This window comes from Lysobacter antibioticus (genome assembly GCF_001442535.1).
Taxonomy (GTDB): domain Bacteria; phylum Pseudomonadota; class Gammaproteobacteria; order Xanthomonadales; family Xanthomonadaceae; genus Lysobacter; species Lysobacter antibioticus.
The window spans coordinates 4,583,074-4,640,319 of record NZ_CP013141.1 but is presented as its reverse complement, the minus strand read 5'-3'; the positions used below and the strand labels follow the sequence as shown (position 1 = coordinate 4,640,319).

Annotated in this window: 48 protein-coding genes, 4 tRNA genes and 2 pseudogenes (1 of these 54 only partly in view); 36 read left to right on the top strand and 18 right to left on the bottom strand. The window is 66.7% G+C overall.

Going from position 1 to position 57,246, the window contains the following annotated elements; genetic code table 11:
• From GLA29479_RS18925 to GLA29479_RS18830, 20 genes are all read left to right on the top strand, one after another.
• Nucleotides 1-512: the 3' end of a TonB-dependent receptor gene (locus GLA29479_RS18925; RefSeq protein ID WP_057972502.1), read on the top strand. Its footprint begins 2,719 nt before the window's first position; 512 of the gene's 3,231 nt are visible here — the last part of the coding sequence; its start codon lies off the left edge, out of view; it ends in the stop codon at nt 510-512.
• Nucleotides 513-717: 205 nt separating this feature from the next.
• The gene (ppnN, locus tag GLA29479_RS18920) at nt 718-2,100 is read left to right on the top strand and encodes a nucleotide 5'-monophosphate nucleosidase PpnN (protein ID WP_057917362.1); all 1,383 of its coding nucleotides are present in this window, start codon (nt 718-720) and stop codon (nt 2,098-2,100) included.
• Between the two features lie 59 nt (nt 2,101-2,159).
• Nucleotides 2,160-2,236: transfer RNA gene (locus tag GLA29479_RS18915), tRNA-Asn, on the top strand.
• Between the two features lie 483 nt (nt 2,237-2,719).
• The gene (locus GLA29479_RS18910; protein ID WP_144436615.1) at nt 2,720-3,313 is read left to right on the top strand and encodes a GspH/FimT family pseudopilin; all 594 of its coding nucleotides are present in this window, start codon (nt 2,720-2,722) and stop codon (nt 3,311-3,313) included.
• A gap of 29 nt (nt 3,314-3,342) precedes the next feature.
• Nucleotides 3,343-3,789 carry a type IV pilus modification protein PilV gene (gene pilV, locus GLA29479_RS18905; RefSeq protein ID WP_057917364.1) on the top strand — a complete coding sequence of 149 codons (447 nt, stop codon included), beginning with the start codon at nt 3,343-3,345 and terminating at the stop codon, nt 3,787-3,789.
• The gene (locus GLA29479_RS18900; protein ID WP_057972501.1) at nt 3,786-5,018 is read left to right on the top strand and encodes a PilW family protein; all 1,233 of its coding nucleotides are present in this window, start codon (nt 3,786-3,788) and stop codon (nt 5,016-5,018) included. Before pilV ends, GLA29479_RS18900 begins: the two co-directional genes overlap by 4 nt.
• Before the next feature lie 8 nt (nt 5,019-5,026).
• Nucleotides 5,027-5,536: a pilus assembly PilX family protein gene (locus tag GLA29479_RS18895; protein WP_057972500.1), complete on the top strand. Its 510-nt coding sequence runs from the start codon at nt 5,027-5,029 to the stop codon at nt 5,534-5,536.
• Between the two features lie 10 nt (nt 5,537-5,546).
• On the top strand, nt 5,547-9,317 hold the full coding sequence (locus GLA29479_RS18890) for a pilus assembly protein (RefSeq protein WP_057972499.1): 3,771 nt from the start codon (nt 5,547-5,549) through the stop codon (nt 9,315-9,317).
• A gap of 12 nt (nt 9,318-9,329) precedes the next feature.
• The gene (locus GLA29479_RS18885) at nt 9,330-9,776 is read left to right on the top strand and encodes a type IV pilin protein (RefSeq protein WP_057917368.1); all 447 of its coding nucleotides are present in this window, start codon (nt 9,330-9,332) and stop codon (nt 9,774-9,776) included.
• 166 nt (nt 9,777-9,942) lie between these two features.
• Nucleotides 9,943-11,973: an excinuclease ABC subunit UvrB gene (gene uvrB, locus GLA29479_RS18880; protein WP_057917369.1), complete on the top strand. Its 2,031-nt coding sequence runs from the start codon at nt 9,943-9,945 to the stop codon at nt 11,971-11,973.
• Between the two features lie 145 nt (nt 11,974-12,118).
• Nucleotides 12,119-12,193: transfer RNA gene (locus GLA29479_RS18875), tRNA-Val, on the top strand.
• A gap of 470 nt (nt 12,194-12,663) precedes the next feature.
• Nucleotides 12,664-14,565 (top strand): threonine--tRNA ligase, encoded by a 1,902-nt coding sequence (thrS, locus tag GLA29479_RS18870; protein ID WP_057972498.1) that lies wholly within the window; start codon nt 12,664-12,666, stop codon nt 14,563-14,565.
• Between the two features lie 79 nt (nt 14,566-14,644).
• Nucleotides 14,645-15,178, top strand: a complete 534-nt coding sequence (infC, locus tag GLA29479_RS18865; protein WP_200875790.1) for a translation initiation factor IF-3 — start codon at nt 14,645-14,647, stop codon at nt 15,176-15,178.
• Nucleotides 15,179-15,626: 448 nt separating this feature from the next.
• On the top strand, nt 15,627-15,824 hold the full coding sequence (gene rpmI, locus GLA29479_RS18860) for a 50S ribosomal protein L35 (RefSeq protein ID WP_027083463.1): 198 nt from the start codon (nt 15,627-15,629) through the stop codon (nt 15,822-15,824).
• Between the two features lie 12 nt (nt 15,825-15,836).
• Nucleotides 15,837-16,196 carry a 50S ribosomal protein L20 gene (rplT, locus tag GLA29479_RS18855; protein ID WP_031370386.1) on the top strand — a complete coding sequence of 120 codons (360 nt, stop codon included), beginning with the start codon at nt 15,837-15,839 and terminating at the stop codon, nt 16,194-16,196.
• 389 nt (nt 16,197-16,585) lie between these two features.
• The gene (gene pheS / locus GLA29479_RS18850; RefSeq protein ID WP_057972497.1) at nt 16,586-17,596 is read left to right on the top strand and encodes a phenylalanine--tRNA ligase subunit alpha; all 1,011 of its coding nucleotides are present in this window, start codon (nt 16,586-16,588) and stop codon (nt 17,594-17,596) included.
• 131 nt (nt 17,597-17,727) lie between these two features.
• A complete protein-coding gene (gene pheT / locus GLA29479_RS18845) occupies nt 17,728-20,124 on the top strand; it encodes a phenylalanine--tRNA ligase subunit beta (protein WP_057972496.1) in 2,397 nt (798 codons plus the stop codon).
• A gap of 64 nt (nt 20,125-20,188) precedes the next feature.
• Nucleotides 20,189-20,491 carry an integration host factor subunit alpha gene (locus GLA29479_RS18840; RefSeq protein ID WP_031370383.1) on the top strand — a complete coding sequence of 101 codons (303 nt, stop codon included), beginning with the start codon at nt 20,189-20,191 and terminating at the stop codon, nt 20,489-20,491.
• Nucleotides 20,484-20,840, top strand: a complete 357-nt coding sequence (locus GLA29479_RS18835; RefSeq protein ID WP_031370382.1) for a MerR family transcriptional regulator — start codon at nt 20,484-20,486, stop codon at nt 20,838-20,840. Before GLA29479_RS18840 ends, GLA29479_RS18835 begins: the two co-directional genes overlap by 8 nt.
• 157 nt (nt 20,841-20,997) lie before the next feature.
• Nucleotides 20,998-21,074, top strand: a tRNA-Pro gene (locus GLA29479_RS18830).
• 182 nt (nt 21,075-21,256) lie between these two features.
• Here GLA29479_RS18830 and GLA29479_RS26165 read toward each other — a convergent pair.
• Both GLA29479_RS26165 and GLA29479_RS26160 read right to left on the bottom strand, forming a co-directional pair.
• Nucleotides 21,257-21,646: a substrate-binding domain-containing protein gene (locus GLA29479_RS26165; protein WP_425599988.1), complete on the bottom strand. Its 390-nt coding sequence runs from the start codon at nt 21,644-21,646 to the stop codon at nt 21,257-21,259.
• Nucleotides 21,550-21,834 (bottom strand): annotated as a pseudogene (locus GLA29479_RS26160) (LacI family DNA-binding transcriptional regulator); the annotation flags it as partial. The pseudogene GLA29479_RS26160 and the gene GLA29479_RS26165, both read right to left, overlap by 97 nt.
• Nucleotides 21,835-22,333: 499 nt before the next feature.
• Here GLA29479_RS26160 and GLA29479_RS18820 point away from each other — a divergent pair.
• From GLA29479_RS18820 to GLA29479_RS18795, 6 genes and pseudogenes are all read left to right on the top strand, one after another.
• Complete coding sequence (locus tag GLA29479_RS18820; RefSeq protein ID WP_057972494.1) at nt 22,334-25,078, top strand: TonB-dependent receptor; 2,745 nt, start codon at nt 22,334-22,336, stop codon at nt 25,076-25,078.
• Nucleotides 25,079-25,110: 32 nt separating this feature from the next.
• The gene (locus GLA29479_RS18815; RefSeq protein ID WP_057973269.1) at nt 25,111-27,171 is read left to right on the top strand and encodes a glycoside hydrolase family 97 protein; all 2,061 of its coding nucleotides are present in this window, start codon (nt 25,111-25,113) and stop codon (nt 27,169-27,171) included.
• Nucleotides 27,171-28,181 (top strand): glucokinase, encoded by a 1,011-nt coding sequence (glk, locus tag GLA29479_RS18810; protein WP_057972493.1) that lies wholly within the window; start codon nt 27,171-27,173, stop codon nt 28,179-28,181. Before GLA29479_RS18815 ends, glk begins: the two co-directional genes overlap by 1 nt.
• An 82-nt stretch (nt 28,182-28,263) precedes the next feature.
• Nucleotides 28,264-29,004, top strand: a pseudogene (locus GLA29479_RS18805) (YoaK family protein); the annotation flags it as partial.
• A 126-nt stretch (nt 29,005-29,130) separates the two neighbouring features.
• Complete coding sequence (locus GLA29479_RS18800) at nt 29,131-29,847, top strand: TetR/AcrR family transcriptional regulator (protein WP_082638807.1); 717 nt, start codon at nt 29,131-29,133, stop codon at nt 29,845-29,847.
• Nucleotides 29,844-32,399, top strand: coding sequence for a PEP/pyruvate-binding domain-containing protein (locus tag GLA29479_RS18795; protein WP_057972491.1), 2,556 nt, complete (start codon nt 29,844-29,846; stop codon nt 32,397-32,399). The genes GLA29479_RS18800 and GLA29479_RS18795 overlap by 4 nt, the downstream gene beginning before the upstream one ends.
• Before the next feature lie 25 nt (nt 32,400-32,424).
• Here GLA29479_RS18795 and GLA29479_RS18790 read toward each other — a convergent pair whose 3' ends face one another.
• On the bottom strand, nt 32,425-33,423 hold the full coding sequence (locus tag GLA29479_RS18790) for a TraB/GumN family protein (RefSeq protein ID WP_057972490.1): 999 nt from the start codon (nt 33,421-33,423) through the stop codon (nt 32,425-32,427).
• Nucleotides 33,424-33,749: 326 nt separating this feature from the next.
• Between GLA29479_RS18790 and GLA29479_RS18785 the strand changes: the two genes are divergently transcribed.
• The 3 genes from GLA29479_RS18785 to GLA29479_RS23890 are packed head-to-tail and all read left to right on the top strand — an operon-like array spanning nt 33,750 to nt 36,028.
• Nucleotides 33,750-34,100: a hypothetical protein gene (locus tag GLA29479_RS18785; protein WP_211265003.1), complete on the top strand. Its 351-nt coding sequence runs from the start codon at nt 33,750-33,752 to the stop codon at nt 34,098-34,100.
• A gap of 10 nt (nt 34,101-34,110) precedes the next feature.
• A complete protein-coding gene (locus GLA29479_RS18780) occupies nt 34,111-35,685 on the top strand; it encodes a PepSY-associated TM helix domain-containing protein (protein WP_057972489.1) in 1,575 nt (524 codons plus the stop codon).
• Nucleotides 35,686-35,695: 10 nt separating this feature from the next.
• Nucleotides 35,696-36,028 (top strand): DUF3325 domain-containing protein, encoded by a 333-nt coding sequence (locus GLA29479_RS23890; protein ID WP_169795696.1) that lies wholly within the window; start codon nt 35,696-35,698, stop codon nt 36,026-36,028.
• Here the strand turns inward: GLA29479_RS23890 and GLA29479_RS24795 are convergent.
• The 8 genes from GLA29479_RS24795 to GLA29479_RS18740 form a co-directional block, all read right to left on the bottom strand.
• Nucleotides 35,991-36,641, bottom strand: coding sequence for a hypothetical protein (locus GLA29479_RS24795; RefSeq protein WP_144436613.1), 651 nt, complete (start codon nt 36,639-36,641; stop codon nt 35,991-35,993). The two genes, GLA29479_RS23890 and GLA29479_RS24795, sit on opposite strands and share 38 nt — an antisense overlap.
• Entirely contained in the window at nt 36,638-38,545 is a 1,908-nt protein-coding gene (dxs, locus tag GLA29479_RS18770) for a 1-deoxy-D-xylulose-5-phosphate synthase (protein WP_057972487.1), read from the bottom strand. Before dxs ends, GLA29479_RS24795 begins: the two co-directional genes overlap by 4 nt.
• A gap of 152 nt (nt 38,546-38,697) precedes the next feature.
• Complete coding sequence (locus GLA29479_RS25445) at nt 38,698-39,918, bottom strand: hypothetical protein (protein ID WP_057972486.1); 1,221 nt, start codon at nt 39,916-39,918, stop codon at nt 38,698-38,700.
• 142 nt (nt 39,919-40,060) lie between these two features.
• On the bottom strand, nt 40,061-40,774 hold the full coding sequence (locus tag GLA29479_RS18760) for an HNH endonuclease (protein WP_081930556.1): 714 nt from the start codon (nt 40,772-40,774) through the stop codon (nt 40,061-40,063).
• Nucleotides 40,775-40,948: 174 nt separating this feature from the next.
• Nucleotides 40,949-42,739, bottom strand: coding sequence for an acyl-CoA dehydrogenase C-terminal domain-containing protein (locus tag GLA29479_RS18755; RefSeq protein ID WP_057917385.1), 1,791 nt, complete (start codon nt 42,737-42,739; stop codon nt 40,949-40,951).
• Nucleotides 42,740-42,870: 131 nt separating this feature from the next.
• Nucleotides 42,871-43,353, bottom strand: coding sequence for an LEA/WHy family protein (locus tag GLA29479_RS18750; protein WP_057972485.1), 483 nt, complete (start codon nt 43,351-43,353; stop codon nt 42,871-42,873).
• Between the two features lie 124 nt (nt 43,354-43,477).
• Entirely contained in the window at nt 43,478-43,783 is a 306-nt protein-coding gene (locus GLA29479_RS18745) for a hypothetical protein (protein WP_144436611.1), read from the bottom strand.
• Between the two features lie 546 nt (nt 43,784-44,329).
• Entirely contained in the window at nt 44,330-44,773 is a 444-nt protein-coding gene (locus tag GLA29479_RS18740) for a DUF6491 family protein (RefSeq protein ID WP_057919981.1), read from the bottom strand.
• A 170-nt stretch (nt 44,774-44,943) separates the two neighbouring features.
• Between GLA29479_RS18740 and GLA29479_RS18735 the strand changes: the two genes are divergently transcribed.
• Nucleotides 44,944-45,019 (top strand) — tRNA-Phe (locus GLA29479_RS18735).
• Nucleotides 45,020-45,407: 388 nt separating this feature from the next.
• Entirely contained in the window at nt 45,408-45,539 is a 132-nt protein-coding gene (locus GLA29479_RS26005; RefSeq protein WP_282955854.1) for a hypothetical protein, read from the top strand.
• Nucleotides 45,540-46,190: 651 nt separating this feature from the next.
• Here the strand turns inward: GLA29479_RS26005 and GLA29479_RS18730 are convergent.
• A complete protein-coding gene (locus GLA29479_RS18730) occupies nt 46,191-48,338 on the bottom strand; it encodes a prealbumin-like fold domain-containing protein (protein WP_057972483.1) in 2,148 nt (715 codons plus the stop codon).
• 779 nt (nt 48,339-49,117) lie between these two features.
• On the opposite strand from GLA29479_RS18730, the gene GLA29479_RS18720 reads away from it, so the two are divergent.
• Entirely contained in the window at nt 49,118-49,783 is a 666-nt protein-coding gene (locus GLA29479_RS18720; RefSeq protein WP_211265002.1) for a GNAT family N-acetyltransferase, read from the top strand.
• Between the two features lie 90 nt (nt 49,784-49,873).
• Here the strand turns inward: GLA29479_RS18720 and GLA29479_RS18715 are convergent, their stop codons facing one another.
• The 6 genes from GLA29479_RS18715 to ftsY all read right to left on the bottom strand — a co-directional run bounded on the left by GLA29479_RS18715 (nt 49,874) and on the right by ftsY (nt 54,778).
• Nucleotides 49,874-50,131 carry a DUF6289 family protein gene (locus tag GLA29479_RS18715; protein WP_057972481.1) on the bottom strand — a complete coding sequence of 86 codons (258 nt, stop codon included), beginning with the start codon at nt 50,129-50,131 and terminating at the stop codon, nt 49,874-49,876.
• A gap of 94 nt (nt 50,132-50,225) precedes the next feature.
• Nucleotides 50,226-50,480 carry a DUF6289 family protein gene (locus tag GLA29479_RS18710; protein WP_057917392.1) on the bottom strand — a complete coding sequence of 85 codons (255 nt, stop codon included), beginning with the start codon at nt 50,478-50,480 and terminating at the stop codon, nt 50,226-50,228.
• A 129-nt stretch (nt 50,481-50,609) separates the two neighbouring features.
• A complete protein-coding gene (locus GLA29479_RS18705; RefSeq protein ID WP_031372921.1) occupies nt 50,610-50,879 on the bottom strand; it encodes an oxidative damage protection protein in 270 nt (89 codons plus the stop codon).
• A gap of 67 nt (nt 50,880-50,946) precedes the next feature.
• Entirely contained in the window at nt 50,947-52,071 is a 1,125-nt protein-coding gene (gene mutY / locus GLA29479_RS18700; RefSeq protein ID WP_082638804.1) for an A/G-specific adenine glycosylase, read from the bottom strand.
• A gap of 38 nt (nt 52,072-52,109) precedes the next feature.
• Nucleotides 52,110-53,453, bottom strand: coding sequence for a hypothetical protein (locus GLA29479_RS18695; protein ID WP_057972480.1), 1,344 nt, complete (start codon nt 53,451-53,453; stop codon nt 52,110-52,112).
• Between the two features lie 14 nt (nt 53,454-53,467).
• Nucleotides 53,468-54,778, bottom strand: a complete 1,311-nt coding sequence (gene ftsY / locus GLA29479_RS18690) for a signal recognition particle-docking protein FtsY (RefSeq protein WP_057972479.1) — start codon at nt 54,776-54,778, stop codon at nt 53,468-53,470.
• Between the two features lie 77 nt (nt 54,779-54,855).
• On the opposite strand from ftsY, the gene rsmD reads away from it, so the two are divergent.
• From rsmD to GLA29479_RS18670, 4 genes are all read left to right on the top strand, one after another.
• Nucleotides 54,856-55,482 (top strand): 16S rRNA (guanine(966)-N(2))-methyltransferase RsmD, encoded by a 627-nt coding sequence (rsmD, locus tag GLA29479_RS18685; RefSeq protein WP_082638803.1) that lies wholly within the window; start codon nt 54,856-54,858, stop codon nt 55,480-55,482.
• Between the two features lie 88 nt (nt 55,483-55,570).
• Nucleotides 55,571-56,074, top strand: coding sequence for a pantetheine-phosphate adenylyltransferase (gene coaD / locus GLA29479_RS18680; protein ID WP_031372926.1), 504 nt, complete (start codon nt 55,571-55,573; stop codon nt 56,072-56,074).
• A gap of 29 nt (nt 56,075-56,103) precedes the next feature.
• Nucleotides 56,104-56,598 carry a hypothetical protein gene (locus GLA29479_RS18675; protein WP_057917395.1) on the top strand — a complete coding sequence of 165 codons (495 nt, stop codon included), beginning with the start codon at nt 56,104-56,106 and terminating at the stop codon, nt 56,596-56,598.
• Between the two features lie 257 nt (nt 56,599-56,855).
• On the top strand, nt 56,856-57,104 hold the full coding sequence (locus GLA29479_RS18670; RefSeq protein WP_031372928.1) for a YfhL family 4Fe-4S dicluster ferredoxin: 249 nt from the start codon (nt 56,856-56,858) through the stop codon (nt 57,102-57,104).
• Nucleotides 57,105-57,246: the final 142 nt, after the last annotated feature.

Genomic DNA, 57,246 nt, shown 5'->3' with positions numbered 1-57,246 from the left:
ACGAAGGCCGTTCGGGCCGTCCGTACAGCTATGCGTTCGACAACGACGCCAACGGCGACGGCCGCTTCAACGACCTGATGTACATCCCGAAGGGTCCGGGCGACGTGCTGTTCCGCAATGCCGCCGAAGAGGCAGCGTTCTGGCAGTTCTACAACAGCGACGAGTACCTGCGCAGCCACGGCGGCCAGGTCGCCCAGCGCAACGCAGTGCGCGGCAAGTGGGTCAACCAGTTCGACCTGCACATCGCCCAGGAATTCCCGGGCTTCTGGGAAGGCCACAAGGCCGAGCTCGCGCTCGACATCCTCAACGTCGGCAACCTGTTGAACAAGGATTGGGGACAGATCGAAGAGGTCGCGTTCCCGGGCATGCGCGGTATCGTCGATTACGGCGGTATCGACCCGGCGACCGGTAAATACATCTACCGCTTCACCAAGCCCGATCCGGAACAGATCTACGACGAGAAGGGCATCTCGCGCTGGGCGGCTCAGCTGAGCTTCCACTACCGCTTCTGATTCTTGCGGTATCTGGCGACAACGGAAACGGCCGGGGGCGACCCCGGCCGTTTCCTTTTTTATGGGGCCGCAGCATTCGCGGCCGGACAGGGTGGGGCGGCACGGCCGCGGACCGGTCCGGCGGACGGGGGCGGCCGCCGCAGCCCAACGCCAAACTGCTAGAGTCCTTTCCCACTAATCGATGAAAAAAGCAGAGAAAAACGCAATGACCGCAACCCCCATAGCGGCCGTCCTGCCGACGGTCAACGCCCGCATCTATCCCAAGGGCGGGCTGGATGTCCTGTCCCGCGACGAGGTCGCGCGCCTGCGCGACGCCTCCACCGGCATGCACGACCTGCTGCGTCGCTGCGCCCTGGCGGTGCTGACCAGCGGCAGCGCCTCCGACGACCCGCGCGCCGCGCGTGAGCTGTATCCCGATTTCGATATCGAAGTGCACCAGCAGGACCGCGGCGTGCGCATCGACCTGCGCCACGCGCCGGCGATGGCCTTCGTCGACGGCGAGATCATCCGCGGCGTCGCCGAATTGCTGTTCGCCGTGGTCCGCGACCTGGCCTATACCGCCATGGAGCTCGACAAGGGCGGCGGCCGCGACCTCGACAGCAGCGACGGCCTCACCGATTCGGTGTTCGGCCTGCTGCGCAACGCGCGCATCCTGCATCCGGCCGATCCGAACCTGGTCGTGTGCTGGGGCGGCCACTCGATCTCGCGCGACGAATACATCTACACCAAGCAGGTCGGCTACGAGCTCGGCCTGCGCGGCCTGGACATCTGCACCGGCTGCGGCCCGGGCGCGATGAAGGGGCCGATGAAGGGCGCCACCATCGCCCATGCCAAGCAGCGCAAGCGTCGCGTGCGCTACATCGGCATCACCGAGCCGGGCATCATCGCCGCCGAGTCGCCGAACCCGATCGTCAACCACCTGGTGATCATGCCGGACATCGAGAAGCGCCTGGAGGCCTTCGTCCGCATGGGTCACGGCATCATCGTGTTCCCGGGCGGCGTCGGCACGGCCGAGGAGATCCTGTACCTGCTGGGCATCCTGCTGCGCGAGGAAAACGCCGAGCTGCCGTTCCCGCTGATCCTGACCGGCCCGACCGCCTCGGCCCCGTATTTCGAGCAGATCGATCGTTTCCTGCGCCTGACCCTGGGCGAGGCGGCGACCTCGCGTTACGAGATCATCGTCGGCGACCCCGAGCACGTGGCCAAACGCATGGCCGCCGGCATCCGCCGGGTCCGCGAAAACCGCATCGAGCACAAGGATTCGTTCTTCTTCAACTGGTCGATCGACATCCCGCTGACCTTCCAGAAGCCGTTCATTCCGACCCACGAGGCGATGGCGGCGCTGGACCTGCACCACGGCCGCAAGCCGCATGAACTGGCCGCCGACCTGCGCCGGGCGTTTTCGGGCATCGTCGCCGGCAACGTCAAGGAGGACGGCATGCGCCGGATCGAGGAATTCGGCCCGTTCGAGATCCACGGCGACCACGACATGATGCAATCGCTGGACGCCTTGCTGCGGGCCTTCGTCGAGCAGCGCCGGATGAAGATCGCCGGTGAATACCGCCCCTGCTATCGCGTCGTGACCTGAGTTAATTTCGCTCGGAAGTGTTGACGAAGGGCGGGGCATTGAGCATCATATGCAGCCCCGCCCGAATAGCTCAGCCGGTTAGAGCACTTGACTGTTAATCAGGGGGTCGTTGGTTCGAGTCCAACTTCGGGCGCCAAATACCGGAAGGCCTCGCAGAAATGCGAGGCCTTTTTTATTGGTTCGCTTCCTGTGCGGTTCTCCAGGAAAGCCCGGCGTTCAGCGAGTCTGTCGACGAATGCGCAGAAGTTCGCGAGTCGTCTCGCGACGAACGCGGCTGGAATGAATCGCGGATTCGCCGCATGCCCATCGGTGCCGGATTAGGCGAGGGCTGATGGCTGCGGAATCGGTTCGCCCATCAATCGATTCGCTCAGAAATCAGCGGGGCCGCCAGAAGGAGCGCGTCGGCCGTTCCCGGTGCCGGTTGCGGAGGGTGGACGGATTCAGCGTGTTCGCCGACCGAACCGCCCACCGCCCCGGACGGCTGACCGAGCGGCCCGGCCCGACCGGATTTCGCGCATCGGCTGCCGGGAACCCGCTTGCTGCGTGACGCAAGTCGGGATATTTCCGCCCCCGAAACCATTGGCCAACCCAGCCCGACCGCTCGTCGGTAGTGTGCCATTTGGGGTCGATAGCCGCTGTTAGCATCCCTCATGTCCTCTGGGGAAGAGAACCGCACATGCGCCGTTCCGCCGGCTTCACGCTTATCGAGCTGATGGTGACGATCGGGATCGCCGCGATCCTGCTCGCCTTGGCTTTGCCGAGTTTTACCGAATCCATGCGCTCCAATCGGGTTTCGACTGCGACCAATCAGGTGCTGGCGACCTTCAATTTCGCCCGGGCCGAAGCCTTGCGAGCCAAGAGCCAAGCTTGGGTCTGCCCGAGCAACGACAGCCGGACGGATTGCGGTACGGATTGGGCCCGGGGCATGGTCGTGTGGACCGACGAGAACGGCGACGGCGATCGAACCGTCGCTACCGAAGTCAAGCGCGTGATCGAACCGCAGGACGGCGTCACCTTCACTTTTCCCGACACGAAACCGATCGGTTTCGATGATCGCGGCCGCGCCGTCGAGAAGTCGGCGTCCAGCGTTACGGTCAGGAGCTTCAATTTCTCGATGAAGGCCGCGACCTGCAAGCCCGGTACCTACAACGCGCGTTCGTTCGAGATCAATCGCATCGGGCGCGTCAGCGCGACCAGGGGGGCCTGCTCATGAGCCGTCGATTTTCGCCTCGGCCCGCTTCCATGCGAGGCCAGAGCGGTCTTAGCCTGATCGAAGTACTGATCGCCGTGCTGGTGATGGGGCTGGGTCTGCTCGGCCTGGCAATGTTGCAGGCGACCAACCTGCGCCTGTCGCAGAGCGCGAACCAGCGCACCATCGCCACCAACCTGTCCAGCGACCTGCTCGACGACATCCGCTCCAACCGGCTGCTCGCGGCCAAGTACGGCGGCACCTATAACGCTTCTTCGGCGGGCGCGAACGCGAGCTGTGCGCGGATCAACAAGCTGACCCCGGACGACCGCAAGGCGGCGTTCACCTGCCGGATGCGCGAGGCGCTGGGCGAATCGGCGGTGGCCACGGTCACGGTCAACCCGGACAAGACGGTCAGCATCGTGATCACTTGGGATGACGACAAGCGTTGGAACGCGTTGGGTACCGGCACCGAATTCAAAATGGAGAGCGCGCTGTGAGCCGACGTCTGCAACAAGGCCTGTCGCTGATCGAGCTGATGGTCGCGCTGCTGCTGAGCGGCCTGCTGCTGCTCGGTCTGGTCGAAATCTTCAGTGCCTCTCGTGCTTCCTACCAGATGGCTCAGGGTCTGGCGCGCGCCCAGGAAAGCTCGCGCTTCGCGATCGACGCGCTGCAGCGCGACGCGCGCATGAGCGGTCATTTCGGCTGCGTCTCCGACCAGGCCCATTTCTATGCCGGCAACGGCATGTTCGGCGAGCTATTCTTGGGCAGCCGGAACAACTACGCCGATATACCCGCGCCGCGCGAGGCGTTGCGCTTCGATTACTCGGTGCGCGGCTACGAGGCGCGCAATACCGGTCCGGCCGATACCCTGAGCCTGACGGCGGAGCCGGTCGAAGGCGGAGCCGGCGACTGGGTGCCGGCGATAACTTCGCAGTTTTTCAGCTCGTTGAATCCGAAGCCCGTTCGCGGCAGCGACTTGCTGGTGCTGCGCTTCCTCTCCCCGGAAAGCGCCGAGGTCACCGGCTTCACCACCGGCAACCCGGCGACGATCCGGGTCAATCCGGCCAATACCCAATGGGGTTCGCTGACCCGCGCGGTGACCAACCCCGGGCTGTTCGGGATCGCCGACTGCCGCTCCGTCGTTCTGTTCCAGGCCAGCGCGATCGCCGACGTCACCGGTGCCAAGGTGGTCACGGTGCGCACCAATGGCGTCAATCAGATCGCCTTCGACGGTTCGGACGCCTTCGCCTCGGGCCAGGCGCGTCTGTACCGCGCCGACAGCTACCTCTATTACGTCGGCCTTAAGCCCGGGAACGAGTTTGCTGGAAAGTGGATCCCGACCCTGTACCGGGCCCGGTTCGACGCAGCCCCGGGCACGGACACGGTCGTCAGCACTGCTGAAGAGATCGTCGAGGGCGTGGAGAACATGCAGTTGCTGTTCGCCCAGGACATGATCACCGACCCGGCTCAGCCGCCGACCGGCGTCATCGACGGCGTGCGCACTGCGGCCAACCTGCTGCCGACCAACGACAGCAGCGGCGGCTGGCAGCGCGTCGGCGGCTTGCAGGTCGGCCTGCTGATCCGCAGCACTGATCCGGCTTCGGCGCAGCAGCGCACGGCCGCGACGCGCTCGCTCGGCACCCAGTTGACCCTGCCGGACGACCAGCGTTACCGCACCGTGTACGAAACCAATATCGCCCTGCGCAACCGGCTGTACGGAAACTGAGGCCCGCCATGAATACGATCCGTACCCGTCGCCAGACCCCGCCCCGCGCCCAGCGCGGCGTGGTCTTGTATGTCGCCTTGATCATGTTGCTCCTGTTGGCCTTGCTCGGCATCACCGCGATGCAGGTCACCGGCTTGCAGGAGCGCATGACCTCTAACTACCGCTCGACCAATATGGCGTTCCAGAACGCCGAGGGCCGTGCGCGCGGCAAGGAAAGCGACTTGAAGCGTCAGGTGCAGAGCGCGGGTACCGAATCCATCGACCTGGACGAATCGGTTTGCACTACCGGCTTCGATCCCTCGGGTTGGGCCGAGAAGCTCAAGTACGCCAACCCGTTGCCGGCCAAGCTCAGCTATACCCGCCGCATCGACGAATGCATTTCCGGCGGCGGCATCGGCATGGGCACCGCGCCGGTCAGCGAGAACACCAATCTGATTTTCCAAGTCACGGCCTACGCCGTGGATCGCGGCGCTAATCCGGGTTCGGACGCCGTCATCGACACCATTTTCGTGCCCTGAGGGTAACGCCATGACTTCCCCGCGCGTCTATATCGCCGTCCCGCTCGTACTGGCTCTGGCCGGCACCGGCTACTGGCTCTACAACGCCAACGCCATCCAGGCCGGCGGCTCGCTGGCGCAGGTGCCGTTGAACTCCAGCGTCACCGTGCCGCCAGCATTCGTCATGGCGGTCGACAACTCCGGTTCGATGACCTTCCAGACCCTGTTTCCGGGTAAGGACGGCGCGGCGTTCTGGGAGAACGACGCAGCCTCGACCAACGGTTTCTTCATCGGTACCGGCGTCAACGCGCGTCCGCGCACCCAGAACGACAGCAAGGATCTCGAGAACTTCCATCACACGATTCCTTCGAACGGCTATCGCATCGCCGACACGCGCTATGCGATTCCGCCGATCGATAATTTCGGTTTTGCCCGTTCGCCCGATGTGAATCCGGCCTATTTCAATCCGGCCGTGACTTATGCTCCGTGGAAGCGGCCCAACGCCTCCAACGAGATCGTCGATTACCCGGCGGCAAGCATTACCGATACCCGGGTCGATCCCGATTTGGCTACGCCGACGATCAATTTGGCGAGCAATTGGCGGATGAACGGCGGGGACAATCTTTTCATGGTCCCCAATGGCGCGACTTTGCCCAAGGACACGGTGTATTACTCCGATGGCAATTGCGGCGGTCTCAGAGGCGGCAGCTGGCGCACGCTCAACAGTGCGGCCACCGTCAACGAAGACTGCGAAATCTCCATCGAGTACTACCCGGCCACGTTCTATCTGAAGTCGGCGACCGCCGGCTCGGCCTGGGGCTATACCGCCACGCCCACGCTGGCCAAGAACGCCTGCGGCAGCGGCTGCGACCTGTACAAGTACGAGATCAGGTCGGGCAATTATTCCGCCGGAAAGTACGCTTTGGCGATCCAGAACTTCGCCAACTGGTTCAGTTTCTACGGTAATCGCAATCGCGCGATGAAGGCTGCATTGACCCTGTCGCTCGAGCGCACCGAAAAGATGCGCGTCGGCATGTTCACGATCAATCCGACCAGCTATACCGACGTCGTGATGCGCGACATGTCGGTGGCCGCCGACAAGGCGGCGCTCTACAACGACAAGCTGCTGAAGCTCAACGCCAGCGGCGGTACGCCCAACCGCTTCGCGGTCGAGCATGTCGGCAAGCAGTTCTTGCGCACCGATGCCGGCGCGCCGGTGAAGTACGCCTGTCAGATCAATGCCGGCATGCTGTTCACCGACGGTTACAGCAATACCGGCGGTCCCGCCGTCGGCTCGCACGATGCCGATATGCCGGCACCGCTTGCCGATGCCCACGCCAATACGCTCGCCGACACCGCGGCGTTCTACTACAAAGCCACGCTGCGCAGCGATCTCGGCCTGGGCAAGGTGCCCGTGCCGGAGGCCTGCAAGACCACGCCGAACGATCCGAAGCTGGATTGCCGTGCCGATCCGCATATGAATTTCTACGGGGTCACGCTGGGCGCCCGGGGCGATATCTACGGCGTCACTTACAACCCCCTGACCAACACGCCCGATCCGTATACGCCGGCCGGCTATCCGGCATGGCGCTCGCGCCAGGACGATGCGCCGAGCACGGTCGACGAAATTTGGCACGCGACGATGAACGCACGCGGCAAGTACGTCAACGCGACGACGCCGGCCGACATCACCTCGGCCATGCGCGAGATCCTGGCGTCGGTCGGTGGCGGCGCGACGCCGTGGGGCACCATCGGCCTGGTCGGCGCGCGCGTCGGTTCGAACACCTTGTCGGTCGAGCCGATCTACGAATCGGCCAATAACGGTACCGACTGGTTCGGCCGACTGACCGCGTATACCGCTAGCCACGATCCGGTCGCAGGCACCATCACTTTCGCCCAGAAATGGGAGGCGGCGTCCCTATTGACGGACGCTGGGCGCTCGGTCCGGTTCGGCAAGACCACCGCCGGTAGCGTCAAGCCCACCGTAGGCGACTTCACCGCCACCGCGCTCGGCTCGACCGACACCGCGGTGCTGGGCGCGCTGTGCAGCGACGCGCTGCAGAACTGCGCCGGCAAATTCAACCGCATCGACGGCGGCGTCACCGGCGCCGAGGCGGTGGCCTACCTGCGCGGCAGCCGTGCCCACGACGGCGGCAAGCTGCGCAAGCGCACCACTTTGCTCGGCGACATCGTCAATTCGAGTCCCATCCTCTCGTCCAAGGGCGACGACTACGGTTATCGCGGCCTGCGCAGCGCCGACGGCCTGACTCCTGACGCGCTGAACTACGCCAATTACCTCGACAGCAAGCGCACCAGCCGCAAGACCTTCGTCTATGTCGGTGCCAACGACGGCATGTTCCACGCCTTCGATGGCGAAACCGGCAAGGAGCAGTTCGCCTATATTCCGGCCACCTCGGTCGGCCATATGGGCAATCTGCTGTTCCCGTATCGTGCCGGCGACCGCAACGACCAAGTGTTCCAGCACCGCTACTATGTCGACGGCCAGGTCACGGTGTCGGACGCACACAACGGTAGCGCCTGGAAGACCGTGCTCGCGGCCAGCGTCGGCGCCGGCGGGCGCGGCGTGTTCGCGCTCGACGTGACTGACCAGTCGGCATTGAACGTACTGTGGGAGGTTAACGACCTGTCCGGCGACGCCAATGGCGCCAAGGACATCGGCAGCGTGTTGGGCAAGATCGCCATCGTTCCGGTCAAGGAAGCCGGCGGCGCGATCAAGTGGAAGGCGATCTTCGGCAACGGCTACGACAGCGTGAACGGCAAGGCCGTGCTGTTCCTGGTCGACGTCGCCGACGGCAAAGTCACCCGCATCACCGCCCAGGAAACCACCGGTACCCTGCCGACCCGAACCAAGAATGGTCTCGGCAACGTGGTGGTGATCGACCGTTACCAGGGCACCAGCACCACGCAGGTCCGCGACGGCTTCGCCGACACGGTCTATGCCGGCGACCTCAACGGCGCGGTGTGGAAGTTCGACCTGCGCGACAACAGCGTGGGCTTCGGCGGCCAGCCGCTGTTCATCGCTCGCTACAACGACAATTACGCTCTGCGTCAGCCGATACTCGGCGGGCTGGAGGCGACCACGGTCGGCAACGACGTGATGGTCCTGTTCGGCACTGGCAGCTTCTCCTTCACCGACGACCCCGGCGACAAGGCGATGCAGAGCGTGTACGGCATCATCGACAAGGGCGCGGTTGTCGCCGGGCGCAACGAGCTGCAGCCCCAGTACGTCAAGGAGGAACGCGACACTACCGGAGCCGTGCTGCGCTTCGTCACCGGCGATCGCCTGAATGCGACCAAGAAGGGTTGGTATATCAATCTGGGCGTGGATGCGGGGATGAACGGCAATCCGGTCGCGACCGGCGAGCGTTTCATCGGCAAGCCGCGTCTGCAGAACGGCATCCTGTTCTTCCCGACCTACGATCCGAACAGCACCGATGGCTGCTCCACCGACGGCAACAACTGGCTGTACGGCGTGGACGCTCTGAGTGGCGGAGCCGGCTTGTCCAACGGGCGCATCGGCTCGGCCACGGGCAGCCGTTTCGGCGATGGGGTGGGCGCTGTCAAGCTCAAGCGCAAGGGCAGCGGCACCGGCACGGCGCCGGTCACTGAAGTCAGCGTGGCGGCAACCGGAGCATCCGATATCCTGCCGGTCACCGCGACCGAGGAAGAGATCGCCAAGGCGGTCGCGGCCAAGTGTTCGGTGATGGTGCAGACTTCCGGTTCGCAGCCGATCTATCTGCCCAGGCCGTGCGGACGCCAGTCCTGGCGCCAGATCCGATAACAGGGGACCGACATGACGTCTTACCGAAACCGTTCCATCGCGCGACTGAGCCGGGGCTTCACCCTGTTGGAACTCATGGTGGTGGTCGCGATCGTCGCCATTCTGGTCGGCATCGCGGTGCCGACCTATCAGGACAGCGTGCGCAAGAGCCGGCGCGGTCAGGTCAAGTCGGACCTGGCCGAGGGCGCGCAGGCGATGGAGCGTTACTACACGGCCAACAACACCTATGTCGGCGCCGACCTGACCAAGATCTACCACAATCCGCCGCAGTCGCCGAAGGAAGGCACCGCGCACTACACCCTCTCCTTCAGCGGAGCGGTGACCGCCAACAGCTTCGTCCTGCAGGCGGTGCCGAGCACCGTGACCGGGCAGAACAAGGACAAATGCGGGACGATGACCTTGTCGAACACCGGGGTGAAGGGTCCGTCTTCGCTGCCCGCGGAGTGCTGGAACAAGTAAAGGCAGGATCCGTCCGGCCAGCCGCAATCGGCCCGCTCCCATCGGAGCGGGCCGTTCCATTTTGGGGCTCGTGCGCGGCGTTCTGTCCCCGGCGGGGCTGCGGCCCAATCTCACCCGTTGAGACGCGGTTGGCTACACTGGTCGACCCCCGCGTTCGGATCGCACGATGGACGACTCCGCCCAGTCCCCCGGTTTCCAGCTGGTCGCGCCTTACTCGCCCGCGGGCGATCAACCGCAGGCCATCGAGCGCCTGATCCAGGGGTTCGACAACGGCCTGGCCCAGCAGACCCTGCTCGGCGTGACCGGTTCGGGCAAGACCTATACGGTCGCCAACGTGATCCAGGCGGTGCAGAAGCCGACCCTGGTGATGGCCCCGAACAAGACCCTCGCCGCGCAGCTGTACGGCGAGTTCAAGGCGTTCTTCCCGCATAACGCGGTCGAGTACTTCGTCAGTTATTACGATTATTACCAGCCCGAGGCCTACGTGCCCTCGAGCGACACCTTCATCGAGAAGGACAGCTCGGTCAACGAGCACATCGAGCAGATGCGCCTGTCCGCGACCAAGGCCCTGCTCGAACGCCGCGACGCGATCATCGTCTGCACCGTGTCGGCGATCTATGGCCTGGGCGACCCGAACGAATATTTCCGCATGGTCCTGCACATGGTCCGGGGCGAGCGCATCGACCAGCGCGAGCTGATTCGACGCCTGACCGAAATGCAGTACACCCGCAACGACACCGAACTGCGTCGCGCGACCTACCGCGTGCGCGGCGAGGTCATCGACGTGCATCCGGCCGAAAGCGACTCGGAGGCCCTGCGCGTCGAGCTGTTCGACGGCGAGATCGAGAACCTGACCTTGTTCGACCCGCTGACCGGCGAAACCTTGAGCAAGGTCCCGCGTTACACGATCTATCCCGGTTCGCATTACGTGACGACCCGGCGCACGGTGCTCGATGCGATCGAAACGATCAAGGACGAATTGCGCGAGCGCCTGGAGCTGCTGTACGCGCAGAACCGGCTGGTCGAAGCCCAGCGCCTGGCCCAGCGCACCCAGTTCGATCTGGAGATGCTGGCCGAGGTCGGTTATTGCAACGGCATCGAGAACTACTCGCGGCACCTTAGCGGGCACATGCCCGGCGAACCGCCGCCGTGCCTGTTCGACTATCTGCCGCCGGACGCTCTGCTGGTCATCGACGAATCTCACGTGACCATTCCGCAGATCGGCGCCATGTACAAGGGCGACCGCTCGCGCAAGGAAACCCTGGTCGAATTCGGTTTCCGCCTGCCGTCGGCGCTCGACAACCGGCCCTTGAAGTTCGAAGAGTGGGAGGGTCGTTCGCCGCGCTCGATCTTCGTCTCGGCGACGCCGGGGCCGTACGAATTGCGCAAGTCGGAAGGGCAGGTGACCGAGCTGGTGGTGCGCCCGACCGGTCTGATCGATCCCGAGGTCGAGATCCGGCCGGTCGCGACCCAGGTCGACGACGTGCTCGGCGAAATCCGCGAACGCGTCGCCATGGGCGACCGCGTGCTGATCACGACCCTGACCAAGCGCATGTCGGAAAACCTCACCGAGTATCTCGCCGAGCACGGGGTCAAGGTGCGCTACCTGCACTCGGACATCGATACCGTCGAGCGCGTCGAGATCATCCGCGACCTGCGCCTGGGCAAGTTCGACGTGTTGGTCGGCATCAATCTGCTGCGCGAGGGCCTGGACATGCCCGAGGTGTCGCTGGTGGCGATCCTCGACGCCGACAAGGAGGGCTTCCTGCGTTCGGCCGGTTCGCTGATCCAGACCATCGGGCGCGCCGCGCGCAACCTGCGCGGCAAGGCGATCCTGTACGCCGACCGCGTGACCAACTCCATGCAGAAGGCGATCGAGGAGACCGACCGCCGCCGTCACAAGCAGGTCGAATACAACACCGAACACGGCATCACCCCCAAGTCGGTCAGCAAGACCATCGTCGACGTCATGGAAGGCGCGCGCGTCGATCCGGACGGCCTCAAGGCCCGCGGCAAGGGGCGCAAGGTCGCCGACGAGGCCGCCGACTATGCCGCGCTCAGCCCGTCCCAGTTCGCCGCCCGGATCAAGGCCCTGGAGCAGCAGATGTACCAGCACGCCCGCGACCTGGAGTTCGAGGAGGCCGCGGCGGTGCGCGACCAGTTGCGCCGGCTCAAGGACGCGGGGTTCGCGGCCTGACACGGCGAGTTTCCGGGCTCGCCGAGGCGGTCGCCGATGCCGGTGTCGCCTGGATGTAAAAAACGGTTGTCGGTCGTCTCGCGCTGGGCTACACTGCGCGCCCCTCGCCGGGGAGTTTGCAGCAGGTTTCAGGCAAGACGGCGACGGGCGGTTAGCTCAGCGGTAGAGCACTACCTTGACATGGTAGGGGTCACAGGTTCGAACCCTGTACCGCCCACCAATTCGGTGACGAAAGGCCCGGCGCAAGCCGGGCCTTTCTGTTTTCGGATGGCTGGGTGTTGGGTCGGCGCGGACGCTGAGCGCATTGACTTGTCCTCACTCGTCCCCAACTATTACGGTCATCACGCGGCATCCGATCGCGTCCCGAATCCAGGTGGCCCGCGCGAACCGCCGGCCTAGCGTGCGACATGGACACTACCCGCGCCCATCGCTGAATCGCCCGAGGCCCCGCAGATGCAGGCGCCTTCGCGGCGCTTTTTTCTTGCCGCCAGCTTGTCGGCGTTTCCACTGGCGCCACCCGATCCTGGCTCGCCCGCCGGGCGGTTCGACGGGTTTCGCCGCTTCCCGCTGTTTGTTTCGCACCGACTCCCGATTCCGGGTCGCTGCCGCCGCCGCAGATCCGCCCTCGCCAGGGGCGCTGCCGGCCGGGGCGGTCACTCACCCAACGCTCAAGCCTACGAAGACCCCGCCATGATCGCCATTACGCTCCCCGACGGCAGCCGCCGCGAATTCGAACATCCCGTGTCCGTCATGGACGTCGCCGCCTCGATCGGCGCCGGCCTGGCCAAGGCGACCGTCGCCGGCGAGGTCGACGGCAAGCTGGTCGACGCCAGCGACCGCATCGACCACGACGCCAAGCTGCGCATCATCACCCCCAAGGACCCGGAAGGCGTCGAGATCATCCGCCACTCCTGCGCCCATCTGGTCGGGCACGCGGTCAAGCAGCTGTACCCGACCGCCAAGATGGTGATCGGCCCGGTCATCGACGAAGGCTTCTACTACGACATCTGGTACGAGCGCCCGTTCACGCCCGAGGACCTGGCCGCGATCGAGCAGCGCATGGTCCAGCTGATCGACAAGGACTACGACGTGATCAAGAAAGTCACGCCGCGCGAGGAGGTCATTTCGGTGTTCCAGTCGCGCGGCGAGGACTACAAGCTGCGCCTGGTCGAGGACATGCCCGACGAGCAGGCGATGGGCCTGTACTACCACGAGGAATATGTCGACATGTGCCGCGGCCCGCACGTGCCGAACACGCGTTTCCTCAAGGCCTTCAAGCTCACCCGCATCTCCGGCGCGTACTGGCGCGGCGATTCCAAGAACGAGCAACTGCAGCGCGTCTACGGCACCGCCTGGGCCGACAAGAAGCAGCTGGCGGCGTACATCCAGCGCATCGAGGAAGCCGAGAAGCGCGACCACCGCCGCATCGGCAAGCAGCAGGATCTGTTCCACCTGCAGGAAGAGGCGCCGGGCCTGGTGTTCTGGCACCCGAAGGGCTGGTCGATCTGGCAGGTCGTCGAGCAGTACATGCGCCGCGTCTACCGCGACAGCGGCTACGGCGAAGTGCGTTGCCCGCAGATCCTCGACGTGTCGCTGTGGCAGAAGTCCGGCCACTGGGACAACTACAAGGAGAACATGTTCTTCACCGAGTCGGAGAAGCGCACCTACGCGGTCAAGCCGATGAACTGCCCGGGCCACGTCCAGGTGTTCAACCAGGGTCTGCACAGCTATCGCGACCTGCCGATCCGCTACGGCGAGTTCGGCTCCTGTCATCGCAACGAGCCCTCCGGCGCGCTGCACGGCATCCTGCGCGTGCGCGGCTTCACCCAGGACGACGGCCACGTGTTCTGCCTGGAAGACCAGATCGAGTCCGAGGTCACCGCGTTCCACCGCCAGGCCCTGGCGGTCTACAGCGATTTCGGCTTCGAGGACATCCAGATCAAGATCGCCCTGCGCCCGGACTCGCGCCTGGGCGACGACGCCACCTGGGACAAGGCCGAGGCGGCCCTGCGCAGCGCCCTGGGCGCCTGCGGGGTCGAATGGCAGGAACTGCCGGGCGAGGGCGCCTTCTACGGCCCCAAGATCGAGTACCACCTCAAGGACGCGATCGGCCGGACCTGGCAGCTCGGCACGATGCAGGTCGATTTCATGATGCCGGGCCGGCTGGGCGCGGAATACGTGGACGAGAACAGCCAGCGCCGGACCCCGGTCATGCTGCACCGGGCCATCGTCGGCTCGATGGAGCGCTTCATCGGCATCCTGATCGAGCACCACGCCGGCCAGTTCCCGGCCTGGCTGGCCCCGGTTCAGGCCACCGTGATGAACATCACCGACGCCCAGGCCGATTATGTGGACGAGGTCCGGAAACTCCTTGCAAATCAAGGGTTCCGGGTCCAGTCCGATTTGCGGAACGAAAAGATCGGCTATAAGATTCGCGAGCACACGCTGCAGCGCGTGCCGTACCTGCTTGTGGCCGGCGACCGCGAGAAGGACAATGGCATGATTGCGGTGCGTACGCGGGGTGGGGAGGACCTGGGGACGATGACCGTCGCCGAGTTCGCTTCGCGTTTGAACGGCGAGAACGTCGGCTAACCGCGCGCAGCTCGTACAGATCCCGTCCCGGTCCGAGCCCGGGACGGCCCGATGCGCAAACAGCGTATCCACTTTGGAGATTGCAACAATCAGTACCCCCGAGAAGCCGAATCGTAAGAACAACGAGATCCGCGTACCGCGCGTACGCGTGATCGGCAGCGATGGCGAAATGATCGGCGTGCTTACGCGCGACGAAGCCTTGCGCATGGCCGAGGACGAGGCGCTGGATCTTGTCGAGATTCAGCCGAATGCCGATCCGCCGGTGTGCCGCATCATGGACTTCGGCAAGTACAAGTTCGAACTGCAGAAGAAGGCCAATGCGGCCAAAAAGAAGCAGAAGCAGGTCGAAATCAAGGAACTCAAGTTCCGTCCGGTGACCGACGAAGGCGACTACCAGATCAAGCTGCGCAACATGCGCCGTTTTCTGGAAGAGGGCGACAAGGTCAAGGTCAACATCCGTTTCCGTGGCCGCGAGATGAGCCATCAGGAACTCGGTCGCGAGATGGCGGCCCGGATCGAGGCCGACCTGGGCGAGGACATCGTCGTCGAGTCGCGTCCGCGCCTGGAAGGGCGGCAGATGGTCATGATGATCGCGCCGAAGAAAAAGCAGTAAGCCTGCAGGGGTCGCGAAAGCGGCCCCTGTTCGTATCGCCGCGACGCCGGCGATACCTGCGCCGCCGATCGCCTGCGCAGCGGGCCGTGGCGCTCGCCGCCGGCGGCCCCGGATCGCCGATCGGGGGCCGGGCCGGCGCGGAGGTTTCGCGCATTCGGCCCTGGCCGGGCCCCGTCCCGGCCCTGTGGGCAGGTCCCGCCGGCCAGTCTGCCGGCCACCAAGCAAGCCCCGCGTAAGCCGCTGATTTGCGTAAGCTTCCGGCCTCGCGCATACTATGCGGCCCGGTTCGCCGGGGTTGTTGTATGCAGCATCACGGACCTGTCGTAGATTCGTTTCAGATCAACGACTTACAAGCCGGCAAGGGCAGGACGGAAAGTGTGGCCAGCGCATTGCGCGCATCGGTGCCACCGCCCAGGCCAGTGACATAAACCTCCGAAAGGACATCGCAATGCCCAAGATCAAGACCAATCGGGCGGCAGCCAAGCGCTTCCGGAAGACCGCTTCCGGCAAGTACAAGTGCGGCCACGCCAACAAGAGCCACATCCTCACCAAGAAAGCGACCAAGCGGAAGCGCAACCTGCGGCAGACGAACCACGTTCGTGCCGAGGATGCTGGCCGTCTGGACCGCATGCTTCCGTATTTGTGAGGAGAATAGAAAATGGCACGAGTTAAGCGTGGTGTAACGGCACGAGCCCGTCACAAGAAAATCCTGAAGCAGGCCAAGGGCTACTACAACGCCCGCCGCAAGGTCTTCCGCGTCGCCAAGCAGGCGGTCACGAAGGCTCTGCAGTACGCCTACATCGGTCGTAAGCAGAAGAAGCGCAATTTCCGTTCGCTGTGGATCACCCGCATCAACGCGGCGGCCCGCATCAACGGCTTGAGCTACAGCCGTTTCATCAACGGCATGCTGAAGGCTGGCATCACCCTCGACCGTAAGGTGCTGGCGGACATCGCCGTGCACGACGCGAAGGGTTTTGCGGCGCTGGCCGAAAAGGCGAAGAGCGCGCTCGCGGCGTAACCTGCTTCATTCCCCGTCCGAGCCGAGTGCCGATGCACGAGGTTCGCGGCGTGGGCACAAGGTTAAGGCATGGGGAAGGGCGCAAGTCCTTCCCCATTGTCGTTTCTGGGCCCCGTTCCCAGGTCCTGCTTTCGGATCCATCGTCGGATTCCGCGGCGGGTTTCCGATGGGGTCGTTCGATCCGGTCGTTGCCGCGGTTTGTTTGCGGCGACGGCAGGCTGCAGTACCGCTCGTCGCTCGGTCAAAGCCGAATCCATCCGTTCTTGCGGTCGCCGCGCTTCGGTTCCCGATAGCGCCACCGCCAGCGGGGTCCGGTTGTTCGCCGCAGCGACGGTCCGAGGACGATGCCCGGCGCCACCCGCGTCGGGCGCTAAGAGATTGGAAAGGCGATGAGTGGAATCGAAGCACTGACCCGACAGGCGCTGGACGAGATCGCCGCGGCGGCGTCTTCCGATGCGATCGAAGCGCTGCGCGTTTCGCTGCTCGGCAAGTCCGGCAGCGTCACCGCCCAGCTCAAGCAGCTCGGCACCTTGCCGGCCGAAGAGCGCAAGGCCGCCGGCGAAGCGATCAACAAAGCCCGCGACACGCTGACCGCCGCGTTGGGCGAGCGCAAGATCGCGCTCGACGATGCCGCGCTCGATGCGCGCCTGGCGTCGGAAACCATCGACGTGACCCTGCCCGGCATCGACGCCGCGCGCGGCGGCCTGCACCCGGTCAGCCGCACCATGGAGCGCATGGCCGACATCTTCGGCCGCCTGGGCTTCGAACTGGCCGACGGCCCCGAGATCGAGGACGACTGGCATAACTTCGAAGCGCTGAATTTCCCGCCGCACCATCCGGCGCGGGCGATGCACGACACCTTCTATTTCGCGCCCGACGAGGCCGGCGTCGCGCGTCTGTTGCGCACCCATACCTCGGGCATGCAGGTGCGCTACATGCTGCAGAACAAACCGCCGCTGCGCATGATCGCGCTCGGCAAGGTGTACCGCAGCGACAGCGACCAAACCCACACGCCGATGTTCCACCAGTGCGAAGGCCTGCTGATCGACGAGCACTCCAGCTTCGCCGACCTCAAGGGCACCCTGGCCGAGTTCGTGCGCGCGTTCTTCGAGCGCGATTTCGAGATGCGCTTCCGGCCGAGCTACTTCCCCTTCACCGAGCCTTCGGCCGAAGTCGATATCGCCTGGCAGCAGCCCGACGGCAGCACCCGCTGGCTGGAAGTGCTCGGCTGCGGCATGGTCCATCCGAACGTGCTGCGCAACGTCGGCATCGACCCGGAGCGCTACACCGGCTATGCCTTCGGTATGGGTGTGGAGCGCTTGACCATGCTGCGCTACGGCGTCGACGACCTGCGCAGTTTCTTCGAGAACGATGTGCGGTTTCTCAAGCAGTTCGCTTGACGGCGGGAATCGGGAATGGGGAATCGGGAATCGCAGGAGCCACGGCGCTGCGTTTCCGGCTTCACTCCCAGACTTCCGCGTAATGCCTTTCCGATTCTCGATTCCCCATTCTCGATTCACGGCCTGATCCCATGAAATTCTCCGAAAACTGGCTGCGCCAGCATGTGCCGACCACCGCCACGCGCGAGCAGCTCGCTGCGACGTTGACCGCGATCGGCCTGGAAGTCGAAGAAGTCGTCGCCCTGGGCGAATCGCTGGACGGCGTGGTCGTCGCCCGCATCGTCAGCGCCGAGAAACATCCCGAAGCCGACCGCCTGCAGGTCTGCCAGGTCGATACCGGCCACGGCACCGTGCAGATCGTCTGCGGCGCGCCGAACGCGCGCGCCGGCCTGATCGCGCCCTTGGCCACGGTGGGCGCATCGCTGCCCGGCGGCCTGGCGATCAAGGCCGCCAAGCTGCGCGGCGTCGAGTCCTTCGGCATGTTGTGCTCGGCTAAGGAGCTCGGTGTCGACCCGGACGCTTCGGGCCTGCTGGAGCTGCCGTCCGACGCCCTGGTCGGCACGCCGCTGGCGCAGTACCTCGCGCTGCCCGATGCCAGCATCGAGATCAAGCTGACCCCGAACCGCGCCGACTGCTTCAGCGTGCGCGGCATCGCCTACGACGTCGCCGCCGCCACCAGCAGCGCGGTGAGTCCGCTGGAAATCGCGCCGGTCCAGGCCGCCATCGCCGCGAGCCTGCAGGTCGAGCTCGACGCCGGCGCCGATGTGCCGCGTTATTGCGGCCGCGTGATCGAAGGCCTCGACGCGACCACGCCGACCCCGGTGTGGATGGCCGAGCGCCTGCGCCGCAGCGGCGTGCGTCCGGTCTCGCTGCTGGTCGACGTCACCCAATACGTGATGCTCGAAATCGGCCAGCCCATGCACGCCTTCGACCGCGACACCCTGCAGGGCCCGGTCGGCGTGCGTCATGCCCGCGCCGGCGAGACCACCCAGTTGCTCAACGGCCAGACCGTGAGCCTCGACGAGTCGTTCCTGGCGATCACCGACGGCAGCGGCGACGCGCAGCGTGTGATCGCCCTCGGCGGCATCATGGGCGGCTTCGACAGCCGGGTCACCGATGCGACCCGCAACGTGTTTCTGGAAGCGGCGCATTTCGCCCCGGCCGCGATCATCGGCCGCGGCCGCAAGCTCGGCCTGCACACCGACGCCGGTCACCGTTTCGAGCGCGGCGTCGATCCCGAGCTGCCGCGCATCGCCATCGAATACGCGACCCGTTTGATCCTCGACATCGCCGGCGGCACCCCGGGGCCGCTGAGCGAGTCGGCGCTGCCGGAGCATTTGCCGCACCCGCAACCGGTCAGGCTGCGACGCGCGCGCCTGGCGCGTGTGCTGGGCCTGACCGTGGCCGGCAGCGAAGTCGAGCGCATCCTCGGTGCGCTCGGCCTGACCGTCGAAGCCAGCGACGACGGCTGGCGGGTGACCCCGCCGAGCCGACGCTTCGATATCGCGATCGAGGAAGACCTGATCGAGGAAATCGCCCGCATCCACGGTTACGACCGGATCCCGACCACCTTGCCGGCGGGTTCCGCGCGCCTGGTCGCCCCGAGCGAGACCCGAGTCGACGCCGCCACCGTGCGCCGCCAGTTGGCCGCGCGCGATTATCTGGAAGCGGTCAACTACGCCTTCGTCGATGCCGCCTGGCTGGGGCTGTGGCAGGCCGGCGAGGGCGCGGTGCCGCTGGCCAACCCGCTCAGCGCCGAACTCGGCGTGATGCGCACCCTGCTGTTGCCGGGGCTGGTCGCGGCCCTGGCCCGTAACGCCTCGCGCCAGCAGTCGCGCGTGCGCCTGTTCGAGCTCGGCAACGTGTTCCGGGCCAACCCGGCCGCCTCGCCGCTGGAAACCCAGCGCATCGCCGCGGCCGTGTGCGGCGACGTCCAGGCCGAACAATGGGGCGCCAGCGCGCGTCCGGCCGGTTTCCACGACCTGCGCGGCGACCTCGACAGCCTGGCCGCCGCCGCCGGTGCACGTCTGGAATACCGTCCGTCGCAACAGCCCTGGGCCCACCCGGGCCGCTCGGCCGATGTCTACCGGGTCGACGGCAGCACCCAGCGCCGCCTGGGCTGGATCGGCCAGCTGCACCCGCGCCTGCTCAAGGCGTTGGACCTCGATCAGGACGTGGTCGCTTTCGAGCTGGACCTGGCGCCGCTGGTCGAGCGCGCCATCCCCAGGGCCGCGGCGCTGTCCAAATACCCCTCGGTGCGCCGCGATCGGGCCTTCATCGTCGCCGAATCGGTGGCGTGGTCGGCCATCCAGGCCACCGTTCAGGCCGCCGCCGGCCCCAGTCTGCGCGAGCTGGTCCTGTTCGACCGCTACCAGGGCAAGGGCGTGGAAACCGGATTCAAGAGTCTCGCTATGGGCTTGATTCTGCAGGATGAATCGCGCACCCTGACCGATCGGGATGTGGACGCGGTCGTGGCCGAAGTGACGGCGGCGGTGGAACGCGAACACGGCGCCCGGTTGCGCACGTGAGTACTCGCGAGGCGTGTGGCGATTGCGGCCCCGGTCCCAGCCCGGGCGTCGCGCAGAGGACAAAATGGCACTAACGAAAGCGGAAATGGCGGAGCGGTTGTTCGACGAAGTCGGGCTGAACAAGCGCGAGGCCAAGGAGTTCGTCGACGCATTCTTCGATGCGTTGCGCGAGGCTCTGGAGCAGGGACGGCAGGTCAAGCTGTCGGGGTTCGGTAATTTCGATCTGCGCCGCAAGAACCAGCGGCCCGGTCGCAACCCGAAGACCGGCGAGGAGATCCCGATTTCGGCGCGTACGGTGGTGACCTTCCGTCCGGGCCAGAAACTGAAGGAACGCGTCGAAGCGTACAGCGGAGGCGAGCATGCTTGACCCGGGCAGCAACCGAGAACTTCCGCCGATCCCGGCGAAGCGCTACTTCACCATCGGTGAGGTCAGCGAGCTGTGCGACGTCAAGCCGCACGTGCTGCGTTACTGGGAGACCGAGTTTCCCACGCTCAATCCGGTCAAGCGCCGCGGCAACCGCCGCTACTATCAGCGCCACGAGGTGCTGATGGTGCGCCAGATCCGCGGCCTGCTGTACGAGCAGGGCTATACGATCGGCGGCGCGCGCCTGCGCCTGGAAGGCGACTCGGCGAAGGACGAATCGGCGCTGAGCTCGCAGATCGTCAAGCAAGTGCGCATGGAGCTGGAAGAAGTCCTGCAACTGCTGCGCCGCTGAAGGAGCGCCGGGATTCGGGCATCGGGAGTGGGGGATCGGACGCAGTACCGCGGTCCACCGATTCTCCACTCCCGATTCCCCATTGCCGGCGGCAACGGCTATACTTGCCGCCCGTTCGCGAGGACGGGTTTTACATGCAGCGGATCTAGCAACACGTCGGGGCGTAGCGCAGCCTGGTAGCGCATCTGCCTGGGGGGCAGAGGGTCGTCGGTTCAAATCCGGCCGTCCCGACCACTAGATTCGTATGACCGGTTGCCCCACCCGGGGCAGGCCGTCATCCATTCCAACGGAATGGACGCTGCCGATGTCCATCGGCGCTTAGGGCGAAGGCCTTTCCCAGACTCAAGACCGAACCCGCGGACGATACCTGGCCGGCGTATCCCTGCGTTTCGCGAAATGCATCGAGCCTGGCGTCGCTACGCGCCGCAGGATTCGCGCACGATCAGTTCGGTCGGCAGGCGCTCCGAGGTGGGTTCGTGTCCCTCGTGGGCCAACAGCGCTTTCGCGAACAATAGGCGGCCGGCCTTAACCGGGTCTTGGCGGGTGGTCGTGAGCGAGGCGGAGATCTCGACATCGTCGTAACCGACCACGGCCCCGTCTTCGGGAATGCGCAGGCCGTGGCGTGCCGGCGTGCGCATCGCGCCGGTCGAGCGCGCCGACGGCCGGGCGCGGCATACCGGGCAGGCTCGGCCAGGCCGATGATCATCGGGCGAGTTTCGCCATTCACGCGCGCGCCGCCATTCAAGGCGCGCGACACCGCCGAGATCGAAACGCCGGCCTCCTGGGCGATGTCTTCCTGTCGCAATTTCTCGTCCCCTGGCGCGGCATCGTCTGAGTGATTCAAGGGCGGAATCTCCGCAGCGGGTAGGGCAGCGCGGCGGTTCGGCGGCAGCGGTCGCAGTCCCGCGACTGTGCTGTACGGCGCCGACGATCGATGCAACGGGCCGGCCGCACACCGCCGCGCCGCCGGCGCCGATGCGTCCGACGGTCGCATTCGCGCGGCCGTCGGCGGCGTCAAAAGTGTGTGTCCGCGCAAGCTGGTTGTGCACTTGCAGCAATTCGCGGCCGCCTGCCGGCGGGCGCGGCCGTCCTTTGTCCGACAGCCTCTGGCCGTCGTAGCAGCGGATGCAACCGCGAGTGCACCCGCATCCGCCGCTGGTGCCCGGCCCCAACTCGACGCTCGCGCGAATTACCAGCCGGACCATGGCTGGAGTGCAAACGTTTGATTCGGAGGAAGAAACCAAGGGGCAGGCGAGGTTTCTGCAACGCGGTGCGGCTGCCCAAGCGCGGATCGATCTTGGCCAGTCTCGACCGTTGCGAATGCAATTTCATGGGTTCTCGTCGATCGGCGCATCAAGGTCAGGAATGTGCTTAGTTTTCAGGTGTTTTGTGATGAAACAGCACACTGGCTTTCGGCGATTGCATCACACAAATTTCCTGCACTAGTGTCCGATATGACAGCGCTGTCATATCGGCGGCGGGAGGCAACACCGATGAGCGAGACACCGAAGTTGGCGGCTTTGGCCGCAGCCTGCCTGTTGGGCATCGCATCCATGAGCCAGCGGGCGCACGCCCAGAACTCGCCGGTCGAAACCGCCGCCGGCAACGCGACCGAACCGACCGCGGTTCCGGACGTCACCGACCTGGACCGGATCGAAGTGGTCGGTATTCGCGGCAGCCTGGAGCGTTCGTCCGATCGCAAGAAGGAAGAAAAATCCATCAGCGACACGATCAGCGCCGAAGACGTCGGCAAGTTTCCCGACGCCAACATCGCCGATGCGCTGCAACGCGTGACCGGCGTGCAGATCATCCGCACCTCCGGCGGCGAAGGCCGTTTCGTTTCGATCCGCGGCTTGAACAGCCAGTTCAACCTGACCACTTTCAACGGCCGCGTCCTCGCCACCGACAACGCCGGTCGCGATTTCAGTTTCGACGTGATGCCTGCGGAAGCCTTGAGCCGGGTGACGGTCTACAAGTCGCCGACCGCATCGCAGATCGAAGGCAGCATCGGCGGACTGGTCGAGCTGTCGACTTTCGATCCGATGTCGCGGCCGGGACTGCACTTCAACGGCTCGTTCAGCGGTCTGTACGACGAGGCCTCGTCGGATACGACCCCGCGCCTGGGTTTCGTCGCCAGCGACACCTTCAAGGACAATACCGTCGGCGTCTTCGGCGGGCTGTACTACTACAAGCGCAAGTGGCGCTCGGACACGTTCGAGAGTTTCGCGCGCAGCACCGAGACCACCGACTCCAACGGCGACGGCGTGCGCAACGATCGGGTCGACGGACGCGGCGCGTTCCCGGGCATCGTTTCCTATCAAGTCAAGACCGGCGACCGCGAGCGCCTGAGCTGGGTCGGCGGGCTGACCTGGGAGCCGAACGATCGCCTGAAGAGCACCGTCGATGCGTTCTATTCGCGCTACGACACGCCCGAGACCAGTTACTCCTACAACGTCAATTTCTACAGCAACGACGGTTGGGGACGCTTCGCCAATGCGACCCTGGCGCCGTGGAACGGCGGCGGCGTTAATCGCTATCTGATCACTTCCTTCGATCTCGACAACACCCCGCTGGAGATCGGCACCGACAGCAAGGAGCGCAAGGTCGACCTGTACCAGGTGGGCTGGAACACCCGCTTCCATGCGACCGACAAGCTGACCGCCGTGTTCGATCTGGCCTATTCGGTCGCGGACCGCCCGAACAGCGGCAAGAGCTATTTCACCGTTGCCGGCGTCAATGGCGGACGCTATCACTACGAGGCGACCAGCCCGGTGCCGAGCGTGACTTGCGTACTGCCGGACGGGCGCAGCTGCCTGGACGTCAGCAACGACGAAATCGGCCTGCACTTCATGGAGCCGAAGGGCGAGTCGACCCGCGACGAGGCGTTCTCGACGCGCGTGGATCTGGACTACACCACTTACTTCGGTGATGTGATGGTGGTGTTGGAAGGCGGCTTGTTCTACTCGAGCCGGCAGAAGGACAAGCAGTACTACGCCTCGCCGAGCGGCTGCGGTTATTGCGGCTTCGGCGATACCCTCGGCGAAGCCGGCATCGACGCCGTCGTACCGTTCCCGGACGGCGGATACCGCGCCGGCCTGGTCGGCGGCCGCAACCGCTGGCCGGCCCTGGACGCGAACGCCTTGTTCGCGGCGGCGATCAAACTGCGCGGGCAGGATTACTTCAACGCAACCATCGCCCCGCGCTTGCAGCAGCGTTCGTCGTCGCTGATCGAAGAAGATCAGTACGGCGCCTATCTGCAGGCCAATTTCAGCGGCGAGCGTTGGGACGGCAACGTCGGCGTGCGTTATGTGCGCACCGACCTGGTCTCGAAGGGGCATACTCAGGAGCTGCTGGCCTTGATGCCGATCCCGAACAGCACCAACTACACGCCGACCTTCTCGGACGTGCACCCGGTGGACGTCGACCACAACTACGACGACTGGCTGCCGTCGGCCAATTTCACTTATCGTTTCAACGACCGCCTGCAACTGCGCGCCGCCGCCTCCCGTGCCATCACCCGGCCGACCTTCCTGCAACTCGGCGTCGACGTGAACTACGAGATCAGCAGCTATCCGCCGCGGGTGACCCGCAACGGCAACCCGACGCTGGAAGCGATCCGCTCCGATGCTTTCGACCTCTCGTTGGAGTGGTACGGCGACGAGGGCGCGGCGGCTTCGGTCGCGGCGTTCTACAAGAACATCGACGGCTTCATCACCTCCGGCCTGTTCCCGGAGACGATCCTGGGCCAGACCTTCCAGGTGACCGCGCCGCTCAACGGCGACACGGCCAAGCTCAAGGGCCTGGAAGCGGCCTACCAATACATGTTTCCCAGCGGTTTCGGCGGGCAGATCAACTACACCTACGTCGACAGCAAGGCCGAGGTGACGATCAACGGCGCGCGCAAGACCACCACGCTCGACGGCGTGTCGAGGAACACCCTCAACCTGCAGGCCATCTACGAGAAGGGGCCGATAGCGGCGCGGCTGTCGTACTCGTACCGCGACAAGTACGTCGCCTGCTCGGTGTGCGGGCCGGTCAACACCCCGGCGACCACCGCCGCCTCGGGCTTCCTGGACTTCAGCGGCAGCTATCAGTTCAATGATGCGGTCACCGCCTTTCTGCAGATCTACAACATTACCGAGGAAGAAGAGCATACCTACGCGATGGACAAGCGCTTCACCACCTTCTACGAGCCCTATGCGCGGCGTTTCGAGCTGGGCGTGCGAGTGGCCTTTTGACCGTCGAACGGAGTCTTTCCCCGATGAAAACCATGTTCGTTTCATTCCGGCGGCAGCGCTGCGCGATGGCGGCAGCGCTGTCGCTGTGGGCACTGTTCCTGGCGCCTTTCGAGCCCGCGCGCGCAGCGACCGTCGCCGAGGCGCAATCGCCCGACGGCAGTCTGCGGGTCAGTGTCGTCGTCGAAGACGAGGGCAAACTCAGTTATCGCGTCGACCGCAAAGGAGTCGCGTTGATCGCCGACTCGCGTCTGGGCATGTTGCTCGGCAACGGGCGTCTGGAGCGCAACCTCGCCTTCGTGAGTAAAAGCACGAGTCCGCACGACGACACCTGGGAGCAGCCCTGGGGCGAGCGCCAGTTCGTGCGCAACCGCTACAACGAACTGCGCGTGGCGATCGGCGAGACCCTGGGGGCGAAACGCAGGTTCGATGTGGTCTTCCGCCTGTACGAGGACGGCCTCGGGTTCCGTTACGAGTTCCCCGAGCAGGGGCCGGAGCCGGTCGTGATCGAGGAAGAGCTGACCGAGTTCAATCTGGCCCATGAAGGCACGGCCTGGTGGATCCCGGCGGGCGAATGGAATCGCGAGGAGTACCTGTATCACCGCACGCCCATCGAGGCGATCGGCTTCGCCCAGACCCCGGTCACGGCGAAGTTGGCCGACGGGACCCATGTCTCGATCCACGAGGCGGCCCTGGTCGACTACTCGGGCATGAACCTGGTGCGGGTGGACGGCCGCCGGCTCAAAAGCGTGCTGACACCGGGCGAGGGCGTGGGCAAGGTCGTTCGCCTGGCCCCGTTCCATACGCCGTGGCGTACGGTCCAAGTGGCCGACGATGCCAGTGGCCTGGCGATGTCGAGTCTGATCCTCAACCTCAACGAGCCGAACAAGCTTGGCGACGTGTCCTGGTTCAAGCCGATGAAGTACGCCGGGGTCTGGTGGGAGATGCATCTGGACAGCAAGACCTGGTCCTCCGGGCCGCGGCATGGCGCGACCAACGAGAACGTGATTCGCCATATCGATTTCGCCGCGAAGAACGGCTTCAAGGGCGTGCTGGTGGAAGGTTGGAACCTGGGCTGGGACGGGCACTGGTTCGGCGACGGCGGCGAGTTCGATTTCACCCGTTCCTACCCCGACTTCGATCTGCCCAAGCTCAGCGCGTACGCGAAGTCCAAGGGCGTGCAGTTGATCGGCCATCATGAAACCGCCGGCAACGTCGCCCGTTACGAATCGCAATTGGATGCGGCACTGGCCTTGTATCAGCGTATGGGCGTGAACGCGGTCAAGACCGGCTATGTAGCCGATGCCGGCGATATCCAGCTCCGCGGCGCCGACGGCAAGCTGCGTCGCGCCTGGCACGAAGGCCAGGACATGGCGCGCCATCATCTGAAGGTCGTATCGGAAGCGGCCAAGCACCATATCGCGATCAACGCGCACGAACCGATCAAGAGCACCGGCCTGCGCAGGACTTACCCGAACTGGATTTCCAACGAGGGCGCGCGCGGCATGGAGTACAACGCCTGGGGCAAGCCGCCGAATCCCCCCGAGCACGAGGCCAATCTGGTGTTCACCCGCTTGCTCGCCGGGCCGATGGATTTCACCCCGGGCATCCTCAGCCTGAGCGGCGCCAAGGGCATGCCGATTCAGAGCACCCTGGCCAAGCAACTGGCGCTGTACGTCGTGCTGTACAGCCCGATTCAGATGGTGCCGGACCTGCCCGAGCACTACGAGCGCTATCCGGACGCGTTCCAGTTCATCAAGGACGTGGCGGTGGATTGGTCGGATACGCGTGTGCTCAACGGCGAAGTCGGCGATTACGCGACCGTGGCGCGCAAGCAGCGCGGCGGCGACGACTGGTTTCTCGGCAGCATTTCCGACGAGAACGCACGCACCTTGAAGGTGCCGCTCGATTTCCTCGATGCCGGCAAGACCTATCGCGCCGAGATCTACCGCGACGGCGCCGATGCCCACTGGAAGGACGAGCGCTTTTCGTTCGCGCGCGAGAGCAGGGACGTGCGTCGGGGCGAGGTGCTGTCGATCCGCTTGGCGCCGGGCGGCGGGCAGGCCATCCGTTTCACTCCGGTCGACGGACGCTGATGGCCATGAATATCCTGCTGGCCGATGTCGGCGGAACCAATGCGCGCTTCGCGCTGTGCGATGCGGACCGGTCGACGGCGGTCCGGCTCGACAGCGTGCGTGAGTACGCGGTCGTCGATTTCCCTTCGCTCGGCCATGCGGCCCAGCACTATCTGGCGCAAGTCGAGGCGAGCGCCGGTAGCGGCGTGTTCGCGGTCGCCGGCCGCGTCGCCGGGCAGGAGGCGCGCATCACCAACCATCCCTGGGTGATTTCCACCGAACGCACCCGGGCGATGCTGAACTTCGAGCGTTTGTCGTTGATCAACGATTTCACCGCGCAGGCGATGGCGATCGGACTGTACCAGCCCGACGACGCGGTCAGCATCGGCGGCGCCGATTGGCAGCCCGACGACCTGCGACAGGCGCGCAACTACGCCGTGCTCGGGCCGGGCACCGGGCTCGGCGTGGGCGGGTTGATCGTCCGCGACGGATGCTGTCACCCGCTCGAGACCGAAGGCGGCCACATCAGCTTCGCGCCGGGAACGCCGGAGGAAATCCAGATCCTCAAATACCTGTCGAAGGAGTTCGGCCGGGTGTCGAACGAAAGACTGATCTCGGGCCCGGGCCTGGTCAACATCCATCGCGCCTTGAGCCAGATCGCCCAGACCGATCCCGGTCGGCTGCAGCCGTGCGACATCACCGCGATGGCGGCCGAGGGCGATGCGCGTTGTCTGCGCGCAATCGACATCTTCTGTGCGGCGTTCGGCGCCGTCGCCGGCGACCTGGTGCTGACCTTGGGCGCCTGGGACGGCGTGTTCCTGGCTGGAGGGCTGGTGCCGAAGATGCTGCACTCGTTGCAATGCTCCGGGTTCCGCCAACGCTTCGAGCACAAGGGACGCTTCTCGCCGGTCATGGCGGCCGTGCCGGTGCTGGCGGTCACCCACCCGCATGCGGGCTTGCTCGGTGCGGCGAGCTACGCCCGCCATGCGCTGGCGGCGCAACTGCCGGACGAGTACCAGGCGGCCGGCTAGCTACGCTTGCGCGCCGCCGCGCCGCGCGCAAGCGATAATGCAGGCCGTCGCGATTCGCCGGCGCGGTTGTGCAGAGGGCCGAATGCCTATCGCTTATCTCCGTAACCTGACCGCCAAGGAGCGCCTCCCGGGCGCCGACCGTCACCTCGCGTACTACCTCGCCTTCGTTGCCGGCGCGGTCAACGCCGGCGGTTTCCTCGCGGTGAAGCAATACACCTCGCACATGTCCGGCATTTTGTCGGCGATGGCCGACGACCTCGCGCTCGGCAGTCTGGGCCTGGTGCTCGACGGTCTTGGCGCGTTGCTGTCTTTCGTCGCCGGCGCCGCTTGTTCGGCGATCCTGATCAATTGGGGACGCCGCCGTCGGCTGCACAGCGAGTTCGCCCTGCCGTTGTTGATCGAGGCCGGCCTCTTGCTTGCGTTCGGTCTGTTGGGCGGCAACCTGCAAGGACGGCAATTGTTGTTCGTGTCGGTCACGGTGATGGTGCTGTGTTTCATCATGGGCCTGCAGAACGCCATGATCACCAAGTTGTCGCGCGCGGAAATCCGCACGACCCACGTCACCGGCATGATCACCGACCTCGGCATCGAGCTGGGCAAGTTCCTGTATTGGAACCGCACCCCGGACAGCGAAAGCGTCCCTCGAGTGACGGCGAATCCTCGCAAGCTCAGGACCCTGGCCATTCTGGTCGCCGCGTTCTTCGTCGGCGGCGTGATCGGGGCGGTCGGGTTCAGCCGGATCGGTTTCAGCGCCACGATCCCGCTCGCTGTCCTGTTGATGACCTTGGCTCTGGTGCCAGTGCTGGACGATATGCGCTCGCGCTCCTGAGCGAGGCGTTCGCTGTCGGCGGCCTGGGGGCGGGTGGGATCGGCGGGGAGGGCGCAAAGCACTTGCCACTAAAATTGAACGATGTATAAAATTGATCTTGGTCCACCAAGGCAAAAGCTCATGCCGGTTCCCAGATCGCAGTCCAAGCCCCAGCCCCAGCCCCAGCCCCAGCCCCAGCCCCAGCCCCAGCCCCAGCCGGCCCCCGAGGCCGGCCGCCGCGAGCGCAAGCGCAACCAGACGCTCGACCATCTCGCCGCGACCGCGTTCGGGTTGTTCGAGGCGCGTGGCTTCGAGGCGGTGACGATGGAGCAGATCGCCGAGGCCGCCGACGTGGCGAAGGGCACGCTCTACAACCACTTTCCGGTCAAGGAGGCCTTGCTGGCGCATCAGTTCCATGGCGAGCTGGCCTCGGCCATGGGCGCCATGAAGGGGCGGGGCGCCAGCCTCGGCGAGCCCGCCGGCTTCGTTTCGGGCCTGTCGCGCTGGCTGGAGGCCTCGGCGCAGTGGTACCAGGGGCGACGCGCGTATCTGCCGCACTACCTGCGCTTCCGTTTCCGGCAGGTCGACGCCGCGGCGCGTGCGCGCGACGACGATGGCGAACGCAGCGGCATGGAGCGTTTGTTCGAGGCCTTGATCGCCGCCGGGCAGGGCAGCGGCGAACTGCGCGACGACCTGTCGCCGGCGCATCTGGCGAGCTTGTTGCAGCATCTGCATCTCGCCGCGCTGATGCGCTGGCTGGCTAGCGCGGACGGCGATCTGGAAAACGAATTCGCCGCGATCGTCGATGTCTTCGTGCATGGCGCGAGCCGCCCGGTCGGCTCGCGGAAGCCGCGATGAGCGCCTCGTTGCTGGACTGGCCGGCCGCGGCCGAGGCCGGGCCTGCGCAGGCCGGCGGCAAGGCTTGGCAACTCGGCCGGATGGCGAAGCTGGGATTGCCGGTGCCGGACGGGCTGGTGATCGCCGCCACGGCCAGCCGCGAACGGGCCGCCGACGGCTCGGTGCCGCCGGAGCTGCTGGCACGCATCCTCGATGAATTGCACACCCGCGGTTGGAGCGAACGTCCGCTTGCGGTGCGTTCGTCGGCGCCGCAGGAGGATTCGGCGCGCGCTTCGTTCGCCGGCCTGCATCGTTCCTGCCTCAACGTCCGGGGTGCGCAGGCGCTCGCCGCCGCGATCGTCTCGGTGTGGGATTCGGCGCGCGAGCCCGCGGCGGTCGCTTATCGCGAACGTTTCGGCTTCGCGGCCGACGACACGGCGATGGCGGTGGTGATCATGCCGCTGTTGCCGGCGGTCGCTTCCGGCGTGGTGTTCACCTGCGACCCGCTGTCCGGCCGCGACGACCGTGTGCTGATCAATGCGCATTGGGGGCTCGGCGAAGCCCTGGTCGGCGGCCATGCCGACGTCGACGAGTACCGCCTGCAAGTGCGGCGCATCGACGACGGCCTGGAGCTGATCGAGCAACGCGTCGGCGCCAAGCGCCAACAGTCGCGCGAACGCGCCGACGGCGGCACGGAATTGTCCGAGACCCCGCGCGAGTTGGCGCAACGCGCGGTGCTGACCCCGGCGGGCGCGGTGGAGATCGCCGCGCTCGCGCGCGACGCCGCGGTTGCGCTCGATTTCGCCCGGCCGCGCTTCGATGTCGAATGGGTCTGGGACGGCGAACGTTTCTGGATCGTGCAGGCACGACCGGTCACGGCGAGCGCGCGCCATACCTATCCGGCGCTGTCGCAACAACCGAGCCTGTGGACGCGCGGCAACACCAAGGAAATCCTGCCCGAGCCGCTGTCGGCGATGGACTGGTCGCTGTACGCGATCGCCGCGGACCGCATGCTGACGCTCGGTTACGAACTCGGCGGCTATCGGGTATTGCCCGGCGTCGCCCACGCCAGCCTGCATCACGGCCGGGTCTATCTGGAGGCGTCGTTGATCCAATGGGAGGGGCATGACGCTTACGGCATCGCGCCGGCGGCGATCAACGCCTTGCTCGGCGGCAGCCAGGGGACGATCGCGGTGCCGGCGCCGTCCTGGCGCGCACGTGCGCAACGCGGCGGACGTTTGTTGCGCTTCATGCGGCGCTCGCTGAAGAAACGCCGCCGCGCGGCGGCGGATCTGGCCCGTGCGCGCGAACAGGCGAGGGCCTGGCGCGAACAGGAATTGTCGCAGGGCAATCGCGGGCTCGCCGCGCTATTGCGCCAGCGGGTCGCGCAAGTGCGCGCATCGGACGAATTGTTCTTCCTGCAAGGTTCGGCGGGCGGCACCTTGACCACCCTCGTCGACCTGGTCGACAAACGTTGTCCCGGCGAGGGACAGGCGCTGACGGCGGCGTTGATGGCCGGCGGCGAGGCGAGCGTGACCGCGCAACAAGGCTACGACCTGATCGCGCTGGCGCAGGTCGCGGCGGGGGACGAAGCCGCATTGGCGTGGCTGCGCGGCGCCGGTCGCGACAGTGCGCAGTGGTCGGCGCAGTTGCCGCAGAGCAGCGCATTCCGTCGCGAATTTGCCGGCTTTCTCGAACGCTACGGCCACCGCGCGGTGGCCGAGAGTTATCTGCGCCAGCCGCGTTGGCGCGAGCAACCGGCCTATCTGCTCGATGTGGTGTCGTCCCTGGTCGGACGCGATGCGCAGGCCTTGCGTCAGCGCCAGCGCGAGATTTCGGCGCAGGCCTGGCAGCGCTTGAGCGCGTGCACACCGGCCTGGCTGCGGCCGCTGATCCGCCACCTGTTGCGCAGCGCCATCGTCGATTGCAACCAGCGCGAGGCCGCGCGCAGCGCCTTGATGGCGTACTTCGAGGCGATACGTCGTCTCGCGATGAAGCTGGGCGAACGCTTGTCCGGCGACGGCGGCTTCGCCCAGGCCGATGAAGTCTTCGATCTGACCGCCGAGGAGCTGTGTGCCGTTGCCGAAGGCCGGCTCGGCCTGCGTCATGCCAAAGCCCGCGCCGACGAGCGTCGTGCGATGCGCCTGCACTGGGCGGCGACGGCCGAACCCGAGGTGGTGATCGAACACGGCGAACTCGCCGCCGTCGCTGCGGCGAGCGCGGCGACCGCGACGCAGGATGCGCACGGGACGTTCTGGTCGGGCACGCCGATCGGCGCCGGGCGCGCGCATGGGCGGGCGCGCATCGTGCGCGACCCGCGCGAGGCGGCCGCGCTCGAGACCGGCGATGTATTGATCGCGCCGAGCACCGACCCGGCGTGGACGCCGCTGTTCCTCAGGGCCGGCGCGCTGGTGATGGAGACCGGCGGCTATCTGTCCCACGGCGCCATCGTCGCGCGCGAGTTCGGTATTCCGGCGGTGGCGAATTTGCCCGGCATCCTGGGCGAGCTGAGCGATGGCGAGCGGATCGAAGTCGACGGCCACCGCGGCCGGGTGCGCCGCCTGCGCGATTGAACGCCACGCGGCGCGACGCCGCCGCTCAGGGGTCTTCGACGGTATAGCCCTGTTCGCGCAGGCGGTCGAGCAGGCCGCCGCGTTCGAGCAGGTCCGACACCGGCAAGGTCGCGAAGGTGCTGCGGTTCTTCGCCAGCGAGTCTTGCGCGCGTTCGAGCCAGGTCGCGGTGACGCGCTCGCGCAGATCGCCGAAACCCAGACGCTTGGCGACGCCGGTGGTGGCCAGGGCTTCCAGGCAGGTGCGGTATTGATCGCCCTGCGGCAGGGTGCGCAGGCTGGCGATGTCGCCGACTGCCCAGGCGTTGCCGCGTGCGCGCATCGACTCCAGGTCGCCCTCGATGCGCGACAAGGTCTTGGCGAAACACTCGCGGTCGTCGAGCGCGCTGGCCGAGAACTCCTTGAGCGCGGCCTTCGGATCTTCGATCTTGACCGTGACCCGGGCTTCGACGATCGGCACGTTATGTTGCTTCGCGGTCTTCTCGACCACCGGCTGGACCACGCCCTTGAGGGTCATCCCGGACTGGCCGATCGCCGCTTCGTAGAGTTCCTGCGCGGCGAAGATCGGCCGCCATTTCTCGACGCCGCCGTCGCGGCCGATGTAGCGCGCCTTGAGCGTCAACCAGCGCGCGTAAAGGTCGGCCGGGACGATTTCCCGCAAGGTCTTGCCGTCGGGATTCTTGCGCGCCTTGAGCGCGCTCGGGATCAGCATCATCGTGCGCAGCATGCCGAGCTCGGTGCCGAAGTTGACCGAGGGCGGGGCGATGATCTCCTCCGACTCTGCGATCGCCGCCTCGACGTCGCGCGACAACCAGGTCATGTCTTTCGGCAGTGGGCTCAACGTGCCGAGGATCCACAGCACGTGGCCGCCGCGCACGACCTTCCACATGCCGGGTCCGGGCTGTTCGCCGGTGACCACCAGGGTGTCGAGATCGCGTATGTCGCCGGCCGGCGGCGCGGCTTGCTGGGCGAGGGCGGCGGGTTGCAACAAAGCCAACAGCAGTACGGCAAAAAGGGCACGACGCATCCGTGACGCTCCTGAGCGGGGGATGGGACTCAGCGGAAGCCGGGATCGTAGCCGGTCCCGGGGTCGGACTGTGGGGCGAGTTGTGTCGGAGTTGTATTGGAATCGTATTGGGCTGGGCAGCGGCGCGCGACTGCGCCGGCCCGGCAAGGCCGAGCGACCGATTGGCGGGCGGCATGGGCGGCTCGAGACGCGATCCGGCCCGGTTTGCAAATGAGAACTATTGCCAATTAGACTGGCGGCTCGCCCCGTTACGAGCACGCTTCGAGCACGCTACGCAATCCATCCGGCCGGAGTGCCGCATGGAGCGGCCAGGCCATGATCCGCGTATGACAATGACCCAGACCCTCGCTCGCGCGGCCTCCGCGCCCATTCGCAAGCCGCGCCCGACCTTGTCGTGGCGTTATCGCGGCGAAGTCGCGGTGCGCGCGTTCGCCGCCGTGGTGATCGGCTACGCCGTGGCCTATGCCTCGACCGCCTTCCTGACCCTGGTGTTGCCGCTAGGCCGCAACGACCGGGTGGTCACCGCCAGCCTGCTGTGTTTCTTCGTCTGGTGCGGCGTCGCCATGTACGCCTTCGCCGCGCGCACGCCCTGGCGCGCGTGCTGGGCGCCGGCGCTGTGGGCGATCGCCCTGTACGGCATCGCCGCGCTGTTCCCCGAACTCGGTGCCCGACCGTGAGCCCGCGCGCATGAAAAAGACTTTCTCGCAGGCGATGGCCTGGTTGCACACCTGGGCCGGACTGGTGATCGGCTGGTTGCTGTTCGTGATCTTCGTCGGCGGCACCATCGCTTGTTTCGACAAAGAGCTCACCCATTGGATGCAGCCGGCGCTGCACGGCAAGACCCCGGTCGAGAACATCGACCTGGGCAAGACGGTCGAAGGCCTGCAGCGCATCGCCAAGCCGCACCCGCACGCCTATTACGTGACCCTGCCCAGCGAGCGTAGCCCGGCCCTGCAGTCGGCGGTGTACTACGACGCCGGCCCGCACGATGCGATCAACATCGACACCAGCACCGGCCAGGTCATACCGGAAACCGCCGGCGGCGAATTCTTCTTCACCCTGCACTACAACCTGCACTCGGAAACCTGGGGCATGTACATCGTCGGCATCGCCGGCATGTTCATGCTGATCGCGATCCTGACCGGCATCGTGATCCACAAGCGGATCTTCAAGGACTTCTTCACCTTCCGCCCCAACAGCGGCGGACAACGCGCCTGGCTCGACGGCCACAACCTGACCGGCGTGCTCGGCCTGCCGTTCCACCTGATGATCGCCTACACCGGCGTGGCGATCTTCGTCGCCAACTACATGCCGGCCGGACTGCTCGCCGCCTACGACGGCGATGTCGAGAAGTTCTACGTCGAAGCCAGCGACAGCTACGAGCGCCCGGAAACGCACCAGCCGCTGAAGTCGATCTATCCGATCGACAAGCTGATCGCCGACGCGCGCGAGCGCCTGGGCCAACCGATCTCCTGGGTCAGCGTGCACCACCCGGACGACACCAGCGCGACCATTTCCTTCGGCGGCGACCACAGCCGCGCGGTGGCGTGGAATTTCGATCAGGTGTTCTACGACGCCAACGACGGCAAGCTGCTGCACGAGTCGGGCGCGTTCAAGGCCGGCTACAAGACCTATACCTTCCTCGGCGGCCTGCACATGGCGCAGTGGGGCGGCAGCGCCTTGCGCTGGCTGTACTTCGTGCTCGGCCTGGCCGGCTGCGTGATGATCGCCAGCGGCATGCAGGTCTGGGTCAACAAGCGCGCGAAGAAAGTCGCCGAGGCCGGCGCCTGGTCGGGTTACGGCCTGGTGCAAGCGTTGAATCTCGGCGTCGTCGGAGGCATGCCGCTGGCGAGCTCGGCGATGCTGATCGCGAACCGCCTGATACCGGCAGCTACTCCGGAACGTGCGAGCTGGGAAATCGGCGTGTTCTGCGCGGTGTGGATCCTGGCCTCGCTGTACGCCGCGATCCCGGCAGTGCGTACGCGCGGCTGGGGCCACTTCTTTGCTCTCAACGCTGTCGCCTGCGGGTCGATTCCGCTGGTCAACCTGGCGACGGCGCCGCAAAGCCATCTGTTCGCGACGATCGCGCGCGGCGACTGGGCCCTGGCCGGCGTCGATCTGACCGCGCTGGCCTTGTGCGTCGGTTTCGCTTGGCTCGCGCGGCATGCGTTCGCCAAGGCGGGTCTGCCGGCGCCGGCGCGTCGCGGCCGCGCGGCGCACCGCGATGCCGCGGTCGACGAAACGGCCGTGGCCGATCACTGAGGAGCGGCGCATGCTGTGGTTGGGTTTCAGTCTCGGTATCGCGGCCTGGTGTCTGCTCAGTCTTGGACTGGAGAAACATCACCGGCAGTTGTTCGCGCGCGCATTCGACCCGCGCCGCGGTCGTTGGCTGCGCGCGGCCGGTTGGCTTCTGCTCGTGCTCGATTTCGCCCTGTTCGTCGAAGGCTGGGGCTGGTCGCAAGGGCCGGTGTTCTGGTGCGCTGCGCTGATGCTGTCGGCGCTGGCCTGGACCTTGTTGATGACGCTCGCGCCGCGCGCGAGCACCCGGGTCGCGATCGCCACCGTGGTCAGCGCGCTGGTGCTGATGCCGGTGTGGATGGGGTAGGGCGAGTCACCAGCGACTCCGTCGGAGCTGGCGTCACGACGGTAAAGACAGGGCAGGGGGCGCCGTACCAATCTTGCTTCGGAACATAGAGTTCGAACGAAGGTCCGTTTACGACGACGTTGTAAACACGATCTTTCAAACGAGGTGTGCCTGGGTAGCGCCTCGGCTTCGGAAAATCGATCTTGAAAAGCGTCGGTGCTTTGCCGAGCTCCGTCGTGTCTTCGTGCATGAAACTGCGTCGCAGGTCGAGGCGCCCCGAAATCGATTTTCCGGCAGGAATGGGCACCGCCCCGTATCGATCCGCAATGGCCGCGAACTCCTTCAACGGTATGGCGGGACGTCCTCTCGGCGTTTCGTATCCCTCGATACGAAGGTGGCGATGTTCTTCATGCCAAGGCAGACTCATTCTCAGCAAGTTGACTTCGGACTTGCCCGGATTGGTCAGGGTAATCTGCAGCTCGAAAGGCGCATCGCAGGAATGGGATACGCGCGCAATCAGGTGGTCGTAGTCCGAAACGGCGGCCATGGCCGAAAAGCTGCATGCCAAGATGCAGCTCCCCAGCAGCAGGCGCGTTGCGATATGCCCCGACGCAACCTGCATCCGGTCGATCACCCGATCGCCGTTTGGACCGGCGCGGCGGTGACCTGCGGCCAACGGCGCAGGACCGAGGCGCGGATCGACGCGGCATCGAGGCCGGCTTCGGCGAGCAGTTGCTCGCGGCTGGCGTGGTGCTGGAACTCGTCGGGCAGACCCAGGTGCAAGATCGGCAGGACGATGCCCTCGGCCGCGAGCAACTCGGCCACGCCGCTGCCGGCGCCGCCGGCGACGACGTTGTCCTCGAGGGTGACGAAGCCTTCGTGGGTCTGGGCCAGTTCCAGGATCAGTGCGCGGTCGAGCGGCTTGACGAAGCGCATGTTGACCACGGTCAGGCCGAGTTCGGCGGCGACCTGTTCGGCCGCCGGCACGATCGCGCCGAACGCGAGCAGGGCGATGTGCGAGCCGTTGCGGCGCAGCTCGGCCTTGCCGATCGGCAAGGTGTCGAGGGTCGGCTGGATCGCCACGCCGGGGCCGGTGCCGCGCGGATAACGCACCGCCGCCGGGCCTTCGTAGCGATGGCCGGTGCTGAGCATCTTGCGGCACTCGTCTTCGTCCGCCGGCGCCATCACCACCATGTTCGGTACGCAGCGCAGGTAGGACAGGTCGAGGTTGCCGGCGTGGGTCGCACCGTCCGGCCCGACCACGCCGCCGCGATCGATCGCGAACAGCACGTCGAGGTTCTGGATGGCGACGTCGTGCACGAGCTGGTCGTAGCCGCGCTGCAGGAAGGTGGAGTAGATCGCCACCACCGGTTTGGCGCCTTCGCAGGCCATGCCGGCGGCCAGCGTCACCGCGTGCTGTTCGGCGATGGCGACGTCGAAGTAACGCTTCGGGTATTCCTTGCTGAAGCGCACCAGGCCGGAGCCTTCGCGCATTGCCGGAGTGATGCCGAGCAGGCGTTCGTCGGCGGCGGCCATATCGCACAGCCACTCGCTGAAAATATCGGTGTAGCTCGGCTTCTTGGCGCCGGGCTTGCTGATCAGGCCCTTTTCGGGATCGAACGGGCCGACCGCGTGATAGCCGATCTGGTCGTCCTCGGCGAGTTCGTAGCCCTTGCCCTTGGTGGTGATGATGTGGAGCAGCTGCGGGCCCTTGAGGCCCTTGAGCGTCTTCATCGCGTGCAGCAGCGCGGGCAGGTCGTGGCCGTCGATCGGGCCGGTGTAGTGGAAGCCGACTTCCTCGAAGAAGGTCGAGGGCACGAACATGCCCTTCCAGTGCTCTTCCCAGCGGCGCACGAACTTCGCCGCCGGCTTGCGCTTGTCGCCGAGCAGCTTCTTGCCGCCTTCGCGGATCGCGTTGAGGGTGCGGCTGCTGGTGAGGCGGCCGAGCATCTTGGTGACGCCGCCGACGTTTTCGGAGATCGACATCTGGTTGTCGTTGAGGATCACCAGCATGTTCGGCTCGGGGTCCTCCAGGCCGCCGGCGTGGGCGAGCGCCTCGAAAGCCATGCCGGCGGTCATCGCACCGTCGCCGATCACCGCCACGACCTTGCGCTCGTCGCCGGCGTGCTGCAGCGCGAGCGCCATGCCGAGCGCGGCCGAGATCGAAGTCGAACTGTGGCCGACGCCGAAGGTGTCGTAGTCGGATTCGTCACGCTTCGGAAACGGCGCCACGCCATCCTTCTGCTTGACGGTGTGGATCTCATCGCGACGGCCGGTGAGGATCTTGTGCGGGTAGCACTGGTGACCGACGTCCCACACCAGTCGGTCGACCGGGGTTTCGTACAGCCAGTGCAAGGCCACGGTGAGCTCGATCACGCCGAGCCCGGCGCCGAAATGGCCGCCCACCAACGCGACTTGTTCGATCAGGTAGGCGCGCAGTTCCTCGGCGATCGCCGGGAGCTCCTCTTCGGGGAACCGGCGCAGGTCGGCGGGGACCTGAATACGGGAAAGACGGGGGTAGCGCTGCGAATCGATCATTACGACCATCTGTCTTCAGCTAGTCGGTCATTGTCCCGCCCCCGCGTGAGGCGAGCAAGAAGTCCGACCGCTTCATGTTCAGACAGCCCGGCACGGCAAGGCGCCGTGCCCGGGAAAAACCGGAGGCCGCGGCGGATCGCCGCAGGCGCGGTTCAGCGGCCGCGCAAACGCCCGAACAGGCCGCCGCTCGACTTCGACGGCTCGACCGGGGTCGGGTCGCCCTCGGGCTCGGCGAAACCGGTGGCGAGGCTGGCGTTGATGAAATCGGCGACCTCGGCTTCGGTGACGCCGCTGGCTTCGGCGATCTCGGCGACGGTCGCGAGCGCCTTCATCATCACCGTGGCGATGCGGAAGTGCTTGGGATATTCGCGCTCGGTCTGCGGCCACTTGGTCATGCGGTAGCGGCGCTGCGGGTCGTAGCCCGGGGCGAGGCGACCCTGGCCGGCGAGCAGGTTGCCGAACCACACCAGGCGCGTCAGCGGCATCGAGGCGCCGAGTTCGGCCGCGGCGGCTTCCCACTGCGCGGCCGGCACGACTTCGAAATCGGAGGCGGCGAAACCGCGATCGAACCAGTCGGCCAGCGGCTTGAGTGCGGCCGGGCCGTGGTACTTGCGCTGATCGGCGTCGATCAACAGGCGCTCGTTGCCCTGGACCACGCGCAACAGACCGCGCAGGCGGCCGGGCACCAGCCAGTCGAGCAAGCCGTCGCCGCGAGCGGTGATGGCCGGGCCGGTCGGCATCACCGTGGCCGCGGGTGTAGCGGCCGCGGCGATGGTCGTTGCGCTGGCCACCGGGGGGGATGTCGGGGCCGGGGTCGGGGCCGGATCAGGAGCGGGAGTGGAGACGGGCGCAACAGGCGCAGGTGCCGCAACGATTGCTGCGGCCGGCGCGGGCGCGGCTTGCTGCACCGCCGCCTTGGCCGCCGCCGCATTGGCCTGGGCGCGGTCGGTCTGCAGCAGTTCGACGACGACATCGGGCAGGGCCGCAGTCGGGTCGGTCAGCGGCTGCTTCGGGATCTCGACCGTCGCCGGTGCGGGGGCCGGAGCGGGCGTCGGCAGGGCCTGGCCGGACTGCAAGGCGATCTCGCCGAGCAGCTTGGAGATCGAATCGCTGGTGAAGGGATGCGACAGCAGGAAATCGGCCTGGGTGCGCTGGGCCGCGGTCAGGGCGATCACCGACTTGCCGGTCGCGTGCAGGCGCAGCCAACTCATCGGGCCGTACATGCTGTCCATGTCGACGACGACGAAGTGGGCCTGTTGTTCGGGCAGCAGAGTCCAGTGACCGCCGAGTTGGGCATTGGCGACCTTGAAGGCCGTCTGCAAGGCGGACTCCGTCGCCGGGTCCATGCCGGTCAGACCGAGGGTCAAAGGCATCTGTGAGGTGTCCGTGAAATCGATTGCGACGAGTGTCCGGGACGACTGGATTGTCGTCAACGCGCGCTATACGTCGTTTATGACCCTTATTCGGCACCCGGGCCGGGGCTATCGCCTCAATACTGCGACGGGCTTCACGCCTTCATGCATTCAGGCGGGCGTTCTTCGGCAGTTGGTTTTTCAGGAAAGTCATCTGGTCGGCCAGGATATTGCGGTTGGACAGGATCAGATGCTCGACCCAACTCGGGCGATACGGCACCGCGAGCAGCGGCATGCTGGCCTGCTGCGGGGTGCGGTTGCCCTTGCGCGAGTTGCACTGGAAGCAGGCCGCGACCACGTTCTCCCAGATGTCGCGACCGCCCTTGGACACCGGGACCACGTGGTCCCGGGTCAAGTGCGGGCGATGGAAGTCGTGGCCGCAGTACATGCACAGGTGGCTGTCGCGCGCGAACAGCGCGGCGTTGGTCAGGGCCGGAGTCGGGTCGAGCGCGCTCGGGCGGGCGTGGCCGCGCGCGGCGACGATCGGATGCAGTTCGAGCACGCTGCGTTCGCCGGTCAGGCGATTGGTGCCGCCGTGCACTTCCAGGCAGGGATCGCCCAAGGTCCAGGCGACCGCGCCGCGCACGTACAGGCAACTGGCTTCCTGCCAGTTCATCCAGTCGAGCACGCGGCCATGCGCATCGAGCGACAGCAGCCGCACGGAGTTGAGTCGTTCGAGAGCGTTGCGCGGAACCGCGCGGGGACCGGCCCAAGGCGAGTAAGGATCGGGGACGCCGGTGGCATCCGGCTCACGCTGAAGCATTTCAGCGTGGGTTCCGGTTCGGACCAGGCGGATCTTCGCTCTATCGGTCTCCATCGGGAATCCAGCTTATACCCGTTTGATGACGATTTTGGTAGTTGCGATGGCGAAGGTGCGCGCGCCCGGTCCGAAGGGGCGGCCTGGTTTGGATCGAATGCCTTGGATCGAATACCGTAGAAACTACGGTTCCGCCGGAACTGGCCGGCGGAACCGCATCGTCGGGGCGACGCCTCAGACGTCGAACGCTTCCGCGTCCAGGCCGGTGAGGGTCTCGACGCTGGCGCCGATGGTGATCGCGTGGGCCTGGCTGCGCGGCAACAGGCGGGCGAAGTAGAAGCGCGCGGTCTCGCGCTTGCCGGTCTTGAAGCGCGCCGACTGCGACGAGGCTTCGCTCGCGGCGACGCTGCGCGCCCACCAGTAGGCCAGCGAGACATAACCCGAGTACATCAGGTAGTCGTAGGCGGCGGCGCCGACTTCGTCGGGGTTGGCGGCGGCGCGCTTGCCGACGGCCATCGTCAGCTGCTGCCATTCGCCGGCCTTGGCGCGCAGCGGGCCGATGAACTCGGCGACCGCGGCGTTGCCTTCGTTGTCGGCGCAGAAGCGTTCGATCTTCTCGAGCATCACGCGCAGGCCGGCGCCCTGCAGCTGCATGACTTTGCGGCCGAGCAGGTCGAGCGCCTGGATGCCGGTGGTGCCTTCGTACAAGGTGGTGATGCGGGCATCGCGGGCGAGCTGTTCCATGCCGTGCTCGGCGATGTAGCCGTGGCCGCCGAAGCACTGCAGCGCGTGGTAGGTGCATTCCACGCCCCACTCGGTGAGGCAGGCCTTGACGATCGGGGTCATGAAGCCGATCAGCGCATCGGCGTCGGCGCGTTCTTTCTCGTCGCCGCTGGCATGGGCGATATCGACCTGCAGTGCCGCGTCGTAACCCATCACCCGGCCGCCTTCGACCAGCGCCTTGCAGGTCAGCAGCATGCGGCGCACATCGGGGTGGACGATGATCGGGTCGGCCGGCAGCTCCGGAAACTTCGCGCCCGACAGCGCGCGCATCTGCAAACGGTCGCGCGAGTAGCGCAGCGCGTTCTGCAGGGCGCGGTCGGACAGGCCCAGGCCTTGCAGGCCGACGGCGAGGCGGGCGGTATTCATCATGGTGAACATCGCCATCAGGCCCTTGTGCGGCTGGCCGATCAGATAGCCCTGGGCGCCGTCGAAATTCATCACGCAGGTGGCCGAGCCGTGGATGCCCATCTTGTGTTCGAGGCTGCCGCAACGCACCGCGTTGGCTTCGCCGATGCTGCCGTCGCGCGCGACCTTGATCTTCGGCACGATGAACAAGGAAATGCCCTTGCTGCCGGCCGGTGCGTCGGGCAGGCGCGCCAGCACCAGGTGGATGATGTTGTCGGTGAGGTCGTGCTCGCCGGCGGTGATGAAGATCTTGGTGCCGCTGATCGAGTAGCTGCCGTCGGCCTGCGGTTCGGCCTTGGTCTTGAGCAGGCCCAGGTCGGTGCCGCAATGCGGTTCGGTCAGGCACATGGTGCCGGTCCAGCGGCCTTCGACCAGCGGCTTGAGGAAGACTTCCTGCTGCCATTCCTCGCCGTGGTGCAGCAAGGCTTCGGTGGCGCCGTGCGAGAGCAGGGGGAAGTTGCCCCAGGCCAGGTTGGCGGCGTCGATCATTTCTTTGAGCGGCACGCCGGCCGCATGCGGCAGACCCTGGCCGCCGAACTTGATCTCGGCGGTGAGGCCGGACCAGCCGCCTTCGACGAACTGGGTATAGGCCTGCTTGAAGCCCGGCGGCGTGGTGACCGCGCCGGTGGCCTTGTCGTGGCTGCAGCCGATCTGGTCGCCGATGGCGTTGAGCGGAGCGAGCACGGTTTCGTTGAAGCGCGCGCCTTCCTCGAGCACGGCGTCGAGCACGTCGCGGGTGGCGTCGGTGTAGCCCAGGCGTTGGAACTGGGCTTCGGCGCCGAGGACGTCGAACAGGACGAAACGCATGTCGGCGAGGGGGGCTTTATAGGTGCTCATAGGCTCGGGAATGGGGAATGGAGAAAAGGGAATCGAAACGGCACGGACGCGGCGAGAGCGACGGATTCGGGCAGGGAAACAGGAGCGGTGGACTCAACCGATTTCCCAACCCCGATTCCCGGCTCCCGGATTCAGCGCATCACCCCGGGCAGGCCCGGGGCCGGGCTCAGCGCACTGCTGCGCTCGATGGTGAAGGTGCGTTGCTTGGCTTCGTCGGGCGTGGCGGCGATGTCGCCCTTGAGGCTGTAGGCCAGGCTGCGGCCGCCTGACAGGGCGTCGGCGATGGCGATCTTGGCCGCCCCCGACGGGGTCAGGTTGACGGTGACCACGTCGGCCGATTCCGGGCCGATCGAAACCGACGGCTGTGCGACGAGCTGGCCGGCGGCGTCCTCGCCGAGCTTGAGCTGCAGGTCGAAACGGTCGAAGCGCATCGGGATGCTGCTGAAGTTCTCGATCCGCACCTCGACCGCCCAGCTGCCGTTGGCGCGCACGGTCAGTTGCTGGATGCGGGCGGCGGGCTCGGAAACGCGGCGGACCTGTCCGCCGCCGCAACTGGCGAGCAGGGCGGCGGCGAGCGCCAGGCCGAACAGACGCATCCAGGACCCTGCTTTCATGCCGCCGCTCCGTCGTGATGAGAACGGCGAGGATACTACGGCGAATGGTGGCGCCGTCAGGGTGGTGGGGACGTCGGCGGACGGAGTGTCGGCGGAGGGCCGGGGTAAAGTCCGGCGCCAGGGCTCAGCGGGCTGCGTGGGATTCGCCGTGCGCGGGCGATGCGGTCGCGGCCGGTTTGAGGGGCTGGCCCGCCGTTGCGCGCAGCATGTCGCCGCGATGGGCGAGCGGGGATTGGGGAATCGGCGCCGGGCGCGCGTCGCGGCCACCCGCCAGCGGCGAGGGATTGGGCGAGGCCAAGGGCGAGGGGGTAAGCGGGGAAGAAGGCGCCGCCGCCTGGGCCAGCAAAGCCAGCACCGAGACGGCGGCCAGTACGAGGAGATAGCGAGGCAGCTCGTGGAGCATGTCCTGGACCACCGATGCTGCCCTCATGCACGAATCCCACGTAGACCACGTGGCACAAACCGACTGGCCTTCCTGGCCCTCGGTGCGAACTCCGTTTCGCCGTGCATGCCCACTTCCCCAACACTTGCAAAGAGTAGCCCCGACTCCGCTGGCTCACCTGCTCAAGGTGACGGCCTTAATCCGTTGCTGAGCGGCATCCGTGTCATCGCATCGACCGTGCTGCCGGGGCGAGTACAGATTGGACCGAGGCGCGGTCTGGCGCAGTAGGTCGAACGCGCGGCGCCGTGTAGGATTTTTCTGACCCCGGTCACGCTCCTGGGCAGGCGGCCTCGGGCGGGACGGCGCGGCCCGGGCTGCGGAGGCACGGATGCTAATCATCGCGAGCGGCGTCGCCGGGCGCCGGCCGGGGCTGCATTGCGTAATGCATCGGTGCACTGCCGTCCGCTCGCGGTCGACGGCATGTGCGAGGACCTGTTCGCCGCGGGCGCATGTGTTCGCTCGCGCCCATCCGTGTGTTCGATCGAACGCCGCGCAAACGCGATGCGAAGTCGGGCGCCCGCCGACTTCGGAACATCAGGGCTTCGGATCTTCCGGCATCGTCCCGGCTTCGCGCATGTCGCGCTGCGCCTGCTTGATCGCCTTGACGTCGAGCGGAAGGATGCGGCCGATGAAGCAGGGCATCTTGATCGACTGTCGGCCGAGCACGGTGACCTTGTCGAAGCGCGAATGCACGCGACCCATCTGGTTGCTCACGCTGATCGCCGAAGCGAAGTCGAGGTCCGGGCAACGTCCCTGCAGTTCGAGCAGATAGGCCTGGTTGGGTTTGGTCCACACCGCGAGCGCGCTGTCGCCGAGCGGGGTCCAGCCGTCGATGCGGCCGAAGTACTGGAAGCTGTCGACGGGCGCCGCGGCGTGCGCGCGATACAGCGCGAGGCGCTGCGCGTCGTCCATCTTGGGATTGCTCGCGCAGGCGCTCAGCAAGAGCAGGGCGAGAGCGGCCGGAACCAGGCGTTTCATGATCCACTCCTCGGCGGCGCGGGCCGCCATTGCGGGCTTGGCCGACATGATGCGCCGGCAGTGGCGGAGCGTCGCATCGAGCTCGTGGTTCGTTCAGCGCCGATGAGGCTTGCCAGATTCCATCGGCATCCGTATCATCCCGCTCCTCTCACGGCGCACCGTGAAAGAACGGCCGGGTAGCTCAGTTGGTAGAGCAGGGGATTGAAAATCCCCGTGTCGGGGGTTCGATTCCCTCCCCGGCCACCATTTGCATCAAGGGCTTAGCGTTCGCGCTAGGCCCTTGTTTTTTGTGGCGCGGCCATGCTCGTCGCAGTGTCGATCGCGGCGATTCTTTCGACGCGCGCAGCGTCATTCGCTGGATACTTGGGCGACAGCAGCCGGTAGCGAACACCGACTCACGACCGCAAGCCGCCAGATTCCATCAAGGCGCCTTGGCCGATGCCCGGCGTGTCCGGCCCGTCCGGATCCTTCATCGCGCAGGCCGGAGCGGACCCGGAAAGACAGCCCGGCTGGGCCCGACAGTAGCCGGCAACGGTCGCATGGCGAACTGTGGGCAAGTCGATCGGCTCAAGATGCACCGATCAACTGAGGGATTCGGTGCGAGACGTTCGAAGAATTTCCCGGCGGCGTCGCCATGATTGTTTTCCCCGCGATTCTCGGATTCTTTTTCGGCCGTGGCGGTGCATCGGGCTTCGATTCGATCGCCGACGCTTACGAGGGCGCGGGCTATGCCGGCAATGCGAAGAAGCTGCGGGGATACCGCTGAGTCTTATCGCATTCGTGCCGATCGCTGCTTCTATCTTTTGTTGGTCATCGGTCTGGTGGCGGTCTTCTCCGGGTCGTCGATCGGCCGGCCATGACGGCAGGCCGGGGCCGCGAGAGCCGGCGTTGGGCGCCGTTCAATTGGATTCGATCGTCATGTCCCGGCGCGGAAACGACATGATTCGGCGACCGCCGCGAGGTGAGGTGTCTGTTCAAGCACCTGGGCCTCTGGCGACGGTGGCCTTGCCCTTCCGGCGGGTAGGGGAAATCCGACCCTTCGGCGCGGAGCCCACCGACTGCGCGCACTCAGCTGAATCGCCAAGCTGGCCAGGCTGGCAACGTGTGGCCCTCCCTCGGTAGTTGTTTCCACACGGTAAGGGCCTTCAGGGAACGAAGGCCCGCCAGCAACATAACGGCGACAGCTCGAAGGGCTGCGACGGCTTGCGCGCCAGCGGCACGCCTCTTTCTTCAGGTCGCTCGACGCCTGCGCGGTGAATTCACCTGCGGTAGACGTCCCGCTGTGGGCGCATCATCGCTGTCGCTGTCGCTGTCGCTGTCGCTGTCGCTGTCGCTGTCGCTGTCGAAGGCGCAGAGACGGAAGAAAAGCGCAAAGCCGCGGTGCTTCGCTTTTCGTCCCTGGCCGCAGTCCGTCGCCTCAGTTCACCGTGCAGCTCAAGCTCACCGTAACGCTGGCGCCGTTCGCCAGGGCGCCGAGAGGCACCCCGGCGTCCAGCGTCGCCAGACTGATCGGCGTTACCGGGCAAGCGCTGCCGCTGCAGGTCGGCGGTGTCGTGCAATTCAAGTTGCTGCGGCTCGCGATGGGGTCGCGCAGTACCGCGCCGTTGACCGCGTCGGGGCCGTTGTTGGTGACTACGATCGAATACAGCGTCGTCGCGCCACGGGCTACGGTGTCGCCGCTCTGATCGTTGGGGCCGGAACCGGGAGTATTGGTTTTGGTGATGATCAGGTCCGCAAGCGGTGCGCGCGTATTGGAGAGCGTGCAGGTCAGGTCGTCGCCGGCCACCGGCGTGAGGTTGAAGCTGCTGCCGTTGCCGCTGGGTGTTTGGCCGCCGGCGCGTGCGTTGGTGCAGGTGTAGCTGGTCGTGTAGTTGGCCAGGTTCGCACCGGCGGCCCCGGTTTCGGACAGGGTGTAGGTCGAGCCGATGCTGCCGGTGGCGAGCAAGGCCTCGCCGGTCGCGGTGTTGCCGTCGCCGGTGGTCGTCGCCGTGGCCGGGCCGCCGGTGCCGGCGATGCTCAGCGTGAACTGGTCGGCATCGACGAAGCGGCCCAACGGCAGCGTTTTGCGCAGGCGCAGGATCGGTTGCTTTTGCAACACCAGCGGGCCGCTGGCGGTGTCGTTGGCGGTGTTGAAGTCGTTGTTGGTCGGATCGGCATCGCCGTCGGGCACGATGCGGCCGAGCGCGGCGTTGGCGGTGTAGGTGCCGCTGACGGTCGGCGAATTGACCGTGACCGGAATGGTGAAGCTGGCCGTGCCGCCGTTGGCGCCGGGCGATGCCGCGGCCGCGAGCGGGGTCGGGTTGAGCGCGCAGGTCACCACTGTGTTGGCGCCGTTGGCGGTGCAGTTGGCCGGCAAGGTGCCCGCAGTCCAACCGGCCGGCAAGGTCGCGACCACGGTGAAACCGTCGTTGCCGTCGGTCGCGCCTGGGCCGAGGTTGGTCGCGGTCAGGACGATGTTCTGCAACTGACCGTAGTTGCTATAGGCCGGCGCGGGCGTCGTCAGCGTCACCGCGATGTCGGGCAGGCCGGCGACGTCGAGCGTGCAGGATTGGTCCTGTTCGTTGAGCAAGGCGATGCCGGTCAGGCAGGTGCCACTGGTGACGAAGGTATTGGCGGCGATGCCGCTCGGCCGTTGGCTGATCGCTGCGCGGTAGTTGCTGCCCGGCAGCACGTAGATCTCGCTTGCGGTCTGCACAGTGCTGAGGTTGGCAGCGGCATTGGCATGCGGGGTGCGCCCGGCACCGGTGGTTCCGGCACCGTTGTCGAGCAAGCTTGTGCCCTGGGTCAGGTTGACCAGCCAACCGCTGCCGCCACGGGTCTGGTTCCAGGCGAAATCGGTGAAGCTCAGGATCGCCGAGTGGCGTGCCTGCAACAGGCTGCCGCAATACACGTTGATGCCGTCGTAGCCTTCGCCGCCGGCCTGCATGTACAGGCCCGAGACCAGCGTGGTCGAGGTGTTGCTGCAGAACGGCCCGCGCGCAACGTGGGCGGGTTGGCCGGCCATGGTCTCGCGCACCCCGACTTCGACGCTGGTCGAGGCGCCGGTGGTCATGCGGACCCAGGAACTGGCGTCGAGCGTGAGCGGGCGGCAGACCAGATTCAACGAGGAGGACCACGGTGGATATTGGCCGCTCGACCATTCGCGGTCCCAACCGCCGAGTTGGTGCACCAGCTGATTGGACGGACAGTAATTGGTGACTTCGGTACCGGGCTCGGCATAGGTGCCCGACAGTACGTCAGGAGTGCCATTCGGATTGCGATTGACCACGCTGACGGTGACGCCATTGGTGGTGATGCCACCGCAGTACAGGCCTACGCGGTTGGTCATGCCGCGGGTGGAGCTGATCCCGGCGCTCATCGACTTATCGCGGTGATAGCCGCCGCGGACGATGGTGCCCGCCTGGCATTGCAAGGCGCCCGAGCCGACGTCGCCTTTATTCGTACCGATGGTGCCGGTCGGTGAGGCTCCGGCTTGCACGCCGATGCCGGCCTGGGCATGTGCGGTGCCGGTGCCGGCCGCCGTTAGGGCGAGCAGACACAGTGGGATCCAGAGTTTTGCCGACATTCGTGAACGATCCTTGCGAGGCTTGGGCGCTATCGGGGGAGGGGGGCGCCCTTAATGTGATGGAGGTCGCAAAAAATGCGCCACCCATCACAGTTTGAGGAAATCGCTTTCACGCCGGGTAATGGGGCGGGCCGGTACCCGCGGATGTCTCTGACTGGAGGTCGGCGAATGTGCCGTTGATGGTCAGTTTCTGACCACGAGTGGCCGCGGTGTTCTGGAGGCCGAATGGAGCGTTCGGATGGCGCTCGACAGAGCGGCGCGAAAACCGGCTTCGTTGCGTATGTGCGTGGCCGACAACGCTCGGCGTCGGCGCCGAGACTCGAAAGCCCCGGAGCCCGAAGCTGGAGCGGCCAACGTGCAGGAGCGGTTGCAGTTCGGCGCCCGCATCGGCGCTGATGCGCACGATTTGACACCCGCGGTGTTCGCACACTACGGTGCGCGTCCCCGTATCACCGCTATCCGGCGGGCCCAGAGGGACAACATGTCTGAGAGTGTAGCCACCCGCTAAACCCTTCACTTCGTGAGGGTGGGTAGACGCGTCGAGTCCGTTCGCCATTCGCGTAAAGCGAATGCGCGCCGCCGCGTCCGTTTCGGCTACAACCGACATCAGACATGACTATTTTCCAATGGAAGCGGCGCGCGCTGTGCGCGACCGCTCAAGGTGGAGCCATCCACCATCGCCGCGCCTTTGCCGCGGGCTTCATCGTTACCGCCATCGCTTGCCCCGATGCCTCCGGGATGAGTTCGTCCTGCCGCAGAAGCCGCTGGCCGACACGCCCTTGGCCGAACCCCTCCGGTGCGTTGCGGCCATTTCGAAGTATCCAGCGCCGACCGATAGCGCGCTTTCGCCACGAGCATCGGAGGCCGACATGCTTAGCCTGTTGATGTTCAGTCGCGTCTGCCGTCAAGAGCCCGCTTACGGGCAGGAGAAATCCATGCGAATCGAACTGGAAAACGCCGGGCATCATGCCGGCATCGGTGCCGTCACCCGCGCGGCCTTCGCCGGTGGCGACGAAGCCGAACTGATCGAACGCCTGCGTGCGGATGGATTGGTCCGGCTGTCCCTGGTTGCCGTCGACGGCGAGCGGGTGGTGGGGCACGTGCTGTTCACCACCCTGCATGTCGTCGTCGACGGACGCATCGTCGACGCGCTCTGTCTCGCTCCGGTATCGGTGCTGCCGCAATACCAGCGACGTGGCGTCGGCTCGATGCTGATCCGCGACGGGCTCGCGCGTTGTAAAGCGCTGGGCGGCGAAGCGGTGGTGGTGCTAGGCCATGCCGCTTACTACCCGCGCTTCGGGTTTTCCGCGGACTTGGCGAGCAAGCTCGCGGCGCCGTTCGCGGGCGAAGCCTTCATGGCGCTGGAGTTGGTCGCAGGCGCGCTGGCCGGCGATGCCGGCGAAGTGGTGTACCCGCCTGCGTTCGGCATCGACGGCGGGCATTGATCGGATCGCCGCAAAGACGAAGCCCACCGCAGGCGGTGGGCTTCGTCGTGTCGCAGATCAACGCGGTGTCGATGCGCCGGGCGCATCGACTCACGGTTCCCAGCCGCAGGTGCTCTTGGCGTAGGTGAAATAGCGCGTGCGTTCGCCCCACTCGAAGGGCTCGCCGCAGTGGCCGTAGCCCAGGCCGCCGACTTCGACCGTGCGGGTCGCGTCGGAGTAGTAGGTGAAGACATATCCTTCGCCGGGACCGGCATGCGGCAACGCGACGGCGGCCAGCGACACCGCCATGCCGGCGGCGAGCAGTAACAACGACAGCTTGTTCTTCGACGGTTTTTTGGTTGCGGACATCACGATTCTCCTTGAGACCCGTGCGCGGCACGCAACGAACCCAGCCCGCTTGCGGCAGGCCGGGTCCGTCGGTGATTCGCGCCGAGGCGCCCGATCAGGGCAGCGGGTTGCAGGTGGTCTTGTAGTAGGTCGAGTAAGAGGTCATGCGGCCCCACTGGAAGGGCTCGCCGCAGTAACCATAGGAACGACCGCCGACTTCGACCGTGCGCGATGCGTCGGAGTAGAACGTGAAGGTGTAGCTCTCGCCCGGGCCGGCGTGCGGCAGGGCCATTGCGGCCAGCGAGACGAGCATGCCGGCGGCGAGCAGGAACAGCGACTTCTTCTTGAGCTGCTTGTTGGACTGGAACATCAGGACTCTCCCTTGTGCCTGTGGGCTCCGGACCGGCCGGAGTCCCCCGGTTCTACACGAAACCGGCGCATCGCCGCGACGCAGGCCACGGCTCCGAAGTCGGAATCGTGACGGGCTTCCTGATGCGGATCAGGCTTCGGGCACGTAGCCGTCCGGCTTGGCCGCGCCGCCGCCGAACAGGAATTTCTCCATTTCGCCTTCCAGGAAGGCGCGATGCTTGGGGTCGAGCGGCGACAGCCGGTTCTCGTTGATCAGCATGGTCTGGTGCGCGAGCCATGCCGCCCAGGCCGGCTTGCCGACGTGGGCGAACACGCGCTTGCCCAGTTCGCCGGGCCAGGGCACGAAATCCAGGCCCTCGGCCTCGCGTTGTTCGTACTCGCAGAAAACGGTGCGGCTCATAGGGAAAGTCCTGGGCGGTGGTGGAATGTGGGGAAGCGTCGCAGCGGTCGCCCGCATCGGCGCGGCGTCACAACGATTCGATCAGTTTGCGGATCGGCGCCGGGATGCCGAGGGCGGCGAGTTCGGCGCGTTCGAACCAGCGCAGGTCGTCATTGTCGCGCACGCTGTCGCGCAAGGCGACCGGGCGCCAGCGCCGCGGCTGCAGTTCGAGCTTGTAATGGCTGAAGGCGTGGGCGATCGGCGCGAGTTCCTCGCCGTCGCCGAACTCGCCGCTGACGTGTGCGGCGAACCAATGCGCCGCGCCGTCTTCGTCGTCGCTTTGCGGCAGCGTCCACAACGAGGCCCAGATGCCCGCCGGCGGACGGCGTTGCAACAGCACCCGGTTATTGCGATCGAGCAACCACAGCACCTGCGCATGACGTTGCGGCGCGACCTTGCCGGGCTTCGGCGTCGGCAGTTCGGCGACGCGGCCTTCGATGCGCGCGACGCAATCGTGTTGCAGCGGGCACAGGATGCAGGAAGGGTCGCTGCGCGTGCACAGCGTCGCGCCGAGGTCCATCTGCGCCTGGGTGTAGTCGGTCATGCGCGCATGCGGCAAGTGCGATTCGGCCAGCGCCCACAACCGGCGTTCGATCGCCGGCAGGCCCGGATAACCGGCGATACCGTGATAACGGCTCAACACGCGTTTGACGTTGCCGTCGAGGATGGCGTGGCGGTCGTCCCAGGCTTGCGAAAGGATCGCCGCGGCGGTGCTGCGGCCGATGCCGGGCAGTGCGGTCAAGGCATCGATGTCGCGCGGCAAGTCGCCGCCGTGGCGCTCGACGCACAGCTTGGCGGTCGCGTGCAGATTGCGCGCGCGGGCGTAGTAGCCCAGCCCCGACCACAGACCGAGCACGGTATCCAGGGAGGCCGCGGCGAGCGAGGGCAGGGTCGGCAGGGTTTCGACGAAGCGCTCGAAGAACGGAGCGGCGGTCTTGACCTGGGTCTGCTGCAGCATGATCTCCGACAGCCACACCCGGTACGGTGTGCGCGGATGCTGCCAGGGCAGGTCGTGACGGCCGCTGACGTCGAACCAGGCCAACAACCGGCTGGCGTAGGCGTCGTCGCCGGCGTTGGCGCTGTCGGCGGTCTTGCTGGCTGCGGCCACCGCTGCGGTCTTGCTCGTGCGTGGTTTCGTTGCGCGCGGCTTCATACGGGCGACTTCATACAAGTGACTTCATGCGGATGACATCATTCGAGCGGGCGGGGCGCGGCCGGCTTCGGCGTGGGTTGGGATGACGCGGCAGTCGGCGGCGCGGCCGTCGCTGGCGGTGTCGCGTCGTCGTCTTGCTCGATTTCGATCTCAACCCCTTCGAGCGTGGCGCCGGACACTTCGATCCGCGGCGTGCTCAAGTGGCCGCTCAACGGCGGCAGCAGCGCGCCTTCGCTCGCGTCGACCCAGGCCAATACCGCCGGTAGTCGGAAGCGGCCATCGAACCGGGTCTCATCGCGTTGCAGACGCAGCGCGCTGTCGCCGGAAAAATCGGCCGGGCCGTCGTAGTCGAGCACGAACGGCAGCGGCGATTTTGATTGGCCCAAGGGCGGCGGCAGCGCGGGCCAGGCGTCGGGCCATTGCGCCAGCACTCCGTCGAGATGCAGCCGCATGTCCTCGCCGAAGGCGAAGCGCCCGCCGGCATCGAGCTGCGGTATCGCATCCTTGCCGCGCAAGGCGGCGCCGAGCGGCGCCAGGGTCAAAGCGGCGTCGCGATAGCGCAGCGGCCCGGCCAGGCCGAACACGAACGGCAGATCGGTGTCGCCGGCGCGGTAGCGCGCGTTGGCGCCCAGACGCAGGCGATCGAGGCCGAGGCCGTCGTCGCCGGAATGCAGTAGGGCGCCGAGGCGGATCCGCATCGGCAAGGTCCAATCCTTGGCCTGCACACTGACGCCGCCGGACAGGCCGAGGCCACGCGCGAGCGCGGGACGTTGCAGGGTCGCGGCGAGATCGAACGGAACCCGCACGCCATCGCTGAGCACGCGGCCACCGATGCGCGCGCGCAGCAGCCGTTGCGGATGCAGTTCGGGCGAGGACAGCGAGATCTGTTCGATCGACCAGCCGGCGCCGATGACGCGGCCGCGCACGATGCGCAGGCCGTCGCTCAGGCTCGGCATGCGCAGCGGTTCGGTCGAGGGCGGACGTGTGGCCAGCCAACGCTGTAACGCGGCGACATCGAGTTGCGGGGCGTCGAGTTCGACCCGCTCCACCTCGAGCAGATCGCCGGCGGCGCGGATCGTGCGCCACGGCAGGGCGAGATAGACGCGTTCGGCGCGCAGCAGCGGCACGGTCGCGCCGGGTTGGCGTGCGACCAGGTCGCGCACCACCAGCATCGGCGTGCCGCGCAAGCGGTATTCGCTGGCGCCGCTGGCGCTGAGCTCGAGCCCCAGTGCCTTGCCGACCTGGCTCAGCAGGATGCCGCTGACCTGGCTGGGCTGCGACACCCAGCGCAGGGCGAGCGCGGCGACCAGCAGCACGACCGCGACGATCGCGATCCGCTTGCGCGAACGGCGCGCCGGGGCGGCCGTGGTCGTCGCGGGCATGGCGAGGCCGCGCCTCAGCCGCCCAGTGCTTCAGGCAGCAGGGCGTCGACGAAGGCCTCGGCATCGAACACGCGCAGATCCTCGGGGCGTTCGCCGATGCCTGCGAAACGGATCGGAATGCCGAACTCGCGGGCGAGCGCGAACACCACGCCGCCCTTGGCGGTGCCGTCGAGCTTGGTCACTACCAAACCGGTAACGCCCACCGCGGCGTGGAACTGGCGCAACTGCGACAGCGCGTTCTGGCCGGTGGTGCCGTCGATGACCATCAGCACTTCGTGCGGTGCGGTCGCGTCGACCTTGGCCAGCACGCGGCGGATCTTGCCGAGTTCGGCCATCAATCCCTGCTGGGTGTGCAGGCGGCCGGCGGTGTCGGCGATCAGCACCTGGGTGCCGCGCGCCTTGGCCGCCTGCAAGGCATCGAACGCGACCGAGGCGGCATCGGCGTTCTGGCCCTGGGCGACGACCGGCACGCCGTTGCGTTCGCCCCAGGCCTGCAACTGCGCGACCGCGGCGGCGCGGAAGGTGTCGCCGGCGGCGAGCATCAGCGGGCGGTTCTCGTCGCGGAAACGCTTGGCCAACTTGCCGATGGTGGTGGTCTTGCCGACGCCGTTGACGCCGACCGTCAGCACCACGAAGGGCTTGGCCTGGGTGTCGATGACCAGCGGCTTGGCGACCGGCTGCAGCATTGCGATCAGGTCGGCGCGCAGGGCCGCGAGCAGGGCGTTGGCGTCGGCGAACTCGCGCGACTTCATGCGCTTGCGCAGGCTTTCGACCAGTTGGGTGGTGGCGGTGACGCCGACGTCGGCGGTGATCAACGCAGTCTCGATTTCATCGAGCAGGTCGTCGTCCAGGCGCGGGTTGCGCGAGAACAGGCCGCCGAAGCTGCGCGCGAACACGCTGCCGCGCAGGCGTTCGCGCCAGCCGGACTTGCCGGCGGCCGCGGCCGGCTTGTCGATGTAGTCGGCCGGGGCGGATTCGCCCGGTACCGAAATGACCGTAGTGGATGCGGCTACCGGCGCGGGCGCGGGCACGCCGGTCGCAACGGCGGGCGCCACCGGCAAGGGCGGCTCGACTTCGAGCGCGGCGGCCAGGACTTCGGCCGGCACCGGCGGCTCGACGGCAGCGGGCTTGATGGCAGGCGGCTGCGGCGCAGTCGGTTCGGCCGCGGCTGGCTCGACCGTAGCCGGCGTCGCGGCTGGCGGCGCGGCAGGTTCCGGCCGCGCGCTCGGAAACGCGGCGGCCAGCTCTTCGGTGGTGAAACGGCGCTCGGAAGACGAGCTTCCGCCAGCGGTTTCGGGTTTCTTGCGGCGAAAAAAACTGACCATTCGGGAGGCTGGGGGCGAGAAGGCGCGAGGATGCGCGAGAATGTGCACATGCTAGCACCGGCCTCCAGGCGTCCCCGATGAAGACTCCACACCGCGGTCCGCGTCCCGTTTCGGCGGCTTCGCGCAGCACCGCCCCGACCGGCAAGGTCCGCATCATCGGCGGGCGTTGGCGCGGCACCCGCCTGGCCGTGGCCGATGCGCCGGGCCTGCGCCCGACCTCCGACCGGGTGCGCGAGACCTTGTTCAACTGGCTGATGCCGGTGCTGCCGGGTGCGCGTGTGCTCGACCTGTTCGCCGGCAGCGGCGCGCTCGGCCTGGAAGCGCTGTCGCGCGGCGCCGCTTCGGCGGTGCTGGTCGAACGCGACCCCGCGCTGGCCGCCGAGTTGCGCGCGCTGACCGCCCGCCTGCAAGGCGGCGAGGCCGCCACCGTGGCCCAGGCCGATGCCTTGGCCTGGCTCGCGGCGCAGCCGAAGGCGGGCGAGGGTGCATCGGGCTTCGATCTGGCCTTCGTCGACCCGCCGTTCGCGGCGGGTTTGTGGAACACCGTCTGGCCGGCCTTGTTGCCGGCCTTGGCGCCTTCGGCCTGGCTGTACGTCGAATCGCCGGCCGACGCGGCGATCGACCTGCCCGGCGACTGGCTGCTGCATCGCGAAGGCGCCACCCGCGAGGTCCGTTACGCCGTGTACCGCCGCCTGGCGCCCTGACCGGGCCCGGCGGGCGACTGCTACACTGCGCCGCATCCGGCGGGGCGGCCTTCCCGCTCCCTGTCATTCCAGCAGCGAACGCCATCGAATGAGCTCGGCCCGCAACCGAATCGCCGTCTATCCCGGCACGTTCGACCCGATCACCAACGGTCACATCGACCTGGTAGACCGCGCCGCCCCATTGTTCGAACGCATGATCATCGGCGTGGCCGAGAGCCCGGGCAAAGGGCCGGCGTTGCCGCTCAAGACCCGCGTGGAGCTGGCCCGCAAGGCGGTCGCCCACCAACCCAACGTCGAAGTGCGCGGTTTCGACTCGCTGCTGGCGCATTTCGTCGCCCAGGTCGGCGGCGGCGTGCTGCTGCGCGGTCTGCGCGCGGTGTCCGACTTCGAATACGAATTCCAGCTGGCGAGCATGAACCGGCATCTGATCCCGGAGGTCGAGACTCTGTTCCTGACCCCGGCCGAGCAGTACGGCTTCATCTCGTCCTCGCTGGTGCGCGAAATCGCCCGCCTCGGCGGCGACGTTTCCGGCTTCGTGCCGCCGGCCGTGGTCGACGCGCTGCAGGCCGAGTGGCAACGCAACAAACACTGATCACCAAACAAACATCCAAGGGGCAAACGATGAAAACTTCCTCCCGCCTGCTGCTGATCGCCTGCCTGGCGCTGCCGTTCGTGGCCGCGTGCCAGAAAGAGGAGAAGAAGGAAGCCGCGGCCGAGACCGCCGCGCTGCCGGCGCCGAAGACCAGCGACGAAAACGCCTGGAACGCCTACCTGACCGACGTCGTCCAGCGCAATCTCGACGGCGTCAGCGGCAGCACCTACGTCTACGTGCTGCCGGCGCCGGAAGCGCCGACCTTCCAGGGCGACTACGAGCGCATGCTCGAAAAGGCCCAGACCGACCTGTCGCGCGGCATCCTCGAAGGCAACCTGGTGGCGTTCGGTTCGCCGAACTCGGCCAAGACCGCCGACCTGGTCGTCGCTTCGTTCACCAAGGTCGAGCCGACCACGATGAAGGGCGTCAAGTTCATCTTCATCGGCGACGCCGCCGACAACGAGCGCGTCAAGGCCGCGGTGGCCGCATCGTCGGTCAACTACGTGTTCGTCGAAGCCAAGTGATCCAGCGCCCGGCGCGGCCGGGTGCATCGATCCGAGCCGCGCAAGCGGCTCGAATCGTTTGTGGGCGGGCAAATTCCGGTCAGGCCCGACCGGCGGGGGGAGTCGGGCCGGGCAGGGCGGCAGGCCCCGGCCCATTCGCGGCCACGCCCGCGGCACGCTGCATCCCGGCGCTCGGCTATGCCGGCGGACGCACAGGCCCTACACTGCGACCACCATGCCGGCAATGCGACCCCGCGGCTCGCCGGCGACCAGTGCCCATGTCGCTCAAGATCAACGAACTCTGCGTCAACTGCGACGTCTGCGAGCCAGCCTGCCCGAACCAGGCCATCTCCCAGGGCGAAACGATCTATGTGATCGATCCGGCGCGTTGCACCGAATGCGTCGGGCACTATGACGAACCACAATGCGTGGTCGTTTGTCCGGTCGAATGCATCGACCCGGACCCCAACCACGTCGAAACCGAGCCGCAATTGCTGGACAAGCTGCGGCGTCTACAGCAGGAGTGAACACGATGCGCAAGGCGTTGCGGCTGCGGGCCGGTCTGAAGTCTCCCATCTGCTTGATGGCCACCCTGCTGCTGATCGCCTCGCCCGCGTTGTACGCCGACGGCGGCGCCCGCGCGCCGGCGCGCGTCGCCACGGCGGCCAG

Excerpts from the sequence above, each read along its gene's own strand:
- ppnN (WP_057917362.1), top strand. The coding sequence starts at position 718 with ATGACCGCAACCCCCATAGCGGCCGTCCTGCCGACGGTCAACGCCCGC.
- pilV (WP_057917364.1), top strand. The coding sequence starts at position 3,343 with ATGCGAGGCCAGAGCGGTCTTAGCCTGATCGAAGTACTGATCGCCGTG.
- GLA29479_RS18895 (WP_057972500.1), top strand. The coding sequence starts at position 5,027 with ATGAATACGATCCGTACCCGTCGCCAGACCCCGCCCCGCGCCCAGCGC.
- GLA29479_RS18890 (WP_057972499.1), top strand. The coding sequence starts at position 5,547 with ATGACTTCCCCGCGCGTCTATATCGCCGTCCCGCTCGTACTGGCTCTG.
- GLA29479_RS18885 (WP_057917368.1), top strand. The coding sequence starts at position 9,330 with ATGACGTCTTACCGAAACCGTTCCATCGCGCGACTGAGCCGGGGCTTC.
- uvrB (WP_057917369.1), top strand. The coding sequence starts at position 9,943 with ATGGACGACTCCGCCCAGTCCCCCGGTTTCCAGCTGGTCGCGCCTTAC.
- thrS (WP_057972498.1), top strand. The coding sequence starts at position 12,664 with ATGATCGCCATTACGCTCCCCGACGGCAGCCGCCGCGAATTCGAACAT.
- rpmI (WP_027083463.1), top strand. The coding sequence starts at position 15,627 with ATGCCCAAGATCAAGACCAATCGGGCGGCAGCCAAGCGCTTCCGGAAG.
- rplT (WP_031370386.1), top strand. The coding sequence starts at position 15,837 with ATGGCACGAGTTAAGCGTGGTGTAACGGCACGAGCCCGTCACAAGAAA.
- pheS (WP_057972497.1), top strand. The coding sequence starts at position 16,586 with ATGAGTGGAATCGAAGCACTGACCCGACAGGCGCTGGACGAGATCGCC.
- pheT (WP_057972496.1), top strand. The coding sequence starts at position 17,728 with ATGAAATTCTCCGAAAACTGGCTGCGCCAGCATGTGCCGACCACCGCC.
- GLA29479_RS18840 (WP_031370383.1), top strand. The coding sequence starts at position 20,189 with ATGGCACTAACGAAAGCGGAAATGGCGGAGCGGTTGTTCGACGAAGTC.
- GLA29479_RS18835 (WP_031370382.1), top strand. The coding sequence starts at position 20,484 with ATGCTTGACCCGGGCAGCAACCGAGAACTTCCGCCGATCCCGGCGAAG.
- GLA29479_RS18820 (WP_057972494.1), top strand. The coding sequence starts at position 22,334 with ATGAGCGAGACACCGAAGTTGGCGGCTTTGGCCGCAGCCTGCCTGTTG.
- GLA29479_RS18815 (WP_057973269.1), top strand. The coding sequence starts at position 25,111 with ATGTTCGTTTCATTCCGGCGGCAGCGCTGCGCGATGGCGGCAGCGCTG.
- glk (WP_057972493.1), top strand. The coding sequence starts at position 27,171 with ATGGCCATGAATATCCTGCTGGCCGATGTCGGCGGAACCAATGCGCGC.
- GLA29479_RS18800 (WP_082638807.1), top strand. The coding sequence starts at position 29,131 with ATGCCGGTTCCCAGATCGCAGTCCAAGCCCCAGCCCCAGCCCCAGCCC.
- GLA29479_RS18795 (WP_057972491.1), top strand. The coding sequence starts at position 29,844 with ATGAGCGCCTCGTTGCTGGACTGGCCGGCCGCGGCCGAGGCCGGGCCT.
- GLA29479_RS18790 (WP_057972490.1), bottom strand. The coding sequence starts at position 33,423 with ATGCGTCGTGCCCTTTTTGCCGTACTGCTGTTGGCTTTGTTGCAACCC.
- GLA29479_RS18785 (WP_211265003.1), top strand. The coding sequence starts at position 33,750 with ATGACAATGACCCAGACCCTCGCTCGCGCGGCCTCCGCGCCCATTCGC.
- GLA29479_RS18780 (WP_057972489.1), top strand. The coding sequence starts at position 34,111 with ATGAAAAAGACTTTCTCGCAGGCGATGGCCTGGTTGCACACCTGGGCC.
- GLA29479_RS23890 (WP_169795696.1), top strand. The coding sequence starts at position 35,696 with ATGCTGTGGTTGGGTTTCAGTCTCGGTATCGCGGCCTGGTGTCTGCTC.
- dxs (WP_057972487.1), bottom strand. The coding sequence starts at position 38,545 with ATGATCGATTCGCAGCGCTACCCCCGTCTTTCCCGTATTCAGGTCCCC.
- GLA29479_RS25445 (WP_057972486.1), bottom strand. The coding sequence starts at position 39,918 with ATGCCTTTGACCCTCGGTCTGACCGGCATGGACCCGGCGACGGAGTCC.
- GLA29479_RS18760 (WP_081930556.1), bottom strand. The coding sequence starts at position 40,774 with ATGGAGACCGATAGAGCGAAGATCCGCCTGGTCCGAACCGGAACCCAC.
- GLA29479_RS18755 (WP_057917385.1), bottom strand. The coding sequence starts at position 42,739 with ATGAGCACCTATAAAGCCCCCCTCGCCGACATGCGTTTCGTCCTGTTC.
- GLA29479_RS18750 (WP_057972485.1), bottom strand. The coding sequence starts at position 43,353 with ATGAAAGCAGGGTCCTGGATGCGTCTGTTCGGCCTGGCGCTCGCCGCC.
- GLA29479_RS18745 (WP_144436611.1), bottom strand. The coding sequence starts at position 43,783 with ATGAGGGCAGCATCGGTGGTCCAGGACATGCTCCACGAGCTGCCTCGC.
- GLA29479_RS18740 (WP_057919981.1), bottom strand. The coding sequence starts at position 44,773 with ATGAAACGCCTGGTTCCGGCCGCTCTCGCCCTGCTCTTGCTGAGCGCC.
- GLA29479_RS26005 (WP_282955854.1), top strand. The coding sequence starts at position 45,408 with ATGATTGTTTTCCCCGCGATTCTCGGATTCTTTTTCGGCCGTGGCGGT.
- GLA29479_RS18730 (WP_057972483.1), bottom strand. The coding sequence starts at position 48,338 with ATGTCGGCAAAACTCTGGATCCCACTGTGTCTGCTCGCCCTAACGGCG.
- GLA29479_RS18715 (WP_057972481.1), bottom strand. The coding sequence starts at position 50,131 with ATGTCCGCAACCAAAAAACCGTCGAAGAACAAGCTGTCGTTGTTACTG.
- GLA29479_RS18710 (WP_057917392.1), bottom strand. The coding sequence starts at position 50,480 with ATGTTCCAGTCCAACAAGCAGCTCAAGAAGAAGTCGCTGTTCCTGCTC.
- GLA29479_RS18705 (WP_031372921.1), bottom strand. The coding sequence starts at position 50,879 with ATGAGCCGCACCGTTTTCTGCGAGTACGAACAACGCGAGGCCGAGGGC.
- mutY (WP_082638804.1), bottom strand. The coding sequence starts at position 52,071 with ATGAAGCCGCGCGCAACGAAACCACGCACGAGCAAGACCGCAGCGGTG.
- GLA29479_RS18695 (WP_057972480.1), bottom strand. The coding sequence starts at position 53,453 with ATGCCCGCGACGACCACGGCCGCCCCGGCGCGCCGTTCGCGCAAGCGG.
- ftsY (WP_057972479.1), bottom strand. The coding sequence starts at position 54,778 with ATGGTCAGTTTTTTTCGCCGCAAGAAACCCGAAACCGCTGGCGGAAGC.
- rsmD (WP_082638803.1), top strand. The coding sequence starts at position 54,856 with ATGAAGACTCCACACCGCGGTCCGCGTCCCGTTTCGGCGGCTTCGCGC.
- coaD (WP_031372926.1), top strand. The coding sequence starts at position 55,571 with ATGAGCTCGGCCCGCAACCGAATCGCCGTCTATCCCGGCACGTTCGAC.
- GLA29479_RS18675 (WP_057917395.1), top strand. The coding sequence starts at position 56,104 with ATGAAAACTTCCTCCCGCCTGCTGCTGATCGCCTGCCTGGCGCTGCCG.
- GLA29479_RS18670 (WP_031372928.1), top strand. The coding sequence starts at position 56,856 with ATGTCGCTCAAGATCAACGAACTCTGCGTCAACTGCGACGTCTGCGAG.